The following is a 55,942-nucleotide window of genomic DNA, read 5'->3' on the forward strand; positions in this document are numbered from 1 at the left end:
CCGTCCTGCACCGCCCCGACCGCGCGGGACTCCTGCGGCTGGTCAACGGCATCGGCGCGATCGTCGTCGTGGACGACCTCGAATTCGGCGGCGAGCCGCTGGACGAACTCCTCGAAGCCGCGCCCGAATGCGCCTTCCTGCTCGCCGTCACCCCCGACGTCGAGGCGCCCATCTCGCGCTCGCGGCTCGAAGAGGTCCTGCTCGGCGGGCTCGGCCGCGGCGCCTCGCTCGATCTGCTGGAGCGCGCCACGGGGCGCCCGCTGACGGACGAGGAGGCGAACTGGGCCGGCGATCTCTGGTTCGAGTCCGAGGGGCTGCCGCAGCGCTTCGTCCAGGCCGGGGCGTTGCTGCGCGGACGCGACCGACCGCGTGGCGACGCCGAGCCGTACGAGGCCGACGGTGTCTTCGTCCATGAGCTGGCGGACGCGCCGTACGGTCAAGGGGGGCGCCGGGACGAGGACTTCACCGGCGAGGGGCTCACCGCCGACGGGTACGACGCACCGCTGCCGACCCTCGGCGAGGGCGCCGCGCCCGCCGCGCTGCTCGCCTCCCGGCTCGGCGAGGCCGCGCGGGAGACGCTGCGGTTCGCCGTCGCGCTCGGCGGCGAGGTGCCGCACCAGGCCCATCTGCCGGCCCTGGTCGGCGACACCCACGCCGACGCCGCCGTCGGTGAGCTGATGAACGCCGGTCTCCTCTCGCCCGTCGGCCCGCGCTACCGGCTCGCCGCCGGGGCACTCGCCCAACTCCAGGCGCACGGTTACGGCGACGAGGCCACGTCCCGCGCGCACGTCGCCGTCCAGCACTTCACCTGGTGGGCCGGGCACCCGTCGGTCACCCCGCGCCGGGCCGCCACGGAGGCGGACGCGCTGCTCGCCGCGATGACACCCCTGGTGGCCAGTGGCGAGGCGGGGCACGCCAGCGCGGCCGTCCTGCTGGCCAGGGGCGCGGCACCCGCCTTCCTGGCGGGACTGCACTGGGGCGCCTGGGAGCGCGCGCTGCGGATGGGCCAGGAGGCGGCCAGGATCGCCGGAGAGGTCGCCGAAGAGGCGTACTTCCACCATGAGTTGGGGATCCTCGCGCTCTGCGTCGGCAGCCTCGACCGGGCCCGCGCCGAACTGGAGACCTCGATCGGCATGCGCGGGGCGGTGGCGGACAAGCGCGGCACCGTGTCCGGCCGCAGGGCGCTGGCCCTGGTCACCGACCGCGAGAACGGCAACACGCCGGCCGCCTTCCGCACGCCCGACGACCAGTCGGCGGTGTCGCCGCCGCGCGGGGTCTCGATGGTCGTACCCGTGCTGGGCCGTCCGCAGCCGGACGACCGGATGACGCTCGTGACGCGCCAAGACGAGACCCCGGTGGCCGGGAAAGCCGCCACCGCGGGATCGTCCGTACGCCGGCGCCGTCCGGTGCTGGGCGGGGCCCGCCGCAACCTGGTCGCCGCCGGCGCGGGCGCGGTGCTCGCCGCCGTACTGGGCACGGTCGTGACACTCGGCGCGTCCGGCAACGACAGCTCGCCCGACGACCGGGTCCAGACGGACCAGTCGGCGGAGGACGACGGCGCAGGCGGATACGACGACGACAGCCAGGAACCGGCGGCGAGCACGAAGAAGCCGGCCGAGCCGGGCGGCGTGCCCGCCACGACCAGCTCGGGCGCGCCGACGCCCAGCACGAGCGGCTCCGAATCCACGGACCCATCAGACAGCCCGTCCGAGGACCCGGATCCCTCGGACCCGGACCCGGATCCGTCGGACTCCGAGCCGACGCCGACGAAGAGCACCCCGGGCCCGGACCCCACGGACTCCAGCCCCTCGCCGACGCCCACACCGACGCCGACCCCGACACCCACGCCGACTCCGACGGACGACGCGGAGCCGCCGCCCATGGAGTCGGCGACGGTGACCGGCGATCCGGCGGAACCGACGTCGGCGTCCCCGTCGGCGTCCTCGTCGGCCTCCCCGGACTCCACCCCGTCGGTGATCTGACCGGCCCGGACACGACAACGGGGCGGGGGGGGGGGGGGGGGGGGGGGGGGGGGGGGGGGGGGGGGGGCGGGGCGCCCGGGGGGGGGGGGGCGGGCGGGGGCCCCGGGGGGGGCCCGGCGGCCCCCCCCCGCCCCCCCCCCGGGGGGTCCGCCCCCCCCCCCCCCCCCCCCCCGGGGGGCCCCCGCCGGGGGGGGCCCGCCCGGGGCCCGCCCCTTCTCCGTCGCCGGCGGCGGTCAGGCCGTGACGCGCGCTCCCGGTGCCGCCGCGGCCGGGCACACGAGGGGCAGAAAGATCTCGTCGATGATCTCGGCGATGGCGTCCTCGGCGATCGAACCCTGGATGAGCAACTCGTTGCGCATCAGATCCAGCGGCAGGCTTATCCGCCGCTCGGTCACCCGGGCGGGATCGATCTCGCCCCGCTCGGCGGCACGTTCGAGGAGGGCCGCCGTGGGCCCACGGTGCACGGAGCTGAGGAGTTCGGTCCGGACCAGCTCGAAGAGCCGGGGGTCACGGGCGCTCTCGGCGAGCAACCCCCAGAGCACATCCACGTCCACCGCGGCGAACCTGTCCACCATCTGCTTGAGCAGCGCGTAGAGGTCCGATCTGAGGGCTCCGGTGTCGGGCAGGCCGTCGGCCGTCGGCACGTCGTGCACCATCGCGGCGAAGACCAGGTCCGCCCGGCCGGGCCAGCGGCGGTACAGCACCGCCTTGCTCGTACGAGCCCGTACGGCGACGTCCCTGACGGTCAGCGCGGCGTATCCGACCTCGGCCAGCTCGTCCCAGACCGCCCGCATGATCGCCGCCTCAAGCGCCTTCCCGCGGCGCCGAGTGGCCGGCGGCTCTGCCATCGCCCGTCCTTAAGAGTCGTTGAGTTCCTTGTCGTGCTAGCTTAGCCTTGAGTCGGAAGATACTCAGAGTTTCTTATATGAGACAGGCCCAGGTCGCAGCAGAGTCCGGCGGCGACTGTCAGCTCCCACGCCGTGCAAGGAGATAAGAAATGACAATGCCACGCGCTTTCCGGAGCCTCGGTCGAGTCGTGAATCCGGTGGTGATGCCCCTCGCCCGCCGCATGCCGCCCCTCGCCCTGGTGGAACACGTAGGCCGCCGCAGCGGCAAGCAGTACCGGACCCCGGTCCAGGCGTTCAGAACCGACCGCGGCTGGGTGGTCGCGCTGGCCTACGGCAAGGACGTCGACTGGGTCCGCAACGTGATCGCGGCCGACGGCGGACATCTGATCCGCGGCGGCCGTCGCTACCAGCTCACCAAGCCGGAACGGATTCACGGCCAGCCGGGACGCCGGCTGCTGCCCGGCTGGTCCCGTTTCCTCATGAAGCTCGTCAGGGTCGACGACTTCGTCGAAGTCACAGCCGCCGAGGTACCGGCCGAGCTGGCGTCCTGACGGGGCCGGACCCCGAGCTCACGGGCAGAGGTAGAACAGCTCGGGGTCACCCTCGTCAAGACCGTGGAGAAGACCGACGGGGCTCCAGCCGGCCCGTCGAAGCAGCCGCTGCATGGGCTGGTTGGAGACATTGGCCGAGGTGAACAGCTTCGGCGTCGCGCACGATTCGGCGACGGCGTCGAGCAACCGGTGCCCGACCCCCCTGCCACGGGCGGCCGGCGCCACCATCAGCATGGTGACGAAGCCCTGCTCGAAGAACGTGTACTCGACGACGCAGTACCCGAGCGGCCCGTCCGCCCCCTCCGCCACGACGGCGACACCCTCTCGACACCACCGCCGAACGGCATCCCGCCGCGCCTCGTCCCCACCGGCGGCCACGGAGTCAACCCCGATCAACGCGCCTGCATCCCCCTCGCCCACGCGGCGCACGACGATGTCGCCCAACTCCCTTGCGTCCATGGGGTCATGCTGCCAGCAGTGGTGGCTCGCGGGGGATAACCCCACTGTGCTCGCTGGCCTCAGCGACACCGGTGACAGGCGTGCCAGTCGGATTCTCTGGTCATCCGGGGCGCCGAATGATGGGACCGACAGCACAACAGCCCCTCAGTCGCCGAAGGATCAACCATGTCCCGCACCCTCCGCGAGCGCCGGTCCACCCGTCGTGTTCTGTCGGCCCTCGCCCTGCTGGCCTTGACCGCCGGCGCCGCCACAGCCTGTGGCGACGACGGCAACGACAAGGACTCCGCACCCGAGCACGCCGCCTCGGCCTCCGGCTCGCCGGGGGCCGGGGATACGGGTGCGTCGAAGCTGCACATGGTCACCAACGAGGGGCATCGTCTGGCCTTCCATGTCGTCCGGGGCAGCGACCGCACCATCGTTCTGGACTCCGGCGGCGGTGAGGACTCCTCGCAGTGGAAGGACCTCGTTCCCAGGCTTCACCGGGACACCGGCGCCACCGTCGTCACCTACGACCGGGCCGGTCTCGGCAGGAGCGACGTGGTGCCCGGCCCGTGGAAGGTCGAGAGCGCTGTCGGTGATCTCAAGGCGGGGCTCGATCAGTTGGGCATCACCAAGAACGTGACTCTGGTGTCCCACTCCCAGGCCGGGGAGATCGCGAACCACTTCGCCAAGGACAATCCGCGGATGCTCTTCGGCGCGGTCCTGGTCGACGCCAACCTCCCCCCGTTCTTCACGGACGAGGAGATTCCCCGTCTCGTGGCCGCGAGCAAGCCGCAGGTCGACGCGGCGAAGAAGGACCCCGACAACCCGGCGAACCGCCAGCTGCTCGCCACGGCGGACGGCTTCGCCGCCGCGCACCGGGCGTTCCACAAGATCGCCTGGCCCGACTCCGTACCGGCGACGGTCATAGTCTCCGAGAAGACGCCGATGGACGGGTCCCCGGTGGACGCGCAGCGCTGGCGCGACGCCGCCGCGTCGTTCGTCGAGGACGGTCCCGACCGGACACTGGTGACCGCCGAGGGCAGCTCCCACGACGTGCCGAAGGACCGTCCCGACATCGTGCTCAAGGAGATCGAGGCCATGGTCGCCACGGAGCGCTGATCCCCGGGACGCCCCGGGACGCCCCGGGACGCCCCGGGACCTCCAGGACGGCCGGGCGCCGCCGATGCTACGAGTGGGTACCTGTCGTCGGCGTATCCAAAACCGCATACGCTCCCGCAACGTCCCACCACCTTGACTGGCGGTGTGACTCGAACTTCAGCGGCGCCGGCTCCCGATCGTCCCAAGAATCCCGGTGCGCCCGGCGAAGCCGACGGCGCCGTACCCGACGCGACGGGCGGCGCGGAGCGCCGGGACACGGGCTCCGGTGACCGGCGTACGAGGATCCGCCGGGCTCTGCGCTCCCTCTCCCGGCCGGAGCCCTGGAGACGAGGGCCGGTGTTCGCGGCGCTGGCGCTGCTGCTCGGTCCGCTCATGCTGCTGCACGCGAGGATCCCGAGCCTGGGGCTGAACCTCGGCAGCCTGGTGGAGACCTTCCTGCCGTGGTTCGGTCTGTTCGTCCCCGTCCTGCTGGCCGGGGCGCTGTGGCGCCGCTCCGCTTCCGCCGCGGTCGCGCTGCTGGTGCCGGTCACCGCGTGGCTGACCCTCTACGGCGGGCTGCTCACCGACAAGTCCCGGCCGGGCGGCGACCTCACCGTGGTCAGCCACAACGTCGGCGCCGACAACCCCGACCCGGCCGGCACCGCCCGCGACCTGGCCGCCTCCGGGGCGGACCTGCTGGCCCTGGAGGAGCTGTCCCAACAGGCCAGGGAGACCTACGAGAAGGGCCTGGCGAAGACATATCCGCACCACACGGTGCGGGGCACCGTCGGACTGTGGAGCAAGCTGCCGCTGTCGGACACCCGCCCGGTCGACGTCAAGATGGACATGGGGCCGCTGGGGGAGAGCAAACCGGACGAGGTCACGCTGGAGTACAACCGGGGGCTGCGGACCACCGTGGCCACGGACCAGGGGCCGCTGGCGGTGTACGTGGCCCACCTCGGCTCCGTACGCGTCAATCCCAGAGGGGGCCTTTCGTCGGGCCAGCGGGACGCCGGCGCGCGGTCGTTGGGCCGGGCCCTCGCCGCCGAGCGGACCGAGCGGGTGGTGCTGCTCGGCGACCTGAACGGCACCATGGACGACCGCGCGTTCGACTCCGTCACCTCCCAGCTGCGCTCGGCCCAGGAGGCGGCCGGGAGCGGCTTCGGTTTCAGCTGGCCGGCGGTCTTCCCGGTGGCGCGGATCGATCAGATCCTGGTACGCGGCGTGGAGCCGGTGAGCGCGTGGCTGCTGCCGGCCACCGGGAGCGATCATCTGCCGGTGGCGGCGCGGATCAGCTGGTGAGTGCCGGTCGGCGCGACACGGGTGTCAGTGCGATGCGATAGACACGTCGCGGACAACTCCCGCAGCGGCGACCGACGAAAGGCCCCACCGATGGACGAGACCTCGAACGAGACCGTGGGCGAGGCCGCGGACCTCGTGGCCGGACTGCCCGGCCGTACCGGCGCGATCGGCGGCATCGAGTCGCTGGTCCTCGATGGCCGGCGCCTCTGGTTCGGCTTCGACTTCACGTCCGACCAGGTGCTCTCCCCGCTGATCGGCGACGCGGACGCCATGGCGCGCTACGCGGCACGGCACATGCGTCAGCGCACCGGCGCCCACGACGAGGCGTACTGGGCCGGGCTGGTCCGGGCCTCGGTCGACAGCTCGGATCTGGTGTGGCGCGACGAGCAGCGCGCCTTCACCACCGGGGCGCTGGAGAGCGGAGACGTGGGCGCCGCGCAGGGGCATCTGCTCTATCTGCGCGACGCGGCCACGGCGGAGGAGGGGCACCTGCCCGGCGCCACCGTGGCCAACTGGGACCTGCTGTTCGCGCCGTACGCCCGGGGGAAGCGCGACGGCGCCGGCCAGGACAGGCCCTAGAACAGGCGCAGTTTGTCGTCCTCGATGCCCCGCAGCGCGTCGTAGTCAAGCACCACGCAGCCGATGCCCCGGTCCGTCGCCAGCACCCGGGCCTGGGGCTTGATCTCCTGGGCCGCGAACAGGCCGCGTACCGGGGAGAGATGGGGATCGCGGTTCAACAGGTCGAGATAGCGCGTCAGTTGCTCGACACCGTCGATGTCGCCCCGGCGTTTGATCTCGATGGCGACGGTCGCGCCGGCCGCGTCGCGGCACAGGATGTCCACCGGGCCGATGGCGGTGGGGTATTCGCGGCGGATCAGGCTGTAGCCGTCGCCCAGTGTCTCGATGCGGTCGGCGAGAAGCTCCTGGAGGTGTGCTTCCACGCCATCCTTGATCAGGCCCGGATCGACTCCGAGTTCATGTGACGAGTCATGGAGGATCTCCTCCATGGTGATGATCAATTTCTCGCCCGCTTTGTTCACGACCGTCCATACTCCGACATCGTCACCGGTGCCCTCTTTGAGCGCGCACGGCGGAGACATCCAGTTGAGCGGTTTGTACGCCCTGTCGTCCGCGTGGATCGACACGCTCCCGTCAGCTTTGACCAGGATCAGACGGGGGGCGGAGGGCAGGTGGGCGGTGAGCCGGCCCGCGTAGTCGACGGAGCAGCGGGCGATGACGAGACGCATGGTCCGCAACGCTACTCGACTGTCGACGTTCGCCGCGATTCGACCCTCAAGCCCCGTTCGTTTGTGGCCGGTTGTGTTCCCATTCGCCTGGTGCGGTCCGGACAGCACGCATAACGTGGATGCAGGAGGTCGCCGGTCGTGCACGCTGCGTCGTCGTCTCCCCCTTCCCTGCCCGTAAGGCCCCAGTTTGCTGGGGTCGCGAGAGGAGAACCCCATGTCGCTCGACGTCTCACCGGCACTGTTGGAGCAGGCCGAGCGAGGCGAGGTCGACGAAGCGGAATTCGTCGACTGCGTCCGGACCTCCCTGCCGTTCGCGTGGGAGATGATCAGCTCCTTGGTGGCCCAGCTGAAGGTGGACGGCGGAGAGTTCGCCGACAACCAGACGCCGCCGCCGGACGAGCAGGCACGTGGTCAGCTGCTGCGCGCACTCGCCAGTGACGCGATCCGCGGTGCGCTTCAGCGCCACTTCGGAGTGCGTCTGGCATTCCAGAACTGTCACCGGGTCGCGGTGTTCCCGCTGGACCCCTCGGTCGACGAGAGGCTCGCCCGATTCACTTCCATCAGGGGGCAGTTGCTCAACCAGTCCCCTGAGCTGCGGGACTGCTGACCCCGGGATGTACGGTCCGTCGGCGGATTCCTGGGCCGACACAGGGATCCGCCGGGCGGCCCCCACCGCGTCGCACCGGCTCGCTCAGCTCAGCCGGGGCAGCACCTCGGCCCCCATCCGCCGTACGTTCTCCTCCGTGGCGACCAGGTCTCCTGAGCCCTCGACGAGCAGCGCGAAGCGCGTGATTCCGGTTCGTTCCGCCGTGGCCGCCAGCCGGTCGGCGGCGAGCCGGGGAGGCCCCACCGGATGCAGACCGCACAGCAGTTCCGTGTAGGCGACGGGATCGCGCATCGACCTGGGCCTGCCGTCCACCGTCACATGGGCGCCGAGCCCCAGCCGCAGCCAGCCCGGCATCGCCTTCACCAGCGTCTCGGTCGCCTCCGTACGGGTGTCGGCGATCTGCGCCACCCCCGCCGACACGTGCGCGGCGCCGACGGCCTGCTCGGGCGGGTGGCCGGCGGCGATGGCGTGCGTCCGCCACAGGGCCACCATCTCCGCCTTCTCCTCGTCCCCGCAGTGCATCCCCAGCAGCATCGGCAGCCCGCGCTCGGCCGCCAGCCGCACACTCTTCGCGGAGGTGCACGCCACGACCACCTCGGGCCCGCCGGCGCCGTCGATCAGTTCGTCGGGCCTTGGTACGACGGGGACTTCGCGGAACCGGTAGCGCTCGCCGTCCGCCGACACCCGGGGGTCGCGCAGCCAGCGCAGCAGCAGGTCGAGCGATTCGGGGAAGTCCCGTTCGTACGCCCGGAGTCCCGATCCGAAGACTTCGAGATCGACCCAGGGGCCGCCCCGGCCCACGCCGAGCGAGAAGCGCCCGCCGGAGAGCAGATGCAGCAGCGCCGCCTGCTCGCCGAGCGCCACTGGATGTATGTTCGGCAACACGCTGACCGCCGTACCCACCCTTATGCGCCGCGTACGCCCCAGCAGCAGGCCGGCCAGTGTCACGGCCGACGGGCATGTGCCGTACGGCACGAAGTGGTGCTCGGCCAGCCACACCGAGTCCAGCCCGGACTCCTCGGCGACCTCTGTGGTGCGCACGGCTCTGTGCAGTGCTTCTCCCTGGCCCTGGCCCGGGAACTGGGCCGCCAGTACAAAAGCTCCAACTCGCATCGCCTTCTGCCTCCTTGCGGCTGACGCGGCTCCCCCCTACTGGCATTAACGTCTGACACGTGCCATGGGCACGGGCGGGGCGGAAGTTGTTGCGATTGTCCGCTAACTGCGCCGTGCGGGTGCCCACGGTCTCACGCGCGCGGGCCTGGCACGGCGAGAGCGGCCCGTACGCTGGAGGGGAACCGTGCTGTCTGCCCCGTGAGGTGTCATGTGTCCCCGCGCCGCAACCGCCCCCGAGGCGGCGAGACCCCGACCGACCACGCCGGTGAGGCGTCGGACCGGTACGGCGGCTTCCAGCGGACCGAGTCCTGGCAGGGCGAGCAGTGGGCGGTGCGGAACGTCGCGGGCGCGAGCGCGGCGGGCAAGCGTTACCGCTGCCCCGGCTGCGACCAGGAGATCCCCTCGGGTGTGCCGCACGTGGTGGCGTGGCCGGAGTACGGCGGCGTGGACGACCGGCGGCACTGGCACAAGGCGTGCTGGAACGCGAAGGACCGCCGCACCTCGCGGGTGCAGCGGTCCCGTAACGCGCCGAAATTCTGAACCGGGGGAGAGGCGCGGGGCGGGAGCCGGGCACGGCCGGCGCCGTGGCGGCCCGACAGCCGTGAGCGCCAACTCGCCTTACACGTCGCGCCGGTTGAGCGTGTACGCGGCGAGGGCCATCACCGCCGCCGTGACACCCGTCCCGATGAACAGCGGGTCCCAGCCGCTCGGCCCGGCATCGGTCATCGAGGTGTCGTAGAGCACCGCGAGCTGGCTCGGGATCGAGTACGAGAACAGGGCCTCCTGCACGTCCGCCAGCGACGGCGAGAACATGAACATCGCCAGCACCAGCGGCAGCAGCACCACCCCGATCATGATGGTGATCGCGCCCGCCGAGTGCCGGATGAGCGCGCCGACGGCCAGCGCCAGCAGGCCGAGCAGCGCCACGTAGAGACCGACGCCGAAGGTGGCCCGCAGCCACTCCTCGCCGCTGGGCGCGCGCCCGCCGAGGATCGCGATCTGGATGCCGCCCACCAGGGCCGCCGTCACCGTCGTGGTCGTGAACACCAGCAGGAAGAAGACGATCGACTTCGCCGCCAGCACCCGGCCCCGGCTGGGGCAGGCGGTCAGGGTGGTGCGGATCATGCCCGTGCCGTACTCGGACGCGATCGTCAGCACGCCGAGGGTGATCACACAGATCGAGCCCAGCAGTACGCCGAAGAAGCCCATCGGCAGCATCGACTCCCCGGCGGGGGCGGGCTCCGAGAAGGAGATGGCCCAGGCCACGAGCGAGCCGATGCCCACCATCAGGACGATCATGACGCCGAGCGTCCACACGGTGGAGCGGACGGAGCGGATCTTGGTCCACTCCGAGGCGAGCGCGTCACCGAGGGTGGCCCGGCGGACCGGGATCGGCGAGATGTACGACCCGAGGGGCTGGCCGCCCTGCCAGATCGGGGCCTGCGGCTGCTCGTACGGGGCGGTCATCGGGCGTCCTCGGTGCTCTCGGCCGCGGCTGCGGTCCCGGCTGGGGTCTGGGCGGCGGCGGTGCCGGCTGGGGTCCCGGCGGCGGTGCCGTCGGGCTTCGCGTCGTTGAGGCTCTTGGCGAAGTCGGCGGCGCTCGCCGGGGCGGGCGCGGGCTTCGCGGGCGCGTCCGCGGGCGCCGACGGCGCGGCAGCGTGCGGCGCGGCAGCCTGCGGCACGGCAGCCGCAGCGGCCGGTGCCGGGGCGTCCGTCGCGTACGGGTTCCCGCCCGGAGGCGGCGGCGGGTACCAGCCCTGCGTCGGCACGTCGGGCACCACCGGCGGCTGGTACAGCTGCACCGCGTAGCCCTGCGGCTGCGGCGGCGCGAAACCGGCGAGCTGGTCGGCCGTCGACCGGTAGTCCACGGCGCCCTGCGTCAGGCGCATGTACGCCTCCTCCAGCGATGCCTGGTGCGGGGACAGCTCCCAGAGCCGTACGTCCGACTCGTGCGCCAGATCGCTGATACGGGGCAGCGGCAGCCCGGTGACCCGCAGAGCGCCGTCCGGCTCGGACAGCACCTGGCCGCCCGCCTCGCCCAGCGCGACGATCAGCTTCTCGCGGTCCTCCGGGGTGGTGTGCGCGGGGCGGATCCGCGCGAAGTCCGCCGAGTTGTGCGAGATGAAGTCCCGGACGCTCATGTCGGAGAGCAACTGCCCGCGCCCGATCACGATCAGATGTTCCGCCGTCACTGCCATCTCGCTCATCAGGTGCGAGGAGACGAAGACCGTACGGCCCTCCGACGCCAGCTGCTTCATCAGATTGCGCACCCAGAGGATGCCCTCCGGGTCGAGCCCGTTCACCGGCTCGTCGAAGAGCAGCACCTGCGGGTCGCCGAGCAGCGCGGCGGCGATACCGAGCCGCTGGCCCATACCGAGGGAGTAGCCCTTGGAGCGGCGCCGTGCCACGTCCTGGAGGCCCACCACGCCCAGTACCTCGTCCACCCGGGCCGCCGGGATGCCGGAGAGCTGCGCGAGCGACAGCAGGTGGTTGCGCGCGCTGCGCCCGCCGTGCACCGCCTTGGCGTCGAGGAGCGCGCCGACCTGGCGGGGCGCGTTGGGAAGCTGCCGGAAGGTGTGCCCGCCGACGGTCACATGGCCGGCGGTCGGCTGGTCGAGGCCGAGGATCATCCGCATGGTCGTCGACTTGCCGGAACCGTTGGGGCCCAGGAACCCGGTGACGGTACCGGGCTTTACCTGGAAGGAAAGGTTGTACACGGCCGTCTTGGCGCCGTAGCGCTTCGTCAGGCCGACTGCCTCGATCATTCTCCAGCCCCATCGACAGTTCAGTCAGGTGGTCGGGGCAGTGGCCGCTCCGGGCCGACGGCCCCCGTAAGAGTTAGGAGGATATCCGGGCCTTGACGGTTCCGGCCAAGTCGTTGCGACGGAGCGGCGGCGACTCCTCGCGCGTAACAGGCGCCTGGGCCCTGTCGGTGGACAGGGCCCAGGCGCCTGTTACGGCCCTGCCGGCGGACACCCCCTAGGGGGTGTCTTGCCGATCTTGCCGGGCTCGCGGTCCCTGGCACGCGCCCTCGCCGTGTTGTCGTCGGTCGCCAACGCTCCGCGTTGTCTCCCTCCTCCGCCTTGCGAGCGCACGCACCAGCCCCCGCTCCCTGATCCGGCCTGATCGACAAGACACCCCCTAGGCGTCGCGCTTCTTCAGTACGAGATAGCCGCCGATCAGCGCCGCGACGACCCACAGCGCCATGATCCCCATGCCTTCCCAGGGGCTGTACGGAGGCTTCTCCGAGTTCAGCGCGTCGGGAACGACCTGCATGATCTTCGAGCCCGCCTGGTCGGGGAAGTACTTGGCGACCTGCTTCGCCTTCGGTACGGAGGCGAGGATCTGCGAGACGAGGAAGAAGAACGGCATCAGAATGCCGAGCGACAGCATCGAGCTGCGCAGCATCGTCGCGACGCCCATCGAGAACAGCGCGATCAGCCCCATGTAGAGACCGCTGCCGATGACCGCGCGCAGCACGTCCGGCTCACCGATGCTCGTCCCGTGGTCGCCGAGCGCCGCCTGGCCGAGGAAGAACGTGACGAAGCCCGTGACGAGCCCGACCACCAGGGCCAGCGCCCCGGCGACGAAGAGCTTGCTGAAGAGGAAGGTCGCCCGCTGCGGTACGGCGGCGAGCGAGGTGCGGATCATGCCCGAGCTGTACTCCGAGCCGACCACGAGGACACCGAAGACCACCATCGCCAGCTGCCCGAGAATCATCCCGGAGAAGCTCACGAAGGTCGGGTCGAAGGTCACGCGCTCGGCGTCCGACAGATCGTCGAACGTGGACTTGAACAGCAGCGACAGACCGAAGCCCATGGCCACGGTCACGAGGAACGCGACGGCGAGGGTCCAGATCGTGGAGGAGACCGTACGGATCTTGGTCCACTCCGACCGGAGGACCGCTGGTACCGATGCCATGGGTCAGGCTCCCTTGCCCTGGTTGTCGTGCTGTCCCCACTGGGGACCCGGGGCCGTGTGAGCCGCCGGGCCCACGCCGCCGGCGCTGCCGGAATGGGCGTGGTACTCGACCGACTCGGCCGTCATCTGCATGAACGCCTCTTCCAGCGAGGCGCGTTGGGAACTCAGCTCGTGCAGCGTGAGCTGGTTCCGGGCGGCCAGTTCGCCGATCTCCTCGGCGGTGGAGCCGTCGATCTCCAGCGCGCCGTCGGCCGCCTCCACGACCGAGAGCCCGCCCGCGTGCAGCGCGTCGCGCATCTGCTCCCGCTGCGGGGAGCGGAGCCGTACGAAACTGCGCGAGTTCTCCTGGATGAAGTCGGCCATCGAGGTGTTCGCCAGAAGCTTTCCCTGGCCGATCACGATCAAGTGGTCGGCGGTCAGGGCCATTTCACTCATCAGATGCGAGGAGACGAAGATCGTCCGGCCCTGGCCCGCGAGGGCCTTCATCAGATTGCGGATCCAGTGGATGCCCTCGGGGTCCAGACCGTTCACCGGCTCGTCGAACATCAGGATCTCGGGATCACCGAGCAGCGCCGCCGCGATTCCCAGCCGCTGGCCCATTCCCAGGGAGAAGCCCTTCGACTTCTGCTTGGCCACGGCCGTCAGACCGACGGTGTCGAGGACCTCGTTGACGCGGCTCACCGGAATACGGTTGCTCTGCGCCAGACACAGCAGATTGTTGTACGCGCTGCGACCGCCGTGCATGGCCTTCGCGTCGAGCAGCGCGCCGATGTACTTCACCGGCTCCGACAGCTCCCGGTAATGCTTCCCGTCGATACGGACCGAGCCGCCGGACGGGATGTCCAGATCGAGCATCATCCGCATGGTGGTCGACTTACCGGCTCCGTTGGGTCCCAGAAAACCCGTCACCACGCCCGGCCGGACCTGGAAGGAGAGATGGTCGACCGCGATTTTCTTCCCGAAACGTTTGGTGAGCCCTTCGACCTCGATCATGCGGACAACCTAAGGGCGCGCAAAGCCCCCCGCCACTCCACTGGCGGGGGGCTTGCACGATCGTTACTTACGGAACGCATCCGTCTATCAGCCGTACATCAGCAGTCCAGACACCCGGCCGGCCGGATGTCCGGCCGGGTCATGTCCGACTAGCGCGACTGCTGCGCCGGGACACCGCGGGAGATCGGCTCGTCCTCGGCCGGGGTACCCGCCGCGGCGACGGCCGCACCGGTCAGCGTGGCCAGCATCTCGCGGACGTTGGTCAGCTGGGCGTTGATCGAGTCGCGGCGGTTGGTGAGCGCCGCCAGCTCGCGCTCCGATTCGCTGCGGATCCGGTCGGCCTTGGCGTTCGCGTCGGCCACGATGTCCTCGGCCTGGCGCTGCGCGGTCTCCACCGTCTGACGGGCGCGACGCTCCGCGTCCGTACGGAGCTTCTCCGCCTCCAGCCGCAGCTGCTCGGCGCGGTGCTCGATCTCCGCCAGGCGCTTCTCGGCCTTCGCCTGACGCGACGCCAGGTCACGCTCGGACTGCTCACGCCGCTTGGCGAGGTTCGTCTCGAAGTCCGCGGCGGCCTGGGCGGCCTTGGCGCGGGTCTCCTCGAAGAGCGCGTCCGCCTCCTCGCGCTTCTGCTGCGCGTCCTTCTGCGCCTCGGAGCGCAGGGTCGAGGCCTCGCCCTTCGCCTTCTCGACGATGCGGACGCCCTCGTCCTCGGCCTTCGCCTTGCGCTCGGCGGAGAACGCCTCGGCGTCGTTACGCACCTGCTGGGCAGCCGACTCGGCCAGCTCGCGGTGCTGTTCGGCGGCGCGACGGGCCTCTTCGCGCAGGTCCTTCGCCTCCTCCTCGGCGAGGCGGAGGATCTTCTCGACGCGCGCTCCCAGGCCGGCGTACGACGGCTCCGCGTCGGTGACCTGGGCCTGTGCGTTCTGCGTTTCGAGGTGGAGCTCCTCGATGCGCTTTTCCAGTGCGGTGATCCGTGCGAGAGCACTGTCACGGTCGGCGACGAGCTTGGTAATGCGGTCATCCACCTGACCGCGGTCGTAACCACGCCGCACGAGCTCGAAGCCGAATGGGGAGGAAGTGTCGCTCATGGGGTTCCTGTCGAATGAGACCGGTGAGGTGATAGGGGGAATCCTAGGGGCCGAAGCGGCGTGTCATCGAGCGGATGACGGTTTGATCTGGAGAATGTCCAGCCTTTTGAGTGGTATCCACACGACAGGCCCTAACTCTCGGACTGCTTGCCACCCGAACGGGTAGCGCCCGCCGCCGCACCCGCCTTGACGCTACCCCCGCCGGCGCCCCCGCCCGAACCCGTCTTGCCGCTCGCGGCCGGAGTCTCGAAGGATTCCAACGCTTCCAACACATCCTGGACACGGGAGATCTCGGCCTGGATGTCCTCACGCCTGCGTACCAGGACGTCGAGTTCACGCCTGCCCTCCTCGACGGTGCGGGTGGCCTCCGCCTCGGCGTCGGCGCGCAGCCGCTCGCCCTCGCGGGTCAGTTCGGCCTTCTTCTGCTCCGCTTCCTTCAGCAGCGCCTCGGCCTTCTTCACCGCGGCGATCCGGACCTTGCTCGCTTCCGAACCGGCCTCCGCCACCAGGGACTTGGCCTTCTGCTCGGCCTCCGCCTGCTGTTCGGTCGCCGCCTTGACCAGTTTGTCGACGCGTTCGCCGGCGTTCTTCATCTGCTCGGCCGTCTCGCGGCGCGCCCGCTCGTGGAGCTGGTCGATCTCGCCCTCGACCCGCACCCGCAACTCCTCGGTGCGCTCACGGATCGCGGTGGCGTCCCGGCGCGCCCCGACGAGCAGTTCGTCGGCGTCCGTACGGGCCTTCTCCACCAGGGAGTTGCCCTCGACCGTCGCGTCCGAGGTGATCCGCGCGGCCTCGGAGCGCGCGGCGCCCACCATCGTGTCGGCCTGTGTCTCGGCCTCGGTGGCGGCGCGCAACGCCTCCTCCTGGGCCTTGTTGATGAGCTGGTCGGCCTGCTCGGCCGCGTCGGCACGGCGCTTGGCCGCGTTCGCCCGCGCGTCGTCGAGCAGCCGGTCCGACTCCGTGATCGCGTCGCTGATCGTCCGCTCCGACATCGCCTCGGCGTCCGACCTGATCTGCGCGGCCTCCGCGCGGAGCCGTTCGGCCGCCCGCTGGGCCGAGTTGACGGTCTCCGCCGCCTCGGCGCGCATCCGCTCCGACTCGCTCGACGCCTCGCCGATGAGCCGGTCCGCCTGCTCCGCGGCGTCGCCCCGGATGCGGTTGGCGTCGTCGCGCGCCTCCTGGCGGGCGCGGGCCGCGTCCTGCTCGGCGGCGGCCAGCGAGTCCGACGCCTCGGTCCGTACCCGCTGCGCGTAGTCGGCGCTCTCCGCGCGCAGCCGCTCCGCCTCGGTGACCGCCTCGCCGACGGTGCTCTCGGCCAGCGCCTGGGCGGCGTCCGTCTCCTCCTGCGCGCGGGCACGCAGCCGCGCCACGTCCTCCGCGGCCCTCTCGCGCTCCGCGTACGCGTCGGAGCGGACCCGGTCCGCCTCCTCCTGCGCCTGGGACCTCGTCCGGTCGGCGGCGTGCTCGGCGGCGGAGCGCAGCCCGGCGATCTCCTGCTCGGCCTGGTCGTGCAGCCCGGCGACCGCGTCCCGTACCTGCTGCGCCGTCTGCTCGGCGGCCGACACCATCTCCGTGGCGCGGAACTCGGCCTCCTCGACCAGCCGCGCCGCCTCGGCCTGCGCCTCGTCGACCCGCTTACGGGCCGACGCCAGCAGATCCTCGCTCTGTTCGCGGGCCCGCTCGCGCTCCTGGTCCGCCTCCGTACGGGCGGCGCTCAGCAACTCCTCGGCCTCCCGGCGGCGGCGGCTCGCCTCCTCCTGCGCGGCGGCCAGCGCCTCGGCGGCCTCGGCGGCCACCCGCTCGGCCGCGGCGGCGGCCTCGGCGCGCAGCCGGTCCGCGCTCTCCTGCGCCTCGGACTTGGTCCGCTCGGCCTCCTGCGTGGCCTCGTCCCGCAGCCGTACGGCCGTCGACTCGCCCTCCGCGCGGGAGCGGCCCGCGTCCTCGGCCGCTTCGTCCCGCAGCCGCTCGGCCTCCTGCTCGGCCTGCGCCTGGAGCGTACGCAGCCGCTCGGCGGCCTCCGTGCGCAGCCGCTCGGTCTCCTCGGCGGCCTCGCGGCGGATCCGCTCGCTCTCGGCGCGGGCGTCGGCCAGGGCCGACTCGGCGCCGTTCAGGCGCTGTTCGGCCTCGGTGTGCAGCCGGGTCAGCTCGTCGGACGCCTCGTCCTTACGGGCCTCGACACCGCGCTCGGTCTCCTCACGCAGCTCGGCGGCGGCCCGCTCGGCGGCGGCCTTCACCGCCTCGGCCTGCTCCTCGCCCTCGGCGCGCAGCCGGTCCGCCTCGGCGCGGGTGCGCTCCAGCGTCTCCTCGGCCTGCTTGCGCAGCGTCGTGGCGCGCTCGATGGCCTCCGTACGGACGCGCTCGCTGTCCGTGGACGCGGTGGCCCGCATCTCGTCGGCGTCGGCGCGGGACTTCGTCAGCAGCTCCTCGGCGGTGCTGGCCGCCTCCTCGATCTGCTGGACGGCCTCACGGCGCGCCTCGCTCCGGATGCGCTCGCCCTCGGCGACGGCCTCGGACCGCAGCGTCTCGGCCTCGCCGCGCAGCCGGCGCGCCTCCTCCTGGAGCTCGACCGTCTTGGCCCGGTACTCCTTGGTGTCGTCCTTGGCCGCGCCCTTGAGCTGGTCGGCCTGCTCGGCCGCCTCGCCGCGCAGCCGGTCCGCCTCGGCGTCGGCCTCGCGGCGGATCCGCTCGGCCTCCTCGCTCGCGGCGCGGGTGGTGGCCCTGGCGTCCTCGGAGGCCTTGGTGAGGACCTCCTCGGCCGACCGGGCCGCCTTGGCGAGCTGGGCCGCGGAGTCCTCGGCGGCGGCCGTACGGGCCTTCTCGGCGGCCTCGGCGACCATCTTCTCGGCCTCGGCGCGGGCGTCGGCGAGCGCCTGCTCGGCCTCCGCCTTCAGCGCCTCCGACTCCTTCGTCGCCTCGCCGACGAGCCGGGCGATCTCGGACTTGGCGGTACGGGTGCGCTGCTCGTACTGGGTCTCGGCGCCGGCCAGCCGCTTGACCGCGGCCTCCTTGGCCTCGGAGACCAGCTTCTCGGCCTCGGCGCGGGCCTCGCGCAGCCGCTCGTCCGCCTCCTGTATCCGCGCCTCGGCCGACCGGCTCAGCTCGCCGGCCTGCTGGCGCGCCTGGTCGGACTCGGCCGTCGTCGTCGTACGGAGCTGCTCGGCGTGACTGGTGGCCTCCTGCGCCTGCGTGGACGCGGCGTTGAGCAGCCGCTCGGCGTCCTTGCGGGCACGCTGGAGAATCGCCTCGGCCTCGGCCCGGGCGGTCTCGGACTCGGCACCGAGCCGGCGGCGGGCCTCCTCGGCGACCCTCGTGGCCTCCGCGCGGGCGGCGGCCAGGGACTTCTCCGCCTCGTTGCGCGACTCTTCGAGCAGCCGGCGGGCCTGGGTCTCGGTGCGTCCGCGCAGCTGCTCGGCCCAGGCGACGTTCTCGTTGACGTGCGACTCGACGGTCTGCCGGCGCTCGGCCAGCTCCTGGTCGAGCCGCTGGCGGCGCTGGACGGCCTCGGCGTGCAGCTCGGCCTGGAGCCTGGCCTGGTGCTCGGCGTGCTCCTGGAGGATGCGCTGCGTCTGCGCGCGGGCGTCACGCAGCTCGCGCTCGGCGTCGGTGCGCAACTGGTCGGCCTGGATCTGCGCGTTGCGCAGCATCTGCTCGGCCTGGTAGCCGATGTCGGCGTTGTCGTACGAGGGCCGGGACGCGAGGTTGCGGCGTGCCTCGTGCAGTTTCGCGCGCAGTACTTCGACCTGGTAACCGAGGTCTTCGGCGTGCTGGACGGCCTTCTCCCGCGCGGTCTTCAGCCGATCCATCTCGGCTTCGAACCGCGAAAGGTGGTCGTCGTCAGCTCGGTGGCTCTCCTGGCGTTCGTAGCCCCGCACTGCGCGGTCCCATCCGTCCCCTGGTCGCAACTCTGGCAACTCCGCATTCGGCACCGCCCGACGGGCGAACGGCCCCCCGGGGAATGGTGACAGATCATCGGCCGAGGCGCCGCCCCGACCCGGCCCCGGCCCGGAGCGGCCCACTCTACCGGGCCGGGAATCGTTCGGGTCAGTGCTCCGAAGGCTTCGCGGCTGAGGTGACGAGTTCGGTCAGCACACCATGACAGTCCTTGGGGTGCAGAAACGTGATGCGGGAGCCCATCGAGCCGGCGCGCGGCTCCTCGTACAGGACCCGTACACCCTTCTCGCGGATGGCCTCCGAATCCCCGTCGACATCGGCGGTGCCGAAGGCGATGTGGTGCACGCCCTCGCCGTTCTTGGCCAGCCACTTGCCCACGGCCGAGTCCTCGCGGACCGGTTCGAGCAGCTGGAGATAGGAGGCCCCGCCGTCCGAGGTCTCGTTGATCTTGAGCATGGCCTCGCGTACGCCCTGCTCCTCGTTGACCTCGGTGTGGAAGACCTCGAAGCCGTAGGTGGCCCGGTAGAACTCGACGGTCGCGTCGAGATCGTGGCAGGCGATTCCGATGTGGTCGATTCGCGTCAGCATGCGCTCAGTGCAGCGCGCGCGGGGCGGTTACGCAACGTGCGCGCTGTCACACTCGCGGCCGGGTGACCCGGGACCTGTGCGCTCAGTACATTTGGTGAACCCTCGTTAACCCTCAATCTCCATCCTCAGGCAAAGGGGTCGCATCTCATGCCGGATTCGAACACCACCACTTCCGTCATCGTCGCGGGCGCCCGTACGCCCATGGGCCGGCTGCTCGGATCGCTGAAGTCCTTCTCCGGCGCCGACCTCGGCGGCTTCGCCATCAAGGCCGCGCTGGAGCGGGCCGGCGTCACCGGCGACCAGGTGCAGTACGTGATCATGGGGCAGGTGCTCCAGGCCGGGGCGGGGCAGATCCCGGCGCGCCAGGCGGCGGTCAAGGCCGGTGTCCCGATGAATGTCCCCGCGCTCACGATCAACAAGGTCTGTCTCTCCGGCCTCGACGCGATCGCGCTGGCCGACCAGCTGATCCGCGCGGGCGAGTTCGACATCGTGGTCGCCGGCGGCCAGGAGTCCATGACCAACGCGCCGCATCTGCTGCCGAAGTCCCGCGAGGGCTACAAGTACGGCGCGATCGAGATGCTGGACGCGATGGCGTACGACGGTCTGACCGACCCGTTCGAGTCCATCGCGATGGGCGCCTCCACGGAGAAGCACAACACCCGCCTCGCCATCGCCAGGCCCGAGCAGGACGAGGTCGCGGCGGCCTCCCACCAGCGGGCCGCCGCCGCGCAGAAGAACGGCGTCTTCCAGGCCGAGATCACCCCCGTCGAGATCCCGCAGCGCAAGGGCGACCCGGTGATCTTCGACCAGGACGAGGGCATCCGCCCCGAGACGACTCCCGAGTCCCTGGGCAAGTTGCGGCCCGCCTTCGCCAAGGACGGCACGATCACGGCGGGCTCCTCGTCGCAGATCTCCGACGGCGCGGCGGCCGTCGTGGTCATGAGCAAGGCCAAGGCGCTGGAGCTGGGCCTGGAGTGGATCGCGGAGATCGGCGCGCACGGCAATGTGGCGGGCCCGGACAACTCGCTCCAGTCGCAGCCCGCGAACGCCATCCGGCACGCCCTGAGCAAGGAGGGCATCGCCGTCGAGGACCTGGACCTCATCGAGATGAACGAGGCCTTCGCGGCGGTCGCCGTCCAGTCGACCAAGGAGCTGGGTGTGTCCCCTGAAAAGGTGAACGTGAACGGCGGGGCCATCGCGCTGGGCCACCCGATCGGGATGTCCGGCGCCCGGCTGGTGCTGCACCTGGCGCTCGAACTCCAGCGGCGCGGCGGCGGCGTGGGCGCGGCGGCGCTCTGCGGCGGCGGCGGTCAGGGCGACGCGCTGATCGTGCGGGTGCCGAAGGCGTAACCGCCCTCTTCTCGACCCCTCAGCAACCAGGAACGGAGCGCGGTACGGATGACGGTGGACGTCCCCCAGCTGGTGGCCCAGGCACGGGAGGGCCGGCCCAGAGCCGTGGCCCGGCTGATCTCGCTGGTCGAAGGGGCGTCGCCGCAACTGCGCGAGGTGATGGCCGCGTTGGCGCCACTGGCGGGCGGCGCGTACGTCGTCGGGCTCACCGGGTCGCCCGGAGTCGGCAAGTCGACATCGACGTCCGCGCTGGTGTCCGCGTACCGGAAGGCGGGCAAGCGCGTCGCCGTCCTGGCCGTCGACCCGTCGTCCCCCTTCTCGGGAGGAGCGCTGCTGGGCGACCGGGTGCGGATGTCCGACCACGCGTCGGACCCCGGCGTCTACATCCGCTCCATGGCGACCCGCGGCCATCTCGGCGGGCTCGCCTGGGCGGCGCCGCAGGCGATCCGGGTGCTCGACGCGGCCGGCTGCGACGTGATCCTCGTGGAGACCGTCGGGGTCGGTCAGTCGGAGGTGGAGATCGCCTCGCAGGCGGACACCTCGGTGGTGCTGCTCGCGCCCGGGATGGGCGACGGCATCCAGGCGGCCAAGGCCGGGATCCTGGAGATCGGTGACGTCTACGTCGTCAACAAGGCCGACCGCGACGGCGCCGACGCGACCGCCCGGGAGCTGAACCACATGCTCGGCCTCGGCGAGGCCCGCGGTCCCGGCGACTGGCGCCCGCCCATCGTCAAGACCGTGGCGGCGCGCAACGAGGGCATCGACGAGGTCGTCGACGCCCTGGAGAAGCACCGCGCGTGGCTGGAGAAGCACGACGTCCTCACCGAACGGCGCGCCCGGCGCGCGGCCCGCGAGGTGGAGGCCATCGCCGTGACGGCCCTCCGCGAACGGATCGCCGACCTGAGCGGCGACCGGCGCCTGGGGGCGCTGGCCCGGCGGATCGTCGCGGGCGAGCTGGACCCGTACGCGGCGGCGGACGAACTCGTGGCCGGGCTGACGGGCGGATAACGCGGAGGCCGGTGGCAGAGGAGGGGGGACTGTCCTCTGCCACCGGCTGTCCCGGGCGCGAGCCGGGCCCTTGGGGTACGGCTACGGATTACGGCTACGGGCTACGGGCTACGTACGGCTACGGCTACGGGAGACGCGGCGGGTCAGTCGTCGTCGCCGTCGTCGTCACCGCGGTCGTCGTGCCCGTCGTCGTCCCGGCCGTCGTCGTCGCCGTGGTCGTCGTCCCGGCCGTCGTCGTCGCCGTGGTCGTCGTCGCGGTCGTCGCGGTCGTCCGCGTGGTCGCCCCGGTCGTCACTGTCGTCGTCCCGGTCCGCCGCCACCGCGCCGGTCTTCATGTCGACCGTCACCGTGTGCGAGGCGCCGTCGTCGCCGCGCACCGTCACCTCCCAGTGGCCGGCCTTACGGTCGTCGTCGTCCGCGTCGACCGACGTCACGGCGCCGGGGTGCTTCTTCAGGGCCGCTGCCGCCGCCGCGCGGGCGTCCACCTGGGCGCCGTTCACCAGGGCGCGCTCGTGGCGGTCGTCGTCGTTGTCGTCATCGTCGTCCTTGTCCACGCGGACGGCGCCGGTCGCGGCGTCGACCCGCAGGTCGTACCACTTGCCGTCCTGGCCGATGATGTCGACCTCCCAGTGGCGGGCGACGGACGAGCCGTCGTCGTCATCGTCGTCGTCCAGGTCGACGGACTCCACCTTGCCCGGGTGCTGCCCCAGCGCCGCCGCAGCGGCCTGTTCGGCGGTCAGCTTCGAGCCCGTCGCCGGGGCCTTGGTGTCGTCCTTGCCGCTGCTGTTGCCGTTCCCGGTCCCGTTCCCGTTGAAGTCGTCCCCGTCGTCGTTGAAGTCGTCGTCCCGGTTGTCGTCCGTGGCACCCGCACCGTTCACCAGTGACGCCGAGGAGACCGTCTTCGGCGCGGTGTCCGCGCCGTTGTCGGTGGCTGCCAGGGCGACCGTGGTGTACGTGCCGGCACCGATCAGAGCGGCGGCGGTGATGCTGGCGATGACAAGATTGCGCTTCATGAGGGTTCCTCCCCGTCGGGCCGTTTCGCTTGACATCAATCTGGCTGAGGGAAGCTGAAGGCAGCCTGAAGCCACCTGAAGGTTTCTTCAGGTTCGTTTTGGGAGGCTGTGCACATGCGCCTGTTGATTGTTGAGGACGAGAAGCGGCTCGCGGTGTCCCTGGCCAGGGGCCTGCGCGCCGAGGGCTTCGCGGTGGACGTCGTGCACGACGGCCTCGAAGGCCTGCATCTGGCGGGCGAGGGCGCGTACGACCTGATCGTCCTCGACATCATGCTGCCCGGGATGAACGGCTACCGCGTCTGCGCCGCCCTGCGCGCCGCCGGCAACGACGTGCCGATCCTGATGCTGACGGCCAAGGACGGCGAGTACGACGAGGCCGAGGGACTGGACACCGGCGCCGACGACTATCTGACCAAGCCGTTCTCGTACGTCGTGCTCGTCGCCCGGGTCAAGGCCCTGCTGCGCCGCCGGGGCTCCGCCGGAGCCTCGCCCGTCCTGCGCATCGGCACCCTCACCGTCGACACCGCCGCCCGCCGGGTCCATCGCGAGGACACCGAAGTCACCCTCACCGCCAAGGAGTTCGCCGTCCTCGAACAACTCGCGGTCCGGGCCGGTCAGATCGTCGGCAAGCCCGAGATCCTGGAGCACGTCTGGGACTTCGCGTACGACGGCGACCCCAACATCATCGAGGTCTACATCAGCGCGCTGCGCCGCAAGCTCGGTGCCACGACCATCCAGACGGTGCGCGGCGCCGGATACCGGCTGGTGGCCGTATGAGCCCGCGCGGACGCCCCTTCTCCTCCGTACGGTCCCGGGCCGCGCTCGCCGCGACCGCCGTGGTGGCCGTGGCGCTGGTGGCCGCCGCCTTCGCCCTGCTGTTCGCGCTGCGCTCGAACCTGACCGGCCAGGCGGCGGGCCAGGCCGACCAGTTCTCCAACGAGGTCGCCCAGCAGATCGCGCGACGGGTGCCCATCGGCAAGCTGGAACTGGAGGGGAGCGAGGAGCACCCGACACAGGTCGTCGACGGCAAGGGCCGGCTGCTCATAGCCAGCGAGGACCTGACGAAGATCACCGGTACCGGCGTGGCCGCCGTACGCCCCGCGTCGCCCGCTCCCACGACGGCCCCGACCCCCACCCCCACGCCGACACCCACCCCGACCGGTGACGACGACGATGACGACGACAGCGGTGGTGACGACGACAGCGGGGACGACAGCGACGACGACGCCCCGCCCCCCGGCGCCCCGGCCGACGGCACCGTCTCCGAGCCCGGGAAGCACCGCACCGGAAGCGCGACCGTCGACGGCAGGACCGTCGACTACGTCTTCTCCGAGCGCCGGGTCAGCGGCCTCGCCGGCGGCCCGTACACCGTCTACACCGGCTCCTCGCTCGGCCCCCAGCAGAGCGGCGTCCGCGCGGCCACCATCGCCATGGCCGTCGGCGTACCCGCCCTGCTGGTCGTCGTCGGCGGGGTGACCTGGCTGGTCACACGGCGCGCGCTGCGGCCCGTGGAGGGCATCCGGCGCGAGATGGCCGCCATCACCGCCTCCGAGGACCTCACCAGGCGGGTGCCGGAGCCGGACACCCACGACGAGGTCGCCAAGCTGGCCCGTACGACCAACGAGACGCTCACCGCGCTCGAAGCGTCCGTCGACCGCCAGCGGCGTTTCGTCGCCGACGCCTCGCACGAACTGCGCAGTCCGATCGCTTCGCTGCGCACCCAGCTCGAAGTGGGCGAGGCGCACCCGGAGTTGCTGGACGTGCCGGGCGCGGTGGCCGACACCGTACGGCTCCAGCAGCTCGCCGCCGACCTGCTGCTGCTCGCCCGGCTGGACGCGGGGGAGCAGGCCGGGCGTACGCGGCTGGATCTGGCCGCGCTGGTACGCGAGGAGGTCTCGCAGCGCTCGACCGACCGGATCCCGGTGACGGCGGACGTCCACGAGACCCGGGGGAGCGTCGAAGTGGCGGGCTCGCGGAGCCAGTTGGCGCGTGTGCTGGGCAATCTGCTGGACAACGCGCAGCGTCACGCGGCGGGGGAGGTACGTGCCACGGTGCGCCGGGAGGGCGGCCAGGTGGTGCTCGCGGTCGCCGACGACGGGGCGGGGGTGCCGGAGACGGAGCGGGAGCGGATCTTCGAGCGGTTCGTACGGCTCGACGACGCCCGCAGCAGGGACGACGGCGGCGCGGGGCTGGGCCTCGCAATCGCCCGCGACGTGGCACACCGGCACGACGGCACACTGGACGTCGGCCGCGCCGAGGCGGGCGGCGCGCTGTTCGAGCTGCGCCTGCCCGCCGCCGGCCGGGACCCGGAACGGCCGGTCCCCACCGGTGCGTCAGCTCTTGGCGCGGCGCCCGCGCAGATGCTCGGCGACCGGCGTGAGTGACTGGCTCAGCGCGGCGAGCGCCTCGGGCGGCAGCAGGTCGAAGAAGTGCTTCCGTACGGAGGCGACGTGGTGCGGCGCGACCTCCTGCATCGTCTCCATGCCCTGATCGGTGAGGACGGCGAAGAGACCGCGGCGGTCGGACTCGCAGTGCTCACGACGGACCAGGCCGGCGGTCTCCAGCCGGGTGATCTGGTGCGAGAGACGGCTCTTGGACTGGAGCGTGGCGGCGGCGAGATCACTCATCCGCAGCCGCCTGTCCTCGGCCTCGGAGAGGTTGACCAGGATCTCGTAGTCGTTGTTGGTCAGTCCGAACGGCTGGAGATCTTTCTCCAACTGGTGCATCAGCAGCCTGCTGACATCCAGATGGGTGCGCCAGGTGCACTGCTCCGCGTCGTTCAGCCAGCGAGTGGCCGTCTCGGTCTCCATATATGAATTCTACCTAAGAAGTTGAAAATTGGACGAAGTCGGCGAGTGTGACCCCGGGCACAGGAGGGCCCGTCGCGGGAAGGTCCGGCACTGGGAAGGGTGCACGCGTTCGAGGTTACACTCTGCAGGCTGCCGTTCACGGAGTGCCTCCGGGGATGCTCCGTGCCGTAGGGCGGAAGGAACCGGGTTCATCGAGGGCCCGTGAGTCCGCACGTGAGTTTGGGCATCCAGTCGATCGTGTGGCTCTGCTGGGAACTCGTGAGCGACGTGAGTGCGTGCTGCTGAAATCGGCCCATGACGACAGGGCGGACAGCCGAAGGCGCCGGGCACGCCCGATGGACTTTCCGGCTTCGTGTGTCCTCGACCTCGATCGCAGCGCTGCTGGGGGAGTGGGACCGCTGTCGGTGGATCTGGAACGAGTGCTGTGCCAAGTCGAAGCAGACGCACGAGTGGAACAAGCACCGACCCGAGGGTTCGGACGAGCGGACGTGCGGTCCGGCGCGGCTGGACAGGATGCTGACCGAGGCCCGCAGCAGGAACAGCTGGCTGCGTGGCGGCAGTTCGGTGGTGCAGCAGCAGATCGTCCGGGACTTCGGAAAGTCCCGTACCAAGGCGCAGAGAGACATCAAGGCGCGGCTGCCGGTGCGGCGGCGGGCCGGGATGCCGAAGTTCAAGAAGAAGCGTGAGGCGCGGCCGAGCCTGAACTACACCCGTCGTGGTTTCCGGTTGGAGGACGGCAAGCTGCACTTGGCGGGCGGCATCGTGCTGACGGTGGTGTGGTCGCGGGACCTGCCGGGCGACCCGTCCAGTGTGCGTGTCCACCAGGACAGTATCGGCCACTGGTACTGCTCGTTCGTCGTGCCCGCCACCGTCGAGCCGTTGCCCGCGACGGGTGCGGTGATCGGTGTCGACTGGGGAGTGAGGGAGACGGCGACCACCACCAGCGACGCCCACGACCTGCCGCACTCCGGGTACGGCGGGAAGGCCGCAGCCAGGCTGTCCGGGTACCAGCGGATGATGGCCCGCAGGAAGCCGCGGAAGGGGCAGGCCGGTTCGAAGGGGTACCGCCGGGCGAGGAGGCTGGCGGCGAAGCTGCACAAGAAGGTCGCCCGGCAGCGGCAGGACACCGGCCGCAAGTGGGCCAAGTCCGTGGTCCGTGACCACGACGCCATCGCGGTCGAGGACTTCCGCCCGAAGTTCCTCGCGAGGTCGACCATGGCACGCAAAGCCGCCGACGCGGCGATCAGCGCGACGAAGACGGCCCTGGTCGAAATGGCCCGCAAACACGGGCGCGCCGTACACCTGGTACACCCCGCTCACACCACGATGGACTGCGCACAGTGCGGAGCGAGAACCAAGCACGCACTACCTCTCTCGGAACGAACCTATGCCTGCACCGCGTGCGGAGCCGTCTCTCCCCGGGACAAGAACTCCGCGCGCGTGATGCTGGTCCGGGCTGGTCTCAACCCGGCTGGCGCCGATCGCGGAAGACCAGGCGGGGCGCAGCCCCCTCTGGCGGCGTGAGTCAGAAATCCCCGGTCAACCCTGCAAGGCGAGGAAACCCTCTCCCGGGCGGGAGGGGAGGATTCAAAGCCCGAAGCGTCGCTGGAGGTCGCCCAGTTGTCCCGGCATCCGGGGTACGCCGCTCGGCTGGCCCGCGGGGCGGGGGCCGCCCGGGGTGCCGCCAGGGACGCCCGGTTCGCCCGGCACCACGCCGCGTGCCGTCTCGGCCATCAGGGCCTCGCTCGACTGGAGCAGCACCGTGCCCGCCCCGACGAACTCGAACTGGTGCTCCTCGCCCGAGGAACCGCCCATCCCGGTCATCGCCCGCAGCCCGCCCATCACGCCGGTCATATAGGCGTGGTCGTAGTGGTGGCACGGCGACGGGCAGTCCGCCCAGCCCACCAGGGCCTGCGGATCGACCCGGATCGGCGGCTCCATGAAGACCACCGGACCGTTCGACGCGGCCACGAACTTCCCCGTACCGATGAGGGTCAGAAAGCCCGGCACGATCGACTGCTTGAGCGCCAGGGACGGCTCGTACGCCAGCAGATTCCCGGACCGGACGGTCAGATTCCCGTCCTCCAGGTCGAAGGAGTTGACGTCGAACGCGCGGTCGGCGAGCAGCATCTTGCCGCTGCCCTCCGCCACCACCCAGTCGGCCGCGTGCAGCGGCGAGTGGAAGCTGCTGCGCACCAGCCGGTCGAGCCGGCCGTGCCCGATCCCGTTGAAGTCGATGCGCCCGTAGTAGGCGATCATCTTGCCCTTCTGGAGGAACCACTGGCCCCCCTTCAGCTCCACACAGAAGGTGTACGCGTTGACGTTGTCGTCGCTCGGCAGCGTCATCGGGTCATGAATCACCGGCGTGCTCACAGCTTCTCCTCCGACGCCTGGACGTACACCGCACCGTTGCCGCTCAGCTCCAGCTGGAACGCCTCGCCCGAGCCCCGGCCCACCATGTCGCGCCAGCCGACGGCGGTGGACAGCTTGTTCCGTACGTCGCCGTGGTGGGCCACGTACGCCTGCGGGTCGACATGGACCGTACGACCCTGGGTGATCGGCAGCTCGATGATCCCGCCGTGCGCCATCACCGCGACCGAGCCGTGGCCCTTGAGGGTCGTGGTGAACAGGCCCTGGCCCGTCACCTGGCCGCGCACCATGCCCATCACACCGCCCTGCGCGCCCATGAACATCGTGCCCTGCTCCAGCGTCCCGTCGAACGCGAGCAGCCGGTCCGCCTCCACGTAGAGGGTGTCGCCGGTCAGCCCGATCACCTGGATGTGGTGCCCGCCGTGGCCGAACATCACGGTGCCGCTTCCCTCGACCGTCATCAGCGGGGTCGCCTCGCCCGCCACGCGCCGGCCGATCATCGACACCAGACCGCCCTGGCCGCCCGCCGTGTTCGGGGTGAAGGTGACGTCGCCCCGGTAGGCGAGCATCGCGCCACGCTGGCTGAACATCTTCTGGCCGGGCGCCACCGACGCCTCGACGACCTTCGAGTTGATCTCCCGGAACGGCATCAGACATCGCCCCCGACGGTGTTGCGCTCGCTCGGCTGGACGTAGACGAGTCCGTCGCCCTCGAAGCGCATCTGGAAGGCCTCGCCGCCGCCCTCGCCCATGATCGTGCGGAAGTTCACCCCGGACTGGAGGTGCTGCTGGAGGTTGCCCTGGTGGGCGACGTACGCGCCGGGGTCGACGGAGAGGGGGTACTGGGGGGTGACCCGCAGCACCACGGCCGAGCCGTCCGACATGATCGCCGCCTGGCCCGTGCCCTCGACGGTCGTCGTGAACAGCCCGTTGCCGCTCGCGCCGCCGCGCAGTCCGGTGAAGCTGGTGCCGGTGCGCAGCCCGCCGTCGGTGCAGAGCAGGTTGCTCGACTCCACGTACAGCTTGTCGCCGTGCAGCGCGACGAGCGTGATCTCGCTCGCGCGGTCCGCGAAGAAGCAGGTGCCCTCGCCCTTCACCTCCATCATGACCATCTGTTCGCCGGTGAGGCGCCGGGTCACCATGCCGCGTACGCCCTCACCGCCACCGGACAACTTCTTGAACGCCATCCGGCCGTCGTAGGCGACCATCGAGCCGTTCTTCGCCCGCACGGAGTCGCCCGCCATGTCGACGGCGAGCACCTTGCTGCCTTGGAGTCGGAACTGAGCCACAGGCCGAAGATAGCCGGACCCGGATAAAAAGCGGGCAAAGCCTGATGCCACAATGGGAGCCCGCTTGTGCACGCGTTCACAAGATGATCACGGGCACGGCGATCGTGACGCCCCCCGACGCCCCGACGACGAAGGTGCCTGCCTCGTGGACATCAAGACCGCCTCATCCCTCCACCGTCTCCGCCTGGTATCGGCGCCGGAGGCCGTGTCGTTCCTGCTGCTGCTCGTCTGCTCCGTGCTCAAGCGCACGACGGACTTCAACGCCGTGCCGGTGATGGGCGCGATCCACGGGCTGCTCTTCGTCCTGTACGTGATCTTCTGGCTGGACGCCTGGCGGCGCGTGAAGTGGCCGCTCGGCACCGCCGCGCTGTACTTCGTGCTGTCGGTCCTGCCGGCCGGCGGCTTCTTCGCCGAGCGCAAGCTCAAGCGCGAGGCCGAGGACGAGGTCATCGCGTCCCGCGCCCGCCGCGAGGGCACGGTCAGCGCATGATCGTCGCCTTCTCCATCACACCGCTGGGCGTTGGCGAGGACGTGGGCGAGTACGTGGCCGACGCCGTCCGCGTCGTACGCGAATCCGGTCTGCCGAACCACACCGACGCGATGTTCACCTCCGTGGAAGGTGAGTGGGACGAGGTGATGGCCGTGGTCAAGCGCGCGGTCGCCGCGGTGGAGGCTCGCGCGCCACGGGTCTCCCTGGTCCTGAAGGCGGACATCCGCCCGGGCGTCACGGACGGCCTCCACACGAAGGTGGAAACCCTGGAGAGGCACCTGTCGGCCTGATGCCGGGGCCGGCTCCCGCGCGGTCGCCCCGGCCCCGCTGCGCGGGAAGCCCGACGACCGCCTGGCCGCCCCGCCTGTCGTCCACAACGTCGTCGCCTGCGGGCCGCCCACGCGCGACGTCCCGTCCGGGCGTTAACGGCACGGCGGTGCGACGGAGCCGCCCCGTGGTGCCGTTTTTCCGTCCAGCCGTTCTCCCGTCGGTGCCCGCCGCCCCGCCTGTCGTCCACAACGTCGCCGCCTGCGGGCCGCCCACGCGCGACGTCCCGTCCGGCCGCCGCGCCGCGGCTGTCCGATGGTGGCCCCGTCCCGCCCCGGGCGCCCCTGTCCCGCCGTCAGGCGCCGCCAAGCCAGCCGCGACGGACCTGCCCCCGCTTGTCGGCCGTCCGGCCCGCGTGGCCCCGTCCCGCGCCGGGCGGCCCTGTCCCGCCGTCAGGCGCCGTCGGGCCCGCAGCGGCCCCGTCCCGCGCCGGAGTCCGCCCCCCGGACGCCCCGTGACTCTGGCCCCCCGTCAAGTCCCCTCACCCGGACGCCGGTCCGCGCCCCCCGGCCCGCCGTCAGATTCGGCGTGGGCGGCGGTGGGTCGGTGCTCCTTACCGCCACCCGCACGGACGTCTCCAGTCGACACGCCGTCGGATATCCCGTTTTCTGAGGATATCGACCTCGCTGAATCGCTGGAGTTGCTGGAGGCACCGTGCGGCCGGACGGCTACGACTACGACACCCACAGCGTTCTCGCCGGTCCGCTGACGGAGCCGGACCGGACGGCCGCCTACCGGGTGCGGTACCGGAGTCTGCTCGCCCAGGAGCCCCACCGTGTGCGGGCCGTGCTGCTGATGGTCATGGCCCCGCTGCTCTCCGGGGCGCTGCTCGTCTATCTGGTCTGGCCCACCCACTGGACCGAGCGCGAGGGCGGCGCCCGCTGGCTGGTCGTCTTCGACACCGTGATGCTCGTGTCGATCGGGCTCATCGCCTTCTTCATGCTCGTCAACGTCGCCTCCATCGCGCACGCGACGCTCGTCGCCAGGGACCCCGTCCCGGTCGTCGCCGAGGTCGGCACCCGCGTCGCCTTCCTCACCACGTACGTCCCCGGCAAGGAACCGCTCGCCATGCTGCGGGCCACCCTCGAAGGAGCGTCACGCCTGCGCCACCGCGGCCCCCTCGACGTCTGGCTTCTCGACGAGGGCGACGACCCGTCCGCCCGGCGGCTCTGCCGGGAGCTGGGGGTGCGTCACTTCAGCCGCCTCGGTGTCCCCGAGTGGAACCGGAAGAAGGGCGTCCATAAGGCCCGGACCAAGCACGGCAACTACAACGCCTGGCTCGCGATGTACGGCGACGACTACGACTTCTTCGCCTCCGTCGACACCGACCACGTACCGCTGCCCAACTTCCTGGAGAGGATGCTGGGCTTCTTCCGCGACCCGGACGTCGCCTTCGTCGTCGGACCGCAGGTGTACGGCAACTACGACACGGCGGTCACCAAGGCGGCGGAGTCCCAGCAGTTCCTCTTCCACGCGCTGATCCAGCGGGCCGGCAACCGCTACCACGCGCCCATGTTCGTCGGCACCAACAACGCCGTACGCATCACCGCACTCAAGCAGGTCGGCGGCCTCTACGACTCCATCACCGAGGACATGGCCACCGGCTTCGAACTGCACCGCAGGAAGAACCCGCTGACCGGTCGCTTCTGGCGGTCCGTCTACACGCCCGACGTCCTCGCCGTCGGCGAGGGCCCCTCCTCCTGGACCGACTTCTTCACCCAGCAGCTGCGCTGGTCGCGGGGCACGTACGAGACGGTCATCAAGCAGTACGGCAAGACGCTGTTCCGGGTGCCGCCCGGTCGGCTCCTCAGTTACACGCTGATGCTCGTGTACTACCCGATGACCGCGATCAACTGGCTGCTCGGCATCCTCAGCTGTGTCCTGTTCCTCTGGCTCGGCGCCTCCGGCACCCAGGTGTCGTCCTCGCTGTGGCTCATGCTCTACAGCGACGCCGCGGCCCTCCAGATCGGCCTCTACCTCTGGAACCGGCGCCACAACGTCTCCCCGCACGAACCCCGCGGCTCCGGCGGGATCGCCGGCATGGCCATGTCGGCGCTCTGCGCGCCGATCTATCTCAAGTCGCTCGGCTCGGCGGTGCTGCGCACCAGGGGCCGGTTCGTGGTCACCCCCAAGGGCGGGGAGACCAGTGCCGACCGGCCCATGACGTTCCGCCTGCATCTCTTCTGGGCCGCCGTGCTGACGGCGTCGCTCGCCGCGTCCGTGTACTTCGGCCACACCCACGCCGCGATGCGCACCTGGGCCGTACTGGCCCTGGTCATCTCGCTCGCCCCGGTCGCCATCTGGAGCTGGACCACGCTGCGCGGGCGCCGCGACGGGGCGCCGGTCCCGGTGCCGGCCGCCGAGGAGGGGCCGGAGCAGCCGGAGCCCGCACTCGCCACGACGACGACAGGAGGGAACTGAGTCATGGCCTACCGGCCCTCGCACAAGTTCAAGAAGACGCTGCTCGGTGGTGGGGCGGTGGTGGTGCTGATGTCGCTCAACGCCCCGGCGGCCATCTCCTTCGCGACGGACAAGTACCACGCGTACGAGATCGCGCAGCCCGGCTACAAGGCGCGGTACGGCTCCTGGGAGGTCCTGGACGTCCCGAAGGAGTACCGCACCAACGCGATCCACGCCGCGCTGCTGCACACCGGCAAGGTGCTGCTCATCGCCGGGTCCGGCAACAGCCAGGAGAAGTTCGACGCCGGCACCTTCGACACGGTCCTGTGGGACCCGGCGGACAACTCGTACAAGAAGATCCCCACCCCCGAGGACTTCTTCTGCTCCGGCCACTCCCAACTGCCCGACGGGCGGCTGCTGGTGGCGGGCGGCACCGCGCGCTACGAGGTCCTCGACGGCGAGGTCGAGCGGGCGGGCGGCGGGATGCGGGTGAAGAACGAGAGCCCGGACCGGGCGCGGACCTTCAAGAAGGGCACCCGTTTCCGGTCGCCGTCGGGTGTCGAGTACGTCAGCAAGTTCGACGTCACCGTGCCCAAGGCGAAGCGGGACTTCAAGATCAGTTACGCGAAGGGCGGCCGGATGCTGCCCTGGAAGACCAAGGTCACGGCGGGCGAGGCCCGGGTCTTCGTGGAGGCCGTGTCCAAGGGGCCGCGGGCGCTGACGACGGAGGCCGCGCAGTACGAGATCGTCGGCCTCAAGGGCAAGGACGCGGACAACTACTACGGCCTGGCGCAGAAGCTGACCACGGAGAAGCAGGACTTCCAGGGCATCAAGGCGGCGTACGAGTTCGACCCGGTCGCGGAGCGGTACGTACCGGTCGACCCGATGAAGGAGGCCCGCTGGTACCCGACGCTGGTCACCCTCCAGGACGGCCGGGTGCTCGCCGTCTCGGGCCTGGACGACGTCGGCGCGGTGCTCACCGGGGACAACGAGATCTACGACCCCAAGACCAAGAAGTGGTCCAAGGGCCCGACGCGCTACTTCCCGACGTATCCCGCGCTCTTCCTCACCAAGGGCGGCAAGGTCTTCTACTCGGGGTCGAACGCGGGCTACGGCCCCGCCACGGCCGGCCGGCAGCCGGGCCTGTGGGACCTGAAGCGGAACATCTTCACGAAGGTCGAGGGACTCACCCGGCTCGACGAGACGGAGACCTCGGCGTCGCTGGTGCTGCCGCCCGCGCAGGATCAGAAGGTGATGGTTTTGGGCGGCGGCGGGGTCGGCGAGTCGTCCAAGTCCACGGCCCGTACGGCGATCGTGGACCTGAAGGAGGACAGCCCGGCCTTCCGGGCCGGGCCGGACCTGCCGCAGGGGACGCGCTATCTGAGCAGCGTGATCATGCCGGACGACACGGTCTTCACGAGCGGCGGTTCGTCCGACTACCGGGGGCGCGGCGCGTCCGACATCCTCAAGGCGCAGTTCTACGACCCGAAGACCAACTCCTTCACCAAGGCGGCCGACCCGACCGTGGGCCGTAACTACCACTCCGAGGCGCTGCTGCTGCCCGACGGGCGGGTGGCGACGTTCGGCTCCGACCCGCTCTTTGACGACGCGGACAACACCAAACTCGGCACGTTCGAGCAGCGGGTGGAGATCTACACGCCGCCCTCCTTGGAAGGCGACCGCGCGAAGCGGCGGCCGGTGCTGGGGGAGGGGCCCGCGGAGCTGGACCAGAACGGGCGGGCCACCTTCCGTACGGACAACCCCGGCCGGATCGCGAAGGCGCGGCTGATGCGGCCGAGCGCCGTCACGCACAGCACGGACGTGGAGCAGCGCTCGATCGACCTCGGGATCACCAAGCGCGGCGGTTCGGTGACGGTGGACGTGCCGTCGGACCCGACGCTGGTGCCGCCGGGCTGGTACATGCTGTTCGTGACGGACACGGCGGGGGTGTCGTCGGAGGCGAAGTGGATCCAGGTGAAGGGCGAGTCCTGAGGAGCGAAGTCCACGCCGTTCGCGCGCTCTACGCGCCGGCGCGGCGGGCGAGTCCCAGGGCGTAGTCCGGCCACCACGTACCGGCGGACGGGCCGCCCCGGCAGGGGCCGTCCGAGTCGCCGGGCCGCTTGATCCACAGATACGCGTCGACCAGGGTGTCACCGGTCTCGGCGGTCGGCGGCGTCCCGAGCGACCTGCCCGGCGGGTTGCACCAGGCCTCCTCCCGCTCACCGGGGAGGGGGCCCTCGCCGTTGCGGCTGGTGTCGACGGTGAAGTGGGCGCCGTCGAGCAGTCCGGAGAGCTGGGTGCCGAAGGCCTTGACGGCCTCGTCCGTCTGGAAGTTGGAGACGTTGAGCGAGAAACCGTCCGCCCTGGCGACACCGGCGGTGCGCAGCGGCTCGGCGATCTTCGACGGCTCCTTGATCCAGGCCGGGTTGCCCGCGTCCAGATAGACCTTGGTGCCCGGCTGCCGCTTCAGCCGGTCGATGGCCTCCGAGAGCAGCTGACTGCGCTCCCCGTGGTGCTCGGCGGGGGTGCAGCCGTCCACGAGATGGGAGACGGCGTCCGGTTCCAGGATCACCAGGGCGCGGGCGTCGCCGATGGCGTCCGCGAAGGAGTCGATCCAGTCGAGGTACGCCTGGCCGTCACGGGCGCCGCCGGCGGAGTAGAGACCGCAGTCACGGTGCGGGATGTTGTACGCGACGAGGACCACCGTGCGCTGTCCGGCGGCGCCCTTCACGGCCCTGCGGATCCCGGGCACCGGGTCGTCACCGGCGGGCCAGTCGGCCACGGGGCGCTCGGAGATCCGCTTGAGGACCTTGGCGTCTTCGGTACGGCCCTGCGACTGCCACTCCTCGACCTGGCGCGCGGCGTCGCTCTGCGGGTCGACCCAGAACGGCGACCCGGCGGTGGGGGCGGCCTCGCCCCGTACGGCCGGGGCCCGGGTCTCGTCGCGGGCGGCGGGGCCGGCGCCGGCGGAGCAGCCGGTGAGTGCCAACACGGCAGCGGTGGCGACGCAGAGGGAGACGGAGACGAGGCGCGTTGTGCGGCTGGACATCCAGCCCCCTTGAACGGCTGACGACCGGAGTAGCACAGGACTGGGCAATCGTGACATAACGGTCACGTTCTCCGGTGCTACGACACCGCCAGCGCGATGCCGAGCGGGGTCCGCTCGTACAGCACCTGGTGCGAGTGGCGCCGCGACGTCAGCAGCCCCGCGTCGCGCAGCACCGACAGATGCGCGGACACCGAGGAGGGCGCGAGGCCCAGCCGGTGCGCGAGCGCGGTGGTCCCGGCGGGTTCGTCGAGCGCGCACAGGACATCCGCCCGGACCCGGCCGAGCAGCCGGGCCAGCGCGTCCGGCGTACGGTCGGCGGCCTCCGTCCACAGCCCGCCGATGCCGCGCGCCGGATAGATCACGGCGGGCTGCCACGGCGGCTCGTGCCCGCCGATGATCTCGGGCCAGGTGAAGACGCTCGGCATGAGGACCAGCCCGCGCCCGCCGAGGTCCTGGCTCCACTCACCGTGCGTGCCCACGACGCTGAGCGTGGAGTCCGACCAGACGAGCCGGGGGCTCAACTCACCGAGCAGCCGCCCGAGTCCGACCTCGGCGAGACGCCGCGAGTGATAGGCGATGTCGGCCTCGACGAGCGCGCGCAGCCGGGGCCAGTCGGGCTCGATCAGCCGCTCCCACACCTGCTCCAGCAGGCCGGCGATCTCCTGAACGGTCCGCGCCGGATCGGCCAGCATTCCGCGCCCGAGGTCGCTCTCGGCGGCGCCGGGCGTCTCGGCGAGCGCGAGCGCCAGGTCCTGACGGGCGATCTCCGGGGGAGTGGCCCGCACCAGCGCGATCTCCTCGGCGAAGGTGACGACGGGGCTCCGGGGCGGCGGGCAGAAGAAGTCCGGGTTGTGCCCCACACGCGGCATCACCAGCCACAACGGCCGCAGATCGAGCCCGGCTGCGGCGTCCCTGATCCGCCGCAGCCACGGCAGGTGATACCCGTGCCGCTCGGGCCGCGCGAGGGTGCGGACGGCTTCCTGCGTCTCCCACAGGGGCGACAACGCGAACCGGCAGCGGAGCAGATCGCGCTCCCCGAAGTGCAACTGGAACGCCACGGGGCCCTCGCTCCGGCAGGGGAAGATTCGGCTGACGCCGAAAGTCTAGGGCCACGCCGGTGTCGGTACGAGGCTGCCTCTCATGCCGACCGAACCATCCCGCCCGCGAACCGGCCCCACGGACGAGGCCCGCCAACCGACCCTGCCTTCGGGCGCGCCCGCCGGCCCGGGTGCCGCGAGCGGCGCGGGGGAGGCGTCGGCTGCGGCTCGTCGGCCGCGGCCCGCCCAGCAGGTGGCACACGTGCCGCCTGCCGCGCCCGCCGCGCTCGCCCCCGGCCGGTCCGCCGACCCGGACACGCACGAGCCGCGTTCCACGTCTGGGCGCGCCGCCGAGCGGGCCGAGGCCGATGGGTCGCGCGCGGGGGCGGAGGCGTACGGGCCACGGCCCCCGCACGCCGCGCCCCCGCACGCCGCCCCCGCGCCGCGCGGATATCGCGGGGTCTTCGCCGTCAAGGAATTCCGCGCCGTGTTCGCGGCGCATCTGTTGTCCCTTCTCGGGGTCGTCGTCACCGAGATCTCGCTCACCGTTCTCGTCTACGACCTCACGGGATCGCCCCTGCTCAGCGCCCTCACCTTCGCGCTCGGCTTTCTGCCGTACCTCTTCGGCGGGACCTTTCTCGCCGGAGTCGCCGACCGGTATCCGGCCCGGCGGGTGCTGGTCCTCTGTGATCTCGTCTGTGCCGGGTGCGTCGCCGTGATGGTGGTGCCCGGGACGCCCGTCGCCGGTCTGCTCGCGCTGCGGTGCGCCGTCGCCGCCGTGTCGCCCGTGTTCACCGGGACCCGGATGGCCGCGCTCACCGACATCCTCGGGGAGGGCGATCTCTACGTCCTCGGGCGTTCCCTCCTGCGGATCGTGTCGCAGAGCGCGCTCCTCGCCGGGTTCGCCGTCGGGGGCGTACTCCTGACCGTCGTGCCCCCGCGCGGGGCGATCTCGCTCACCGTCGTCACCTTCCTCTGCTCGGCCGCCCTGCTGCGCCTCGGTACGAAGGACAGGCCGGCCCGCCTCCTCAAGGAGGACGGCGGCGCGAATCTGCTGCGGGACTCGCTCGACGGCGCCCGGCTCGTCCTCGCCGACCGGCGGATCCGCGCGCTGACGCTGCTGTTCTGGGTGCCCGCGATGTTCGTCGTGGCGCCCGAGGCGCTCATGGCGCCGTACGCCGACCAGATCGGGGTGGGCCCCGCCGCGCTCGGCCTGCTGATGTGCGCGATGCCGGTCGGGCACATCGCGGCCGAACTCGTCGCGGGCGCCGCCCTCGGCCCCCGCACGCGCGCGCGGATCGTGCTTCCCTCGGCCGCCGTCGGGCTGCTGCCCCTGGTCGTCTACGCGGCCACACCGGGCGTGGTCCTGGCCCTGGTCGCCCTCGCGCTGTCCGGCGTCGGCGCCGTGTACGTCATCGGCCTCGACCAGTGGTTCGTGGCCGCCGTCCCGGACGAACTCCGGGGCCGGGCCATGACGTTGATGACCGCGGGGCTGATGACCGTCCAGGGGCTCGGCATGGCGCTGGCCGGTCTCGCCGCCGAGTTCCTGCCCGTGCACCAGGTCGTCGCCGGCGCGGGGGTGATCGGGACCGTCTGCTCGCTGCTTCTCGTGTACGAGGTGCGCCGGACCGACCCCGGAAAAAGGGAGTAGGGGCAGACCGCCAGATAAGCACTCGGTAAGGTCCATGACGTGTCCAAGCCGCTCAGCCTTGCCTTCGATCCCATCGCCCGAGCCGACGAGCTCTGGCAGCAGCGCTGGGGCCCCGTACCGTCCATGGGCGCGATCACCTCGATCATGCGGGCCCACCAGATCCTGCTCGCCGAGGTCGACGCGGTCGTCAAGCCGTACGAACTGACCTTCGCCCGGTACGAGGCGCTGGTGCTGCTCACCTTCTCCAAGGCCGGTGAGCTGCCCATGTCCAAGATCGGTGAGCGGCTGATGGTCCACCCGACCTCGGTCACGAACACCGTGGACCGCCTGGTCAGGTCCGGTCTTGTCGACAAGCGCCCCAACCCCAACGACGGCCGCGGCACCCTCGCCTCCATCACCGACAAGGGCCGCGAGGTGGTCGAGGCCGCGACCCGCGACCTGATGGCGATGGAGTTCGGCCTCGGCGCGTACGACGCGGAGGAGTGCGCCGAGATCTTCGCGATGCTGCGCCCGCTGCGCGTCTCCGCCCAGGACTTCGAGGAGAGCTGAGCGACCCCCGGCCCCCGGGGGGATTTTTCGGGTCGTTACGCTCGTGGCCATGAAACAGAGCATCCTGACCCGCTACCGGGTCATGGCGTACATCACCGCCGTCTGGCTGCTGGTCTTCACCGTCGCCATCGTGCTGAAGTACGGCTTCGACACCGGCGACACCATGGTGATCTCCCAGATCCACGGTCTGCTCTTCATCGTCTACGTCGTCTTCGCCTTCGATCTGGGCTCCAAGGCGAAGTGGCCCTTCGGTAAGCTGCTGTGGGTGCTGGCCGCCGGCTGCATCCCGGTCGCCTCGTTCTTCGTCGAACCGAAGATCACCCGCGAGATCCAGCCGTTGATCGTCCGGGACGAGACCGCCCCCGTCGAGGCCTGAGGCCCCGCGTCCGCACCGCCACGAGGAAAACTCGTGGCGGTCAGCGTTCGACTTTTACTAGGACGTCCTAGTAAATTCGAAACATGGACGCTCACGCGCACGCCGACTCCGCAGCCATCGAGGAGGGCCGCCAGCGCTGGCAGGCCCGTTACGACAAGGCCCGCAAGCGCGACGCCGACTTCAGCACGCTCTCCGGCGATCCCGTCGACCCGGTCTACGGGCCGCGTCCGGGGGACACCTACGAGGGCTTCGAGCGGATCGGCTGGCCGGGGGAGTACCCCTTCACCCGCGGGCTGCACGCGACCGGCTACCGGGGCCGTACGTGGACGATCCGCCAGTTCGCGGGTTTCGGCAACGCGCGCCAGACCAACGAGCGCTACAAGACCATCCTCGCCAACGGCGGCGGCGGTCTCTCCGTCGCCTTCGACATGCCGACCCTGATGGGCCGCGACTCCGACGACCCGCGCTCGCTCGGCGAGGTCGGCCACTGCGGCGTCGCGATCGACTCCGCCGCCGACATGGAGATCCTCTTCGGCGACCTCCCGCTCGGCGACGTCACGACGTCCATGACCATCAGCGGCCCCGCCGTCCCCGTCTTCTGCATGTATCTCGTCGCCGCCGAGCGCCAGGGCATCGACCCCGCCGTACTGAACGGCACGCTCCAGACCGACATCTTCAAGGAGTACATCGCGCAGAAGGAGTGGCTCTTCCAGCCCGAGCCCCATCTGCGGCTGATCGGCGACCTGATGGAGCACTGCGCGGCGTCCATCCCCGCGTACAAGCCCCTCTCCGTCTCCGGCTACCACATCCGCGAGGCCGGAGCCACGGCCGCGCAGGAGCTGGCGTACACCCTCGCCGACGGCTTCGGCTATGTGGAGCTGGGCCTCTCGCGCGGCATGGACGTCGACGTCTTCGCCCCCGGCCTGTCCTTCTTCTTCGACGCGCACCTCGACTTCTTCGAGGAGATCGCCAAGTTCCGCGCCGCGCGCCGGATCTGGGCGCGCTGGATGAGGGAGACGTACGGCGCCAGGACCGACAAGGCGCAGTGGCTGCGCTTCCACACCCAGACGGCGGGCGTCTCGCTCACCGCGCAGCAGCCGTACAACAACGTCGTACGGACCGCGGTCGAGGCCCTGTCGGCGGTCCTCGGCGGCACCAACTCGCTGCACACCAACGCCCTGGACGAGACCCTGGCCCTGCCCAGCGAGCAGGCCGCCGAGATCGCGCTCCGTACGCAGCAGGTGCTGATGGAGGAGACCGGCGTCGCCAACGTGGCCGACCCGCTGGGCGGTTCCTGGTACGTCGAGCAGCTCACCGACCGGATCGAGGCCGACGCGGAGAAGATCTTCGACCAGATCAAGGAGCGCGGTCTGCGGGCGCACCCCGACGGGCAGCACCCGATCGGCCCGATGACGTCCGGCATTCTGCGCGGTATCGAGGACGGCTGGTTCACCGGCGAGATCGCCGAGTCCGCGTTCCAGTACCAGCGCGCGCTGGAGAAGGGCGAGAAGCGCGTCGTCGGCGTCAACGCGCACCACGGCTCGGTCACCGGCGACCTGGAGATCCTGCGGGTCAGCCACGAGGTCGAGCGCGACCAGGTGGCCGAGCTGGCGGACCGCAAGGCCGGCCGCGACGACGCCCGTGTCCGTACGGCGCTGGACGCGATGCTGGCCTCCGCGCGCGACGGGTCGAACATGATCGGGCCGATGCTTCAGGCCGTCCGCGCGGAGGCGACGCTGGGCGAGATCTGCGGGGTCCTGCGGGACGAGTGGGGCACGTACACGGAGCCGCCCGGCTTCTGATCCCGCAAGGCCGCCGGCATGGCCCGCGGGCGGGATCTCAGCCGCCCGCCCGCGGGGTCGCCCGCGGCAGGTCGCTGTCGCCGCCCAGGTTGTCGACCATGCGGCGCAGGACGTTCAGCGCCGCCGCGTACTCGCCCGGCGAAATGCCCTCGTGCACCCGCTCGTTCACCTTTGCCAGCCGCTCCTTGGCGCGCCGCCGGCCGGCCTCTCCCGCCTCCGTGAGGACGAACGTGCCCGATTCCTCGGTGAGCCAGCCGCGGGCGACCAGATCGCCGTACACGGCCTCGAAGTCGCTGCCCTGGTCGTCGAAGGGCGCGAGCTGGTCGGTCAGCCGGGCGCGGCCCCACTCGCCGGGGGCGCCGGCGACATGGTTGAGCGTCCACCAGTGCGGCTGGGTGAGCTGTTCGGCGGCCAGCTCGGCGCGGATGGCGCCGACGACATGGCGCATCGTCGCGCCGCTCCAGTAGCCGATCGGCTGGGCGGCCAACTGCTCGGTGCTGTACTCCTGAACGGTCATGGGGGCGTCCTTTGCCGTGCGTGATCCGGAATCGGTACGCCCACGACGCTAAAAGCCCAAGTCCGCTTGAGGTCAAGTCCGCTTGAGGTCGAGCCCGCTTGAGGTCGAGCCCGCTTGATGTCGAGCGCCGGTGGTCACGCCCCCTGCATCGAGCCCAGCCCCGCCACCAGCAGCAGGGTGAAGCCGCGCGCCCACTCCTCGTCCACCGGCTCAGCGCTCACCAGCGTCCGGTGCACCACCGCGCCCGCTATCACGTCGAAGATCAGGTCGGCGTTCCGCGCCGCCGTCCCGGGGTCGCTCTCGTACGCCAACTCGCCCCGTGCCTGCGCCCGTTCACGGCCCTTGAGCACCAGACCCTTCTGCCGGTCCACGATCGCCGTACGGATCCGGTCCCGCAGCGCGTCGTCCCGCGTCGACTCGGCGACCACCGCCATCAGCGCCGTCTTGGTCTCCGGCCGCTCCAGCAGGGCGGCGAACTGGAGCACCACGCCCTCGATGTCGGCCGTGAGGCTGCCCCGGTCATGGATCTCGATCTCGTCGAAGATGACGGCGACCGCGTCGACCACGAGTTCGTTCTTGCTCGCCCAGCGCCGGTAGAGCGTGGTCTTGGCGACGCCCGCGCGCGCGGCGACGTCGCCCATCGACAGCTTGGACCAGCCCAGTTCCACCAGCGCCGCCCGGGTCGCCAGCAGGATCGCGGTGTCGGCCGCGGCGCTGCGGGGACGGCCGGAACGGGTGGGGTTGTCGTGGCGGCGGCTCAGCATGTCCGCGACCATACCCGTCGGTAGGGAGTTCGCTGTGAGTCAGTTCACCGGATGAATCTCACACGGACGGGGTAGCTTCCGGATACGCTACGGCCCGTAGCGAAAGGCCGTTTCTTCCTGGCGGTCCTTGAGCGACGACCACTGACGCGGGGTGGGGACCCCGTGTCGAACCCTGGTCCCCCACGGGGGACTTGCCCCGTACGTGTTCAGGTCATGCGCGGGGCTCGTGCAGGCGTGACGACCGTGTCCGCCCGTGCGCTCCGCGGCCTGCGGGGTTCGCGGGGACGGGCGCGGTTGTGCATGGCCGGTACACACTGTCCGATTGCTTTTCACATGCGCGCGCGGAGAGGGGAGGATGTACTCATGCAGCCTAGGAACATGTCCATGAGCGGCGTCGTCGATCTCGCCGCGGTGAAGGCGGCCGGTGAGGCCAAGGCCAAGGCCGAGCAGGCCCGCGCCGAGGCGGCCCGTCGGGGCGACACCGGTGCCGTACCCCCCTCCAGTCTGGTGATCGACGTCGACGAGGCGGGCTTCGAGCGCGACGTCCTCCAGCGCTCCTCCGAGGTCCCGGTCGTCATCGACTTCTGGGCCGAGTGGTGCGAGCCGTGCAAGCAGCTCAGTCCCGTGCTGGAGCGGCTGGCGCGTGAGTACAACGGCCGGTTCGTCCTCGCCAAGGTCGACGTCGACGCCAACCAGATGTTGATGCAGCAGTTCCAGATCCAGGGCATTCCCGCGGTCTTCGCCGTGGTGGCCGGCCAGGCGCTGCCCCTCTTCCAGGGCGCGGCCCCCGAGACCCAGATCCGCGAGACGCTCGACCAGTTGATCCAGGTCGGCGAGCAGCGCTTCGGGCTCACCGGCATCACGGTCGACGCCGAGGCGGAGGCCGGCGCGGACGACGGGTCGGCGGCGCCGGCCGAGCAGGCGGGACCGTACGACGCGCTGCTCGAAGCGGCCGTACGCGCCCTGGACGCCGACGACTTCGGCGGCGCCGCGCAGGCGTACCGCAATGTGCTCGCGGACGACCCGGGCAATACGGAGGCGAAGCTCGGTCTCGCCCAGGCCGAACTGCTCGCCCGGGTCAAGGGGATGGACCCGCAGCAGGTGCGCAAGGACGCGGCGGAGCGGCCGGACGACGTGCCCGCCCAGATCGCCGCGGCCGACCTCGATCTGGTCGGCGGTCATGTGGAGGACGCCTTCGGCCGGTTGGTCGAGGCCGTACGGCGCACGGCGGGGGAGGACCGGGACGCGGCGCGGCTGCGGCTGCTCGAACTCTTCGAGGTGATCGGCTCGGACGACCCCCGGGTGACGGCGGCCCGCTCCGCGCTCGCGCGGGTGCTTTTCTGACCTAGTACCGGGTCCGTTCCGGGCATTGGACGGACGCGTGGCGATTTGCCGACCCGACGACACCGACGGCCCCGCTTTACCAAAACTTGGTAAAGCGGGGCCGCTGTTACTCCGAGTAAATCAACCTGCTTGGTCTGTCCGGTTATTGGCGGTATTCACGAGTTCTGTCGGGGCGATTTGGGGCACCCTGTGTGCCCGTGCGACGCCGCCACGTGGCCCCTTCGTGAACCACTCATTACTTGCCAGTAACGAACCCCCTTGTGCCCCGAGCGCGAATACACCACGATCGTCCACGCTCGGTCCAACAGCGCACCGGCGCGGCGATCCGGCCGTGGCCACCGCACGTTGGATCCCCACCGGGCGGGCCGGCGGAGCAGTGGCGCCGACCCACGGACAGGGGGGTTCCCGTCGACCGGCGGGGCCTGTCCGGCGGCCACGCGACGCGCGTGGTCCAGTGGTTGTCGCTCGGGGGTGATCGTCGGTGATTCTGACGCGGCTCGTTCCGCTGATACGCAACGGCGCTCTCCTTCCCGAGGACGTAGCACTTCTCCCATCCCAGGACGGGCCCAGGCCCGATCCGGAGATGTACGTCCGAGAAGGAGGAAAGTGATGGAGTCCCAAGCACGTGGCGGGACCAGATGGAAGCGGTTCGCCGTTGTCATGGTGCCGAGCGTGGCCGCGACGGCCGCGATAGGTGTCGCTCTGGCACAGGGCGCGCTCGCCGCGTCGTTCAGTGTGTCGGGGCAGAGTTTCAAGGTCTCGGCCGACGAACTGGTCGGCTATGACTTCGTTCAGTACGGAAGCATGGCCGACGGTACCGATCTCAAGGGCAACAAGACCGCCCACCCGGTGGCCGTCTCCGGCTTCAGCCGGGCGAAGATCACCAACATGTGCCAGTCGGTGGTCACTCCGGACGTCCCGATCTTCGGCAGTGTCAGCCTTGAACTGCGGGCCGGCACCAACCCCAAGAAGCCGGTACGGGCGACCAATCTGTATCTGGACGTCGCCGATCTCAAGGCGGACGCGAAGTTCAGGAACATCGACATCGGCGTCGCGGCCAAGGACGCGGGGATCCAGCCGGGGACCGAGAAGAAGGTCAACCCGTTCGGTTTCGCCCAGCGCGCCGAGAAGGCGACACTGACCGATGTCGAGCAGACGGCGTGGGCCACCACGGCCGGCACCTTCGAGCTGAGCAATCTGAGCCTGAAGCTGCACAAGGGCACCAAGGAGTGCTACTAGACCCTGACCGGGTCCTGAGCACATGCCCCATTTGGGGCGGGCGCGCCCGTATGAGGCGGTCGCGTCCGCCCACTCCCCCAATTTCTCACAGCAACACCGGTTCCAGGGAGCTGTTTTCCATGAGCGCCGAGTCTTCGGATCCCCGCGGCCGATTCACGTACTGGCGGCTGCGCTTCCGCGCCTGGCGGGGTACTCGGCCGTTCTGGGCGGGGTTGTTGACACTCCTCAGCGGAGTGCCGATCGCCTACTTCCCCTACGCCAACCTCAAGATCGGCAATCTCACGCTGACCATGGCGACCACCGCCGGCGCGGGCTCGCTGATCATCGGAGTCCTGCTGGCCACGCTCGGTCTGACGATGTGGTTCCAGAGCATCGTGCGGGTGTTCGCGGGTGTCGCCACGATCCTGCTGGGACTTGTCTCGATACCCGTGTCGAACCTCGGCGGATTCATGTTCGGCGTACTTCTCGCCCTCATCGGCGGAGGTCTGTCCATCGCCTGGGCGCCGGGCCGGCCCGCGGACGAGGAGCACGCGGACGACTCGGGCCACGGCCGGCCGGCCAAGCACGCGGCCGTACGACAGCAGACGTTCGTGCCGGACGGCGGCGCCGTCGACCAGGGAACCCCGGACGGGGGCGGGGACGGCCCTTTTCTCCCCGGCCCGTCTGACGGGGACCCGAATCTGACGGACACGACTGCTCATGCCAACGGCGGGAGGAACAGTGCGGGGTGAGGACACGCGGCCGGAGACGGCCGGCGGCGGGCGGGCCCGCGAGAGAAGCGGCCCGCGCCACGCCGCCCCCAGGAAGTCGCTGCTGACCAAGCTCCAGATCCCGGCCGGCAAGGCGTTCGCGCTGGCCGCGATGCCGACGGCGGTGTTCGTCGGGATGGGGCTCACGCCCCGGCTGGCGCTGGCCGAGGACGCCAAGGACATTCCGTTCGCGCCGGGGCCGTGCGTCACGCGCTCGGACGAGCCGCCGGAGGAGTCCGCCTCGCCGTCGCCGTCCGACAAGCCGTCGGACGAGGCGTCCGGCGATCCGTCCGAGGGCCCGTCGGGGGACGCCACGGGCGAGCCGGAACCGCCCACGGGCGGCGACGGTCCCGAGCCTTCACCCGGCGAGACGCCGCCCGCGTCCGACGCCTCGAAGCCGGCCGCGCCGAAGGATCCCGCGCCGGAGCCGAGCGAGTCGGAGCCCAGGAATCCGCTGGACCCGCTGGGGCTGGGTGACGCGCTGGGCGACCTTCTCGGCGTACCGGACAAGGACAAGGACAAGGAGACCGACGAGGGCAAGGAGCCGGAGAAGCCGGCCGACCCTCCGAAGTCGGAGAAGCCCGAGTCCGACAAGCCCGAGTCCGACAAGCCCGCGGACCCGAAGCCGGATTCGGACTCGGACTCGGACGGCGACTCGTCCGACAGCACCGAGGACGCCATCAGGGAGGCCGCGGAGAAGGCCGGGGCGGATGTCGAGGAGCTGGACGACGACGCGAAGGGACTCGACGCCCGCAAGGACGACGACATCCCCGAGGGCGCCGACGGCAAGCCGCGCTTCCCCTGCCCGGAGGCCGACCCGGAGGCGCTGGCCGCCGCCGAACTGGAGCCCGGCATCCCGCTGTTGCCGGACGACCCGTGGCGGCTGGAGACCACGAAGCTCACGCTGCGAGGTCTGGACTACCACGGCATCGTCGAGGTGAAGACGGGCAGCGGAAAGGTCAAGAAGGCGCTGAAGTTCACCGCCTCCGAGGTGGACATCAAGGACCTGCACCAGAAGGTCGTCTACCCCGAGGGCCGCACGGCGCACGTGGCGAGCAGGCCGGACTCCACGTCGACCATCCGCGACGGTGAAGTCACCATGTACACCGAGAAGTTGACGGGCAATCTGTTCGGTCTGATCCCCATCGAGTTCAGCCCGGAGACCCCGCCGCCGCTCAACGTCCCGTTCGCGTTCTTCACGGACGCCCAGGTGGTCCAGGCGGGCCAGTTCGGCGGCACGCTCACCGTACCCGGACTGCACAACTACATCACCGACTGACCGAACGCCGGACGGGCCGCACAGCTGACTGTGCGGCCCGTCCGGCGTTCGGCGTTCGGCGTGCGCCGCCGAGGTTCTGAAGCGGCTCAGCTGTTGTCGGCGGCGGCGCGCATGTCGCCCAGGTGATGGACACGGACCATGTTGGTCGTGCCGGGCACACCGGGCGGGGAGCCGGCCGTGATGACCATGATGTCCGACTCGCTGTACCGCTGGAGCTTCAGCAGCTCCGCGTCCACGAGATCGACCATCGCGTCCGTGGTGTCCACATGCGGTACGACGAAGGACTCGACGCCCCAGCTCAGCGAGAGCTGGTTGCGCGTCGCCTCGTCCGAGGTGAAGGCCAGGATCGGCTGACACGTGCGGTAGCGCGAGAGCCGGCGGGCCGTGTCGCCGGACTGGGTGAAGGCGATCAGCGCCTTGCCGCCCAGGAAGTCCGCGATCTCACAGGCCGCGCGCGCGACCGAACCACCCTGCGTACGGGGCTTCTTGCCCGGTACGAGCGGCTGGAGGCCCTTGGACAGCAGCTCCGTCTCGGCCGCGACGACGATCTTCGACATGGTCTTGACGGTCTCGATCGGATACGCGCCGACGGACGACTCCGCCGACAGCATGACCGCGTCGGCCCCGTCCAGGATCGCGTTCGCCACGTCGGACGCCTCGGCGCGCGTCGGACGGGAGTTGGTGATCATCGACTCCATCATCTGGGTCGCCACGATCACCGGCTTGGCGTTGCGACGGCACAGCTCGATGAGGCGCTTCTGCACCATCGGGACCTTTTCGAGCGGGTACTCGACGGCCAGGTCGCCACGGGCCACCATGATGCTGTCGAACGCCGCGACGACGGCCTCCATGTTGGCGACGGCCTGCGGCTTCTCGACCTTCGCGATGACGGGGACCCGGCGGCCCTCCTCATCCATGATCTTGTGGACGTCGTTGATGTCGTCCGCGTCGCGCACGAAGGACAGCGCGATCATGTCGCAGCCCATCCGCAGGGCGAAACGCAAGTCCTCGACGTCCTTCTCGGAGAGCGCCGGGACATTGACCGCCGTACCCGGCAGGTTGATGCCCTTGTGGTCGGAGATGACCCCGCCCTCGATGACCAGGGTCTTGACCCGCGGGCCCTCGACCTCGGTCACCCGCAGCTCGACGTTGCCGTCGTTGATCAGGACCTGGTCGCCCTTGGCGACGTCCCCGGGCAGGCCCTTGTAGGTGGTGCCGCAGATGCCCTTGTCCCCGGCGACATCCTCGGTGGTGATGACGAACTCGTCACCGCGCACCAGCTCGACGGGCCCCTCGGCGAAGGTCTCCAGCCGGATCTTCGGGCCCTGGAGGTCGACGAGTACGCCCACGGCCCGGCCGGTGGCCTCGGCCGCCTTCCGGACGCGGTGGTAACGCTCCTCGTGCTCGGGGTGGGACCCGTGGCTCATATTCAGTCGGGCCACGTTCATACCGGCCTCGATGAGCGATTTCAACTGCTCGTACGAGTCGACGGCGGGGCCTAGTGTGCAGACAATTTTGGAACGGCGCATAAGGCGGATCCTATCGGTTTGTTTCGAGTCGGAATATTCCGTCTGGCGGAAAGTACAAATGGGCGGGGTGGCGCTCAGGCGTCGACCGGGCCGACCAGCGCGAAAGTCTGGCGGGCGATCTCCATTTCCTCATCGGTCGGCACCACGGCGACGGCGACGCGCGCGTGTTCCGGCGATACGAGGCGCGGCTCGCCGGACCGTACGGCGTTCAGCCGCGCGTCCACGACCAGCCCCAACTCCCCGAGCCCGGCGATCGCGGCGGCTCGTACCGGCGCCGCGTTCTCACCGACCCCCGCGGTGAACACCACCGCGTCCACCCGGCCCAGCACCGCGTAATAGGCGCCGATGTACTTCTTCAGCCGATGGATGTAAATCTCGAAGGCCAGCGTCGCCGCCGCGTCACCGGCGTCGACCCGGCGGCGGATCTCCCGCATGTCGTTGTCACCGCAGAGCCCTGCCAGTCCGCTCTTCTTGTTCAGAAGTTCATCGATCTCGTCCGTGCCCATTTCGGCGACCCGCTCCAGATGGAAGACCACCGCCGGATCGATGTCTCCCGAGCGCGTACCCATCACCAGCCCCTCCAAGGGGGTCAGCCCCATCGAGGTGTCCACGCAGCGCCCGCCCGCGACGGCCGACGCCGACGCCCCGTTGCCCAGGTGCAGCACGATCAGATTCAGCTCCTCGGGCGCGCGGCCCAGCAGCTCGGCGGCGCGCCGGGAGACATACGCGTGCGAGGTGCCGTGGAAGCCGTACCGGCGGATCCGGTGCGCGTCGGCCGTCGCGACGTCGATCGCGTACCGCGCGGCGGACTCAGGCATCGTCGAGTGGAACGCCGTGTCGAAGACCGCGACCTGCGGCAGATCGGGGCGCAGGGCCCGCGCGGTCCGGATACCCGTGATGTTCGCCGGGTTGTGCAGCGGCGCCAGCGGCACCAGCCGCTCGATCTCCGCGAGCACGGCGTCGTCGATCACGGCCGGGGCGCTGAACTCCGGCCCGCCGTGCACCACCCGGTGGCCGATCGCCGCCAGCTCGGGGGAGTCGAGGCCGATGCCGTCGTGCGCCAGCTCCTCGGCGACGGCCGACAGTGCCCGTGTGTGGTCGGCGATCCGCTCCGTACGCTCCCGCGCCTCGCCCGTGGGCGGTGTGTGGGCCAGGCGGGACGTGCTCTCGCCGATCCGCTCGACGAGGCCGGCGGCGAGACGGCTGCCGTCGCGCATGTCCAGCAGCTGGTACTTCACCGACGAGGAGCCGGAGTTGAGCACGAGGACTCGGGTGGCGTGCGAGGTCACGGGCAGGATGCCTTTCGGTCGGGCTCGGGTGGTGGACGGTGGCGGCCGGCGGTGGCCGGTGGGGGCCGGGGGAGGTCGCGGAGTTACGCGTCGTCGCCCTGCGCCTGTACGGCGGTGATCGCGACGGTGTTCACGATGTCCTGCACCAGGGCGCCGCGCGACAGGTCGTTCACCGGCTTGCGCAGCCCCTGCATCACCGGCCCCACCGCCACCGCGCCCGCCGAACGCTGCACGGCCTTGTACGTGTTGTTGCCGGTGTTCAGGTCGGGGAAGATCAGCACCGTCGCGCGCCCCGCCACCTCCGAATCCGGCAGCTTCGTCGCGGCCACGCTCGGCTCCACCGCCGCGTCGTACTGGATCGGCCCCTCGATCCGCAGCTCGGGCCGCGCCTCGCGCACCAGCTCCGTCGCCTCGCGCACCTTGTCGACGTCCGCGCCGGAGCCCGAGGTCCCGGTCGAGTAGGACAGCATCGCGATCCGCGGCTCCACCCCGAACCGCGCGGCGGTCGCGGCGGCCTGCACCGCGATGTCCGCGAGCTGCGTGGCGTCCGGGTCCGGGATGACGGCGCAGTCGCCGTACACGAGCACCTTGTCGGCCAGGCACATGAAGAAGACGGACGAGACGCTGGACGAGGCCGATCTGGTCTTGATGATCTCGAACGCCGGGCGGATCGTGGCCGCCGTGGAGTGCACCGAACCCGACACCATGCCGTCGGCCAGGCCCGCGTCCACCATCAGCGTGCCGAAGTAGTTCACGTCGGCCACCACGTCGTGCGCCAGCTCCACCGTCACGCCCCGGTGCGCGCGCAGCTGCGCGTAGCGCTCGGCGAACCGCTGCCGCAGCTCGTCCGTCGCCGGGTCGATCAGCTGGGTGCCCGCCAGGTCGATACCGAGATCGGCGGCCTTCTTCACGATGGTGTCGACATCCCCGAGGAGCGTCAGGTCGCACACGTCGCGGCGCAGCAGCACATCGGCCGCGCGCAGCACCCGCTCCTCCGTGCCCTCGGGCAGCACGACCCGGCGGCGTACGGAACGGGCCTGCTCCAGCAGGTCGTGCTCGAACATCATCGGCGTCACCCGGCCGCTGCGCGCCACCGAGATCCGCGCCAGCAGATCGCCGGTGTTCACGTACCGCTCGAACAGACCCAGCGCCGTCTCCGCCTTGCGCGGCGTATCGGCGTTCAACTTCCCCTCCAGGGCGAAGAGTTCGCCCGCCGTGGGGAAGGAACTGGCGGCCACCGAGACGACCGGGGTACCGGGCGCGAGCTTGGCGGCGAGGGTGAGGACCGAATCGGCCGGCCGCTCGTCCAGCGTCAGCAGGATGCCCGCGATGGGCGGCGTCCCCGCCGAGTGCGCGGCGAGCGCGCCCACCACCAGGTCCGCGCGGTCCCCCGGCGTCACCAGCAGACAGCCCGGCGTCAGCGCGCCCAGCAGATTCGGCAGCATCGCGCCGCCGAAGACGAAGTCGAGCGCGTCGCGCGCCAGACCGGCTTCGTCGCCGAGCAGCACCGTGCCGCCGAGGGCGCGGGTGATCTGCGCGACGGTCGGGGCGGCCAGCGCCGCCTCGTCGGGGAGGGTGTAACAGGGCACCGGCAGCTGCGCCCCGAGCTGGGCGTCGATCGCGTCGCGGTCCTCGGGGGCGACCCGGTTCACGACCATCGCGAGGACGTCGCAGCCGAGCCCGGCGTACGCCCGGTGGGCGTTGCGTGCCTCGGACTGTACGGAGTCGGCCCCTTGGCCCTTGCCGCCGACCACCGGTATGACGGAGGCGCCGAACTCATTGGCCAGGCGCGCGTTGAGCGACAGCTCGTCGGGCAGCTGGGTGGCGGCGAAGTCGGTGCCGAGGACGAGCACGACCTCGTAGTCCCGGGCGACTTCGTGGAAGCGCCGTACGAGCTGCTGGACCAGTTCGTCCGTACCGCCTTCGGCCTGGATCGCGGCGGCGTCCGCGTACCGCAGGCCGTAGCCGGACGCGGGGTCCTGCGAGAGCCGGTAGCGGGCCCGCAGCAGGTCGAACAGGCGGTCGGGGCCGTTGTCGTGCACCAGCGGGCGGAAGACGCCCACGCGGTCCACCTGGCGGGTCAGTAGCTCCATGACCCCCAGCTCGACGACCTGCCGGCCGTCGCCGCGCTCGATCCCGGTCACGTACACGCTGCGTGTCACCGCGTGCTCTCCTGTTCGACGAAGATGGTGGGGGTGGTGCGGACCGGCAGCGGTGGGGCGGGAGGGGAAATTCCTGTTTCTGCCGTTAGGCCCGTTAGGGTGGCAAAGCCCTCTTGACAATACCTGTGGGGGTGGGTACGGCGCCTCCGCGACGGGTCGTCCGCGGCCCGCACAAGACACCCCCCTAGCGAGCAGGAGACACAGCGCGATGCGTATCGGAGTTCTCACCGCAGGCGGCGACTGTCCCGGCCTGAACGCCGTGATCCGTTCGGTCGTGCACCGCGCGATGACCGGACACGGGGACGAGGTCATCGGATTCGAGGACGGCTTCAAGGGCCTCCTCGACGGTCACTACCGCCCGCTCGACCTCGACTCCGTCAGCGGCATCCTCGCGCGCGGCGGCACGATCCTCGGCTCGGCCCGGCTGGAGCGCGGCCGGCTGCGGGAAGCGGCCGAGAGCGCGGACGAGTTGGGCCGTAAGTACGGCATCGACGCGCTGATCCCGATCGGCGGCGAGGGCACGCTCACGGCGGCCCGGATGCTCTCCGACGCGGGGATGCCGGTGGTGGGCGTACCGAAGACCATCGACAACGACATCTCGTCCACGGACCGCACCTTCGGCTTCGACACGGCCGTGATGGTCGCGACCGAGGCCATCGACCGGCTCAAGACCACGGCCGAGTCGCATCAGCGCGTCATGGTCGTCGAGGTCATGGGCCGGCACGCCGGATGGATCGCGCTGGAGTCGGGCATGGCGGGCGGCGCGCACGGCATCTGTCTGCCGGAGCGGCCGTTCGAGGTGGACAGCATCGTGAAGATGGTCGAGGAGCGCTTCGCGCGCGGCAAGAAGTTCGCCGTCATCTGCGTCGCCGAGGGCGCGCACCCGGCGGAGGGTTCCATGCACTACGTGAAGGGCGAGATCGACCAGTTCGGCCACGAACGCTTCGAGGGCATCGGCAACCGCCTCGCGGGCGAGCTGGAGCGCCGGATGGGCAAGGAGGCCAGGCCGGTCATCCTCGGCCATGTGCAGCGCGGGGGGACGCCGACCGCGTACGACAGGGTGCTGGCGACGCGCTTCGGCTGGCACGCGGTGGAGGCCGTCCACAACGGCGACTTCGGCAGGATGACGGCGCTGCATGGCACGAAGGTGGCGATGGTGCCGCTGGCGGAGGCGGTCACCCGCCTGAAGAGGGTGCCGGAGAACCGGATGTTCGAGGCGGAGTCGGTCTTCTAGGGCGTACGGGGCCGGGGCCCCCGGCCCCGTACGGCGCGACGCGGTGGGTACGGCGCGGTGCGGTGCGGCGGTGCTACCCCTTCACCGCACCGCCCAGCGCGAAGCCCCCGCCCAGCCGGCGCGAGATCAGGATGTACAGCAGCAGCACCGGCGTGGAGTAGAGGATCGAGAACGCCGCGAGCTGGCCGTAGACCACCGAGCCGTAGTTGCCGAAGAACGTGAAGATCGATACGGACGCGGGCAGTTGGTCGGGGCTGAGCAGCAGCATGAAGGGGACGAAGAAGTTCCCCCAGAGCTGGATGAACGTGTAGATCATGACGACCGTCATGCCCGGCCCCATCAGCGGCAGCACGATCCGGGTCAGCGTCTGGAGCATCGAGGCCCCGTCCGTCCACGCCGCCTCCTCCAGGACGGTCGGCACCCCGTCCATGAAGTTCTTCATCAGCCAGATGGAGAAGGGCAGTTGGGACGTCGCGAGGAAGAGCGCCGTGCCGTACATCGTGTCGACCAGATTGACCTGGACGAAGAGTCCGTACACCGGGACCATGATCGCGGTGATCGGCAGACACGTCGTGAACAGGATGGTCAGCAGATACGGGCGGCTGAACCGCGAGCGGTAGCGCGACAGCGGGTACGCCGCCAGCGCCGCGCACGCCACGGTGAGGATCGTCGCACTGCCACACAGCAGCAGGCTGTTGAGCATCGGTGTGAACGTGATCTCGTCCGTCAGTACCGCGCTGAAGTTCTCCGTCGTCGGCGACGACGGCAGCCGTACCCGCAGATCCGCCTCGGCGTCGATCGAGGACAGCACCAGCCACAGCAGCGGCAGCAGGAAGGCCGCGGCCACCACGGCCAGCGCGGCGTCCGAGGCGAGCCGGACGCGAGTGGCGCGCTTCATCACACCTCCACCTTGAGCAGACGCACATAGACGATCGAGAACAGCGCGCCCACGAGAAGCAGCAGCAGCGCGACCGCCGTGCCGTAACCGATCAGGCTCTTGAGGAACGCCTGGTCGTACATGAACACCGGCAGGGTCTGGCTGCGGTTGCCCGGACCGCCGCGTGTCATCGCCCAGATCAGTCCGAAGACGGAGAGGGTGGAGAGCGTGTTGAGCATCAGATTGGTGCCGATGGAGCGCCGGATCATCGGCAGCGTGATGAACCACAGCCGCCGTACGCCGTTCGCGCCGTCGACCTCGGCCGCCTCCGTGATCTCCTTCGGGATCTCGGAGAGCGCGGCGGAGTAGATCAGCATCGAGAACGCCGTCCCCCGCCACACGTTGGCGAACGACACCGCCAGGATCGGCAGGGTGAACAGCCAGTTCTGGGACGGCAGATGGAGCCAGTCCAGGATGGCGTTCAGCGTCCCCTCGCGGCGGAAGAACGCGTACAGCAGGAACGCCGCGACGATCTCCGGCAGCACCCACGCCGCGATCACCACGGCGCCGGTGACGGTGCGCACCGGCCGGGACGCGGCCCGCATCAGACCGGCCAGCGCCAGCCCGATCGTGTTCTGGCCGACGATCGAGGAGACGAAGGTGAAGACGAGCGTCAGCCAGACCGCGTTGCGGAAGTTGTCGTCGGCGAAGGCCCGCCGGAAGTTGTCCAGGCCGACGAAGTCGGAGGTGGACGAGCCCGTCAACTGCGTGTTGGTGAAGGCGATCCAGACGCAGTAGCCGATCGGCCCGGCGAGGAACAGGAGCAGCAGTACGGTCGCGGGGGCGAGCGGGAGCCAGCGCAACGGCCGCGCCCTCGCCTTGCGGCCGTCGCGGCCGGTGCCCCGCTGTCCGCCGTCGGCCGGCGCCACGGGCGGCTTGCTCACCGGGGCGCCGGCCGCGGCGCCGCTCACCGCGCTCACGACGCCCCCGCCGTGGTGCTCACTTCTCGACCACCGCGCCCTCGGCGATGCTCTTCAGCTCCTCGTCGTACGCCTTCGCCGCGTCCGCCGCCGACGAGTCACCCGTCGTCACCGACTCCATCGCCTCGCCGATGGCGGACGACACCTGCGGGTAAACGGGCAGCGCGGGGCGGTAGTTGGTCACCTCCACGAGCTTGGTGAAGAAGTCGACACCGGGCATCGACTTCAGATACCTCGGGTCGGCCGCCACATCCTTGCGGACGGCGATCTGCGCGCCGACGACGTCCCACTCGACGGCGTTCTCCTTCGTCTGCTGCGTCTTGATGAACTCGAAGGCCAGGTCCGGGTTCTGGGACTTCTGCGGAATCGACCACGCCCACCCGCCGGACATCGACACACTGCCGGGCGCCTGCCCGTTCTGCGTCGGCATCGGGGCCTGGGCCAGCTCGGTGGTCCAGTCGGGCCACTCCTTGGGGCCCTTGTTGATCCAGTTCTGACCCATCCAGGAGCCGTCGAGGGAGATCGCCAGCTTGCCCTCGGGGAAGAACTCGGTCGCCACGCGCGTACCGATGTTGGGATCGAGCGCGTCGGAGACGTCCGGCCCCAACTTCTCGGAGTACACGGTCCGTACGAAGTCGAGCGCGTCCACGAAGCCCTTGCCGCCCGCCACCCACTTCTTCGACGCCGGGTCGTAGAGCGGGTCCGCGCCCGTGCCGTACAGCAGCATCTCGAAGCCCTGCATGACGGCGGCCTCGCCGGGGCCCTTGCCGGTGTAGACGTTGAGCGGGA

51 protein-coding genes (2 of these 51 only partly in view) are annotated in these 55,942 nt (G+C 70.9%); 25 read left to right on the forward strand and 26 right to left on the reverse strand.

The annotated features are described in order from the left end of the window. Positions 1-1,982 carry the 3' portion of an ATP-binding protein gene (locus ACFYNU_RS05505; RefSeq protein WP_356586578.1) on the forward strand. It extends 526 nt beyond the left edge of the window, so the window shows 1,982 of its 2,508 coding nt (coding positions 527-2,508); its start codon lies beyond the left edge, outside the window; it ends in the stop codon at positions 1,980-1,982. 233 nt (positions 1,983-2,215) lie between these two features. Here the strand turns inward: ACFYNU_RS05505 and ACFYNU_RS05510 are convergent, their stop codons facing one another. Next, the gene (locus tag ACFYNU_RS05510; protein WP_356588240.1) at positions 2,216-2,830 is read right to left on the reverse strand and encodes a TetR/AcrR family transcriptional regulator; all 615 of its coding nucleotides are present in this window, start codon (positions 2,828-2,830) and stop codon (positions 2,216-2,218) included. A gap of 149 nt (positions 2,831-2,979) precedes the next feature. On the opposite strand from ACFYNU_RS05510, the gene ACFYNU_RS05515 reads away from it, so the two are divergent. Further along, positions 2,980-3,381 (forward strand): nitroreductase family deazaflavin-dependent oxidoreductase, encoded by a 402-nt coding sequence (locus tag ACFYNU_RS05515; RefSeq protein ID WP_356588238.1) that lies wholly within the window; start codon positions 2,980-2,982, stop codon positions 3,379-3,381. Between the two features lie 18 nt (positions 3,382-3,399). Here the strand turns inward: ACFYNU_RS05515 and ACFYNU_RS05520 are convergent, their stop codons facing one another. Continuing rightward, on the reverse strand, positions 3,400-3,840 hold the full coding sequence (locus ACFYNU_RS05520; protein WP_356588236.1) for a GNAT family N-acetyltransferase: 441 nt from the start codon (positions 3,838-3,840) through the stop codon (positions 3,400-3,402). Between the two features lie 165 nt (positions 3,841-4,005). Between ACFYNU_RS05520 and ACFYNU_RS05525 the strand changes: the two genes are divergently transcribed. The 3 genes from ACFYNU_RS05525 (at position 4,006) to ACFYNU_RS05535 (ending at position 6,801) form a co-directional block, all read left to right on the forward strand. Continuing rightward, positions 4,006-4,941, forward strand: coding sequence for an alpha/beta hydrolase (locus ACFYNU_RS05525; RefSeq protein ID WP_356588234.1), 936 nt, complete (start codon positions 4,006-4,008; stop codon positions 4,939-4,941). Between the two features lie 294 nt (positions 4,942-5,235). Next, positions 5,236-6,222, forward strand: coding sequence for an endonuclease/exonuclease/phosphatase family protein (locus tag ACFYNU_RS05530; protein ID WP_388765345.1), 987 nt, complete (start codon positions 5,236-5,238; stop codon positions 6,220-6,222). 90 nt (positions 6,223-6,312) lie between these two features. Then, a complete protein-coding gene (locus ACFYNU_RS05535) occupies positions 6,313-6,801 on the forward strand; it encodes a hypothetical protein (RefSeq protein ID WP_356588232.1) in 489 nt (162 codons plus the stop codon). On the opposite strand, the gene nucS is transcribed toward ACFYNU_RS05535, so the two are convergent. Next, positions 6,798-7,469 (reverse strand): endonuclease NucS, encoded by a 672-nt coding sequence (nucS, locus tag ACFYNU_RS05540; protein ID WP_356588230.1) that lies wholly within the window; start codon positions 7,467-7,469, stop codon positions 6,798-6,800. The genes ACFYNU_RS05535 and nucS overlap by 4 nt on opposite strands. A 214-nt stretch (positions 7,470-7,683) precedes the next feature. Between nucS and ACFYNU_RS05545 the strand changes: the two genes are divergently transcribed. Further along, positions 7,684-8,076: an SCO5389 family protein gene (locus ACFYNU_RS05545; protein WP_023538618.1), complete on the forward strand. Its 393-nt coding sequence runs from the start codon at positions 7,684-7,686 to the stop codon at positions 8,074-8,076. Positions 8,077-8,160: 84 nt separating this feature from the next. On the opposite strand, the gene ACFYNU_RS05550 is transcribed toward ACFYNU_RS05545, so the two are convergent. After that, positions 8,161-9,189, reverse strand: coding sequence for an LLM class flavin-dependent oxidoreductase (locus tag ACFYNU_RS05550; RefSeq protein ID WP_356588227.1), 1,029 nt, complete (start codon positions 9,187-9,189; stop codon positions 8,161-8,163). A gap of 210 nt (positions 9,190-9,399) precedes the next feature. Between ACFYNU_RS05550 and ACFYNU_RS05555 the strand changes: the two genes are divergently transcribed. Then, a complete protein-coding gene (locus ACFYNU_RS05555) occupies positions 9,400-9,729 on the forward strand; it encodes an ATP/GTP-binding protein (protein ID WP_356588225.1) in 330 nt (109 codons plus the stop codon). A gap of 78 nt (positions 9,730-9,807) precedes the next feature. Here ACFYNU_RS05555 and ACFYNU_RS05560 read toward each other — a convergent pair whose 3' ends face one another. The 7 genes from ACFYNU_RS05560 to mce all read right to left on the reverse strand — a co-directional run bounded on the left by ACFYNU_RS05560 (position 9,808) and on the right by mce (position 19,670). Then, complete coding sequence (locus ACFYNU_RS05560; protein ID WP_356588223.1) at positions 9,808-10,656, reverse strand: ABC transporter permease subunit; 849 nt, start codon at positions 10,654-10,656, stop codon at positions 9,808-9,810. After that, entirely contained in the window at positions 10,653-11,954 is a 1,302-nt protein-coding gene (locus ACFYNU_RS05565; protein WP_356588221.1) for an ATP-binding cassette domain-containing protein, read from the reverse strand. The genes ACFYNU_RS05560 and ACFYNU_RS05565 overlap by 4 nt, the downstream gene beginning before the upstream one ends. 376 nt (positions 11,955-12,330) lie before the next feature. Beyond that, the gene (locus tag ACFYNU_RS05570; RefSeq protein WP_356588219.1) at positions 12,331-13,110 is read right to left on the reverse strand and encodes an ABC transporter permease subunit; all 780 of its coding nucleotides are present in this window, start codon (positions 13,108-13,110) and stop codon (positions 12,331-12,333) included. Positions 13,111-13,113: 3 nt separating this feature from the next. Beyond that, on the reverse strand, positions 13,114-14,103 hold the full coding sequence (locus tag ACFYNU_RS05575; protein ID WP_356588217.1) for an ATP-binding cassette domain-containing protein: 990 nt from the start codon (positions 14,101-14,103) through the stop codon (positions 13,114-13,116). Between the two features lie 149 nt (positions 14,104-14,252). Further along, positions 14,253-15,191 (reverse strand): cellulose-binding protein, encoded by a 939-nt coding sequence (locus tag ACFYNU_RS05580; RefSeq protein WP_189105418.1) that lies wholly within the window; start codon positions 15,189-15,191, stop codon positions 14,253-14,255. 131 nt (positions 15,192-15,322) lie between these two features. Beyond that, positions 15,323-19,063, reverse strand: coding sequence for a polarized growth protein Scy (gene scy, locus ACFYNU_RS05585; protein ID WP_356588215.1), 3,741 nt, complete (start codon positions 19,061-19,063; stop codon positions 15,323-15,325). Positions 19,064-19,232: 169 nt separating this feature from the next. Further along, entirely contained in the window at positions 19,233-19,670 is a 438-nt protein-coding gene (mce, locus tag ACFYNU_RS05590; protein ID WP_356588213.1) for a methylmalonyl-CoA epimerase, read from the reverse strand. Positions 19,671-19,817: 147 nt separating this feature from the next. On the opposite strand from mce, the gene ACFYNU_RS05595 reads away from it, so the two are divergent. After that, positions 19,818-21,020 carry an acetyl-CoA C-acetyltransferase gene (locus tag ACFYNU_RS05595; protein WP_356588211.1) on the forward strand — a complete coding sequence of 401 codons (1,203 nt, stop codon included), beginning with the start codon at positions 19,818-19,820 and terminating at the stop codon, positions 21,018-21,020. 48 nt (positions 21,021-21,068) lie between these two features. Then, positions 21,069-22,028 carry a methylmalonyl Co-A mutase-associated GTPase MeaB gene (gene meaB / locus ACFYNU_RS05600; RefSeq protein ID WP_356588209.1) on the forward strand — a complete coding sequence of 320 codons (960 nt, stop codon included), beginning with the start codon at positions 21,069-21,071 and terminating at the stop codon, positions 22,026-22,028. Between the two features lie 143 nt (positions 22,029-22,171). On the opposite strand, the gene ACFYNU_RS05605 is transcribed toward meaB, so the two are convergent. Then, positions 22,172-23,041: a PepSY domain-containing protein gene (locus ACFYNU_RS05605; RefSeq protein ID WP_356588207.1), complete on the reverse strand. Its 870-nt coding sequence runs from the start codon at positions 23,039-23,041 to the stop codon at positions 22,172-22,174. 114 nt (positions 23,042-23,155) lie between these two features. Here ACFYNU_RS05605 and ACFYNU_RS05610 point away from each other — a divergent pair, with 114 nt between their 5' ends. Beyond that, entirely contained in the window at positions 23,156-23,818 is a 663-nt protein-coding gene (locus tag ACFYNU_RS05610; protein ID WP_356588205.1) for a response regulator transcription factor, read from the forward strand. Further along, complete coding sequence (locus ACFYNU_RS05615) at positions 23,815-25,425, forward strand: HAMP domain-containing sensor histidine kinase (RefSeq protein ID WP_356588203.1); 1,611 nt, start codon at positions 23,815-23,817, stop codon at positions 25,423-25,425. The genes ACFYNU_RS05610 and ACFYNU_RS05615 overlap by 4 nt, the downstream gene beginning before the upstream one ends. Here ACFYNU_RS05615 and ACFYNU_RS05620 read toward each other — a convergent pair. Then, complete coding sequence (locus ACFYNU_RS05620; protein WP_356588201.1) at positions 25,375-25,851, reverse strand: MarR family transcriptional regulator; 477 nt, start codon at positions 25,849-25,851, stop codon at positions 25,375-25,377. The genes ACFYNU_RS05615 and ACFYNU_RS05620 overlap by 51 nt on opposite strands. Positions 25,852-26,145: 294 nt before the next feature. On the opposite strand from ACFYNU_RS05620, the gene ACFYNU_RS05625 reads away from it, so the two are divergent. Further along, positions 26,146-27,375, forward strand: a complete 1,230-nt coding sequence (locus ACFYNU_RS05625; RefSeq protein WP_356588199.1) for a transposase — start codon at positions 26,146-26,148, stop codon at positions 27,373-27,375. 63 nt (positions 27,376-27,438) lie between these two features. On the opposite strand, the gene ACFYNU_RS05630 is transcribed toward ACFYNU_RS05625, so the two are convergent. From ACFYNU_RS05630 to ACFYNU_RS05640, 3 genes are read right to left on the reverse strand one after another with little or no spacing between them, the layout of a single operon-like run. Next, positions 27,439-28,197 (reverse strand): AIM24 family protein, encoded by a 759-nt coding sequence (locus ACFYNU_RS05630; RefSeq protein WP_356588256.1) that lies wholly within the window; start codon positions 28,195-28,197, stop codon positions 27,439-27,441. Between the two features lie 23 nt (positions 28,198-28,220). After that, positions 28,221-28,871 carry an AIM24 family protein gene (locus ACFYNU_RS05635; RefSeq protein ID WP_356588197.1) on the reverse strand — a complete coding sequence of 217 codons (651 nt, stop codon included), beginning with the start codon at positions 28,869-28,871 and terminating at the stop codon, positions 28,221-28,223. Continuing rightward, entirely contained in the window at positions 28,871-29,509 is a 639-nt protein-coding gene (locus ACFYNU_RS05640; RefSeq protein WP_356588195.1) for an AIM24 family protein, read from the reverse strand. Before ACFYNU_RS05640 ends, ACFYNU_RS05635 begins: the two co-directional genes overlap by 1 nt. Before the next feature lie 145 nt (positions 29,510-29,654). Between ACFYNU_RS05640 and ACFYNU_RS05645 the strand changes: the two genes are divergently transcribed. The 4 genes from ACFYNU_RS05645 to ACFYNU_RS05660 all read left to right on the forward strand — a co-directional run bounded on the left by ACFYNU_RS05645 (position 29,655) and on the right by ACFYNU_RS05660 (position 34,718). Continuing rightward, complete coding sequence (locus ACFYNU_RS05645; RefSeq protein ID WP_356588193.1) at positions 29,655-29,999, forward strand: DUF3817 domain-containing protein; 345 nt, start codon at positions 29,655-29,657, stop codon at positions 29,997-29,999. Continuing rightward, complete coding sequence (locus tag ACFYNU_RS05650; protein ID WP_356588191.1) at positions 29,996-30,289, forward strand: MTH1187 family thiamine-binding protein; 294 nt, start codon at positions 29,996-29,998, stop codon at positions 30,287-30,289. Before ACFYNU_RS05645 ends, ACFYNU_RS05650 begins: the two co-directional genes overlap by 4 nt. Before the next feature lie 691 nt (positions 30,290-30,980). Further along, positions 30,981-32,747, forward strand: a complete 1,767-nt coding sequence (locus ACFYNU_RS05655) for a cellulose synthase catalytic subunit (RefSeq protein ID WP_356588189.1) — start codon at positions 30,981-30,983, stop codon at positions 32,745-32,747. A 3-nt stretch (positions 32,748-32,750) separates the two neighbouring features. Further along, on the forward strand, positions 32,751-34,718 hold the full coding sequence (locus ACFYNU_RS05660) for a galactose oxidase-like domain-containing protein (RefSeq protein WP_356588187.1): 1,968 nt from the start codon (positions 32,751-32,753) through the stop codon (positions 34,716-34,718). 28 nt (positions 34,719-34,746) lie between these two features. Here ACFYNU_RS05660 and ACFYNU_RS05665 read toward each other — a convergent pair whose 3' ends face one another. Together ACFYNU_RS05665 and ACFYNU_RS05670 are read right to left on the reverse strand one after the other, a co-directional pair. Beyond that, positions 34,747-35,775 carry a glycoside hydrolase family 6 protein gene (locus ACFYNU_RS05665; protein ID WP_356588185.1) on the reverse strand — a complete coding sequence of 343 codons (1,029 nt, stop codon included), beginning with the start codon at positions 35,773-35,775 and terminating at the stop codon, positions 34,747-34,749. A 77-nt stretch (positions 35,776-35,852) separates the two neighbouring features. Further along, entirely contained in the window at positions 35,853-36,833 is a 981-nt protein-coding gene (locus tag ACFYNU_RS05670; RefSeq protein ID WP_356588183.1) for a DUF5937 family protein, read from the reverse strand. 82 nt (positions 36,834-36,915) lie between these two features. Here ACFYNU_RS05670 and ACFYNU_RS05675 point away from each other — a divergent pair, with 82 nt between their 5' ends. The 4 genes from ACFYNU_RS05675 (at position 36,916) to ACFYNU_RS05690 (ending at position 41,190) form a co-directional block, all read left to right on the forward strand. Beyond that, positions 36,916-38,463: an MFS transporter gene (locus ACFYNU_RS05675; protein ID WP_388765214.1), complete on the forward strand. Its 1,548-nt coding sequence runs from the start codon at positions 36,916-36,918 to the stop codon at positions 38,461-38,463. A gap of 39 nt (positions 38,464-38,502) precedes the next feature. After that, positions 38,503-39,012 (forward strand): MarR family transcriptional regulator, encoded by a 510-nt coding sequence (locus ACFYNU_RS05680; protein ID WP_356588179.1) that lies wholly within the window; start codon positions 38,503-38,505, stop codon positions 39,010-39,012. Positions 39,013-39,061: 49 nt separating this feature from the next. Next, positions 39,062-39,388, forward strand: coding sequence for a DUF3817 domain-containing protein (locus ACFYNU_RS05685; protein WP_356588177.1), 327 nt, complete (start codon positions 39,062-39,064; stop codon positions 39,386-39,388). A gap of 83 nt (positions 39,389-39,471) precedes the next feature. Then, positions 39,472-41,190, forward strand: coding sequence for a methylmalonyl-CoA mutase family protein (locus tag ACFYNU_RS05690; protein WP_356588175.1), 1,719 nt, complete (start codon positions 39,472-39,474; stop codon positions 41,188-41,190). Positions 41,191-41,227: 37 nt separating this feature from the next. On the opposite strand, the gene ACFYNU_RS05695 is transcribed toward ACFYNU_RS05690, so the two are convergent. Together ACFYNU_RS05695 and ACFYNU_RS05700 are read right to left on the reverse strand one after the other, a co-directional pair. After that, on the reverse strand, positions 41,228-41,707 hold the full coding sequence (locus tag ACFYNU_RS05695; RefSeq protein WP_356588173.1) for a MarR family transcriptional regulator: 480 nt from the start codon (positions 41,705-41,707) through the stop codon (positions 41,228-41,230). A 134-nt stretch (positions 41,708-41,841) separates the two neighbouring features. After that, entirely contained in the window at positions 41,842-42,471 is a 630-nt protein-coding gene (locus tag ACFYNU_RS05700) for a TetR/AcrR family transcriptional regulator (protein WP_356588171.1), read from the reverse strand. A gap of 363 nt (positions 42,472-42,834) precedes the next feature. On the opposite strand from ACFYNU_RS05700, the gene ACFYNU_RS05705 reads away from it, so the two are divergent. The 4 genes from ACFYNU_RS05705 (at position 42,835) to ACFYNU_RS05720 (ending at position 47,082) form a co-directional block, all read left to right on the forward strand. After that, positions 42,835-43,815 (forward strand): tetratricopeptide repeat protein, encoded by a 981-nt coding sequence (locus ACFYNU_RS05705; protein WP_356588169.1) that lies wholly within the window; start codon positions 42,835-42,837, stop codon positions 43,813-43,815. 609 nt (positions 43,816-44,424) lie between these two features. Then, positions 44,425-45,054: a DUF6230 family protein gene (locus ACFYNU_RS05710; protein ID WP_356588167.1), complete on the forward strand. Its 630-nt coding sequence runs from the start codon at positions 44,425-44,427 to the stop codon at positions 45,052-45,054. Positions 45,055-45,173: 119 nt separating this feature from the next. Further along, on the forward strand, positions 45,174-45,785 hold the full coding sequence (locus tag ACFYNU_RS05715) for a DUF6114 domain-containing protein (RefSeq protein WP_356588165.1): 612 nt from the start codon (positions 45,174-45,176) through the stop codon (positions 45,783-45,785). Then, the gene (locus ACFYNU_RS05720) at positions 45,775-47,082 is read left to right on the forward strand and encodes a hypothetical protein (protein ID WP_356588163.1); all 1,308 of its coding nucleotides are present in this window, start codon (positions 45,775-45,777) and stop codon (positions 47,080-47,082) included. Before ACFYNU_RS05715 ends, ACFYNU_RS05720 begins: the two co-directional genes overlap by 11 nt. Positions 47,083-47,168: 86 nt before the next feature. On the opposite strand, the gene pyk is transcribed toward ACFYNU_RS05720, so the two are convergent. The 3 genes from pyk to pta form a co-directional block, all read right to left on the reverse strand. Then, positions 47,169-48,611, reverse strand: coding sequence for a pyruvate kinase (pyk, locus tag ACFYNU_RS05725; protein ID WP_356588161.1), 1,443 nt, complete (start codon positions 48,609-48,611; stop codon positions 47,169-47,171). 74 nt (positions 48,612-48,685) lie between these two features. After that, positions 48,686-49,900 (reverse strand): acetate kinase, encoded by a 1,215-nt coding sequence (locus ACFYNU_RS05730; RefSeq protein WP_356588159.1) that lies wholly within the window; start codon positions 49,898-49,900, stop codon positions 48,686-48,688. Positions 49,901-49,983: 83 nt separating this feature from the next. Then, complete coding sequence (pta, locus tag ACFYNU_RS05735) at positions 49,984-52,062, reverse strand: phosphate acetyltransferase (RefSeq protein WP_356588157.1); 2,079 nt, start codon at positions 52,060-52,062, stop codon at positions 49,984-49,986. Positions 52,063-52,270: 208 nt separating this feature from the next. Between pta and ACFYNU_RS05740 the strand changes: the two genes are divergently transcribed. Continuing rightward, the gene (locus ACFYNU_RS05740; protein ID WP_356588155.1) at positions 52,271-53,296 is read left to right on the forward strand and encodes an ATP-dependent 6-phosphofructokinase; all 1,026 of its coding nucleotides are present in this window, start codon (positions 52,271-52,273) and stop codon (positions 53,294-53,296) included. Between the two features lie 73 nt (positions 53,297-53,369). Here the strand turns inward: ACFYNU_RS05740 and ACFYNU_RS05745 are convergent, their stop codons facing one another. The 3 genes in view from ACFYNU_RS05745 to ACFYNU_RS05755 are tightly spaced (at most 19 nt apart) and all read right to left on the reverse strand, a layout consistent with a single transcriptional unit that may run on beyond the window. Then, positions 53,370-54,194, reverse strand: coding sequence for a carbohydrate ABC transporter permease (locus tag ACFYNU_RS05745; protein WP_356588153.1), 825 nt, complete (start codon positions 54,192-54,194; stop codon positions 53,370-53,372). After that, positions 54,194-55,153 carry a carbohydrate ABC transporter permease gene (locus tag ACFYNU_RS05750; RefSeq protein ID WP_388765225.1) on the reverse strand — a complete coding sequence of 320 codons (960 nt, stop codon included), beginning with the start codon at positions 55,151-55,153 and terminating at the stop codon, positions 54,194-54,196. Before ACFYNU_RS05750 ends, ACFYNU_RS05745 begins: the two co-directional genes overlap by 1 nt. A 19-nt stretch (positions 55,154-55,172) precedes the next feature. Continuing rightward, a protein-coding gene (locus ACFYNU_RS05755; protein WP_356588152.1) for an extracellular solute-binding protein crosses the window boundary here: on the reverse strand, positions 55,173-55,942 show its 3' portion. The gene runs 583 nt beyond the window's last position; 770 of the gene's 1,353 nt are visible here — the last part of the coding sequence; the start codon falls outside the window, past its right edge; the stop codon is at positions 55,173-55,175.

Source organism: Streptomyces sp. NPDC006643, from assembly GCF_042870175.1.
Taxonomy (GTDB): Bacteria; Actinomycetota; Actinomycetes; order Streptomycetales; family Streptomycetaceae; genus Streptomyces.

Bases quoted from the DNA above. Each gene is read 5' to 3' on its own strand.
- nucS (WP_356588230.1), bottom strand. From the start codon at position 7,469: ATGCGTCTCGTCATCGCCCGCTGCTCCGTCGACTACGCGGGCCGGCTC.
- ACFYNU_RS05635 (WP_356588197.1), bottom strand. From the start codon at position 28,871: ATGCCGTTCCGGGAGATCAACTCGAAGGTCGTCGAGGCGTCGGTGGCG.
- pyk (WP_356588161.1), bottom strand. From the start codon at position 48,611: ATGCGCCGTTCCAAAATTGTCTGCACACTAGGCCCCGCCGTCGACTCG.
- ACFYNU_RS05520 (WP_356588236.1), bottom strand. From the start codon at position 3,840: ATGGACGCAAGGGAGTTGGGCGACATCGTCGTGCGCCGCGTGGGCGAG.
- ACFYNU_RS05675 (WP_388765214.1), top strand. From the start codon at position 36,916: ATGCCGACCGAACCATCCCGCCCGCGAACCGGCCCCACGGACGAGGCC.
- ACFYNU_RS05700 (WP_356588171.1), bottom strand. From the start codon at position 42,471: ATGCTGAGCCGCCGCCACGACAACCCCACCCGTTCCGGCCGTCCCCGC.
- ACFYNU_RS05545 (WP_023538618.1), top strand. From the start codon at position 7,684: ATGTCGCTCGACGTCTCACCGGCACTGTTGGAGCAGGCCGAGCGAGGC.
- ACFYNU_RS05695 (WP_356588173.1), bottom strand. From the start codon at position 41,707: ATGACCGTTCAGGAGTACAGCACCGAGCAGTTGGCCGCCCAGCCGATC.
- ACFYNU_RS05690 (WP_356588175.1), top strand. From the start codon at position 39,472: ATGGACGCTCACGCGCACGCCGACTCCGCAGCCATCGAGGAGGGCCGC.
- mce (WP_356588213.1), bottom strand. From the start codon at position 19,670: ATGCTGACGCGAATCGACCACATCGGAATCGCCTGCCACGATCTCGAC.
- ACFYNU_RS05740 (WP_356588155.1), top strand. From the start codon at position 52,271: ATGCGTATCGGAGTTCTCACCGCAGGCGGCGACTGTCCCGGCCTGAAC.
- ACFYNU_RS05705 (WP_356588169.1), top strand. From the start codon at position 42,835: ATGCAGCCTAGGAACATGTCCATGAGCGGCGTCGTCGATCTCGCCGCG.
- ACFYNU_RS05630 (WP_356588256.1), bottom strand. From the start codon at position 28,197: ATGACGCTGCCGAGCGACGACAACGTCAACGCGTACACCTTCTGTGTG.
- ACFYNU_RS05570 (WP_356588219.1), bottom strand. From the start codon at position 13,110: ATGGCATCGGTACCAGCGGTCCTCCGGTCGGAGTGGACCAAGATCCGT.
- ACFYNU_RS05560 (WP_356588223.1), bottom strand. From the start codon at position 10,656: ATGACCGCCCCGTACGAGCAGCCGCAGGCCCCGATCTGGCAGGGCGGC.
- ACFYNU_RS05710 (WP_356588167.1), top strand. From the start codon at position 44,425: ATGGAGTCCCAAGCACGTGGCGGGACCAGATGGAAGCGGTTCGCCGTT.
- ACFYNU_RS05665 (WP_356588185.1), bottom strand. From the start codon at position 35,775: ATGTCCAGCCGCACAACGCGCCTCGTCTCCGTCTCCCTCTGCGTCGCC.
- ACFYNU_RS05510 (WP_356588240.1), bottom strand. From the start codon at position 2,830: ATGGCAGAGCCGCCGGCCACTCGGCGCCGCGGGAAGGCGCTTGAGGCG.
- ACFYNU_RS05715 (WP_356588165.1), top strand. From the start codon at position 45,174: ATGAGCGCCGAGTCTTCGGATCCCCGCGGCCGATTCACGTACTGGCGG.
- ACFYNU_RS05550 (WP_356588227.1), bottom strand. From the start codon at position 9,189: ATGCGAGTTGGAGCTTTTGTACTGGCGGCCCAGTTCCCGGGCCAGGGC.
- ACFYNU_RS05515 (WP_356588238.1), top strand. From the start codon at position 2,980: ATGACAATGCCACGCGCTTTCCGGAGCCTCGGTCGAGTCGTGAATCCG.
- ACFYNU_RS05580 (WP_189105418.1), bottom strand. From the start codon at position 15,191: ATGAGCGACACTTCCTCCCCATTCGGCTTCGAGCTCGTGCGGCGTGGT.
- ACFYNU_RS05535 (WP_356588232.1), top strand. From the start codon at position 6,313: ATGGACGAGACCTCGAACGAGACCGTGGGCGAGGCCGCGGACCTCGTG.
- ACFYNU_RS05565 (WP_356588221.1), bottom strand. From the start codon at position 11,954: ATGATCGAGGCAGTCGGCCTGACGAAGCGCTACGGCGCCAAGACGGCC.
- ACFYNU_RS05610 (WP_356588205.1), top strand. From the start codon at position 23,156: ATGCGCCTGTTGATTGTTGAGGACGAGAAGCGGCTCGCGGTGTCCCTG.
- ACFYNU_RS05650 (WP_356588191.1), top strand. From the start codon at position 29,996: ATGATCGTCGCCTTCTCCATCACACCGCTGGGCGTTGGCGAGGACGTG.
- ACFYNU_RS05745 (WP_356588153.1), bottom strand. From the start codon at position 54,194: ATGAAGCGCGCCACTCGCGTCCGGCTCGCCTCGGACGCCGCGCTGGCC.
- ACFYNU_RS05625 (WP_356588199.1), top strand. From the start codon at position 26,146: ATGACGACAGGGCGGACAGCCGAAGGCGCCGGGCACGCCCGATGGACT.
- ACFYNU_RS05595 (WP_356588211.1), top strand. From the start codon at position 19,818: ATGCCGGATTCGAACACCACCACTTCCGTCATCGTCGCGGGCGCCCGT.
- ACFYNU_RS05605 (WP_356588207.1), bottom strand. From the start codon at position 23,041: ATGAAGCGCAATCTTGTCATCGCCAGCATCACCGCCGCCGCTCTGATC.
- ACFYNU_RS05660 (WP_356588187.1), top strand. From the start codon at position 32,751: ATGGCCTACCGGCCCTCGCACAAGTTCAAGAAGACGCTGCTCGGTGGT.
- ACFYNU_RS05685 (WP_356588177.1), top strand. From the start codon at position 39,062: ATGAAACAGAGCATCCTGACCCGCTACCGGGTCATGGCGTACATCACC.
- ACFYNU_RS05575 (WP_356588217.1), bottom strand. From the start codon at position 14,103: ATGATCGAGGTCGAAGGGCTCACCAAACGTTTCGGGAAGAAAATCGCG.
- ACFYNU_RS05620 (WP_356588201.1), bottom strand. From the start codon at position 25,851: ATGGAGACCGAGACGGCCACTCGCTGGCTGAACGACGCGGAGCAGTGC.
- meaB (WP_356588209.1), top strand. From the start codon at position 21,069: ATGACGGTGGACGTCCCCCAGCTGGTGGCCCAGGCACGGGAGGGCCGG.
- ACFYNU_RS05525 (WP_356588234.1), top strand. From the start codon at position 4,006: ATGTCCCGCACCCTCCGCGAGCGCCGGTCCACCCGTCGTGTTCTGTCG.
- ACFYNU_RS05615 (WP_356588203.1), top strand. From the start codon at position 23,815: ATGAGCCCGCGCGGACGCCCCTTCTCCTCCGTACGGTCCCGGGCCGCG.